The sequence below is a fragment of the Capnocytophaga cynodegmi DSM 19736 genome (genome assembly GCF_000379185.1).
Taxonomy (GTDB): Bacteria; Bacteroidota; Bacteroidia; order Flavobacteriales; family Flavobacteriaceae; genus Capnocytophaga; species Capnocytophaga cynodegmi.
Genome location: NZ_KB900726.1, coordinates 113,765 through 171,435 on the forward strand (window position 1 = coordinate 113,765; position 57,671 = coordinate 171,435).

General features: G+C 34.4%; 52 protein-coding genes (2 of these 52 running past the window's edge). 24 read left to right on the top strand and 28 right to left on the bottom strand.

Going from position 1 to position 57,671, the window contains the following annotated elements:
- Positions 1-2,606, bottom strand: the 5' portion of a protein-coding gene (locus YW9_RS0108050) for a 2-oxoglutarate dehydrogenase E1 component (protein ID WP_018279667.1). It extends 196 nt beyond the left edge of the window; the window shows 2,606 of its 2,802 coding nt (coding positions 1-2,606); it begins with the start codon at positions 2,604-2,606; its stop codon lies beyond the left edge, outside the window.
- Positions 2,607-2,940: 334 nt separating this feature from the next.
- On the opposite strand from YW9_RS0108050, the gene YW9_RS0108060 reads away from it, so the two are divergent.
- The 5 genes from YW9_RS0108060 to aat all read left to right on the top strand — a co-directional run bounded on the left by YW9_RS0108060 (position 2,941) and on the right by aat (position 6,799).
- Positions 2,941-3,324: an START-like domain-containing protein gene (locus YW9_RS0108060; RefSeq protein WP_018279669.1), complete on the top strand. Its 384-nt coding sequence runs from the start codon at positions 2,941-2,943 to the stop codon at positions 3,322-3,324.
- Positions 3,325-3,341: 17 nt separating this feature from the next.
- Entirely contained in the window at positions 3,342-4,202 is an 861-nt protein-coding gene (locus tag YW9_RS0108065; protein ID WP_018279670.1) for an aminotransferase class IV, read from the top strand.
- Positions 4,203-4,285: 83 nt separating this feature from the next.
- Positions 4,286-5,587: a 30S ribosomal protein S12 methylthiotransferase RimO gene (gene rimO, locus YW9_RS0108070; protein ID WP_018279671.1), complete on the top strand. Its 1,302-nt coding sequence runs from the start codon at positions 4,286-4,288 to the stop codon at positions 5,585-5,587.
- Positions 5,588-5,662: 75 nt separating this feature from the next.
- Complete coding sequence (locus tag YW9_RS0108075) at positions 5,663-6,151, top strand: DUF3127 domain-containing protein (protein ID WP_018279672.1); 489 nt, start codon at positions 5,663-5,665, stop codon at positions 6,149-6,151.
- A gap of 24 nt (positions 6,152-6,175) precedes the next feature.
- Positions 6,176-6,799 (top strand): leucyl/phenylalanyl-tRNA--protein transferase, encoded by a 624-nt coding sequence (gene aat / locus YW9_RS0108080; RefSeq protein ID WP_018279673.1) that lies wholly within the window; start codon positions 6,176-6,178, stop codon positions 6,797-6,799.
- On the opposite strand, the gene YW9_RS0108085 is transcribed toward aat, so the two are convergent.
- The gene (locus tag YW9_RS0108085; RefSeq protein WP_018279674.1) at positions 6,774-7,835 is read right to left on the bottom strand and encodes a DNA polymerase beta superfamily protein; all 1,062 of its coding nucleotides are present in this window, start codon (positions 7,833-7,835) and stop codon (positions 6,774-6,776) included. The genes aat and YW9_RS0108085 overlap by 26 nt on opposite strands.
- A 9-nt stretch (positions 7,836-7,844) precedes the next feature.
- Entirely contained in the window at positions 7,845-8,600 is a 756-nt protein-coding gene (locus YW9_RS0108090; protein ID WP_018279675.1) for a nucleotidyltransferase domain-containing protein, read from the bottom strand.
- A 217-nt stretch (positions 8,601-8,817) separates the two neighbouring features.
- Here YW9_RS0108090 and prfA point away from each other — a divergent pair, with 217 nt between their 5' ends.
- The 8 genes from prfA to pyrF all read left to right on the top strand — a co-directional run bounded on the left by prfA (position 8,818) and on the right by pyrF (position 16,464).
- Positions 8,818-9,891 carry a peptide chain release factor 1 gene (gene prfA, locus YW9_RS0108095; RefSeq protein WP_013997009.1) on the top strand — a complete coding sequence of 358 codons (1,074 nt, stop codon included), beginning with the start codon at positions 8,818-8,820 and terminating at the stop codon, positions 9,889-9,891.
- A 66-nt stretch (positions 9,892-9,957) separates the two neighbouring features.
- A complete protein-coding gene (locus YW9_RS0108100; protein ID WP_018279677.1) occupies positions 9,958-10,464 on the top strand; it encodes a hypothetical protein in 507 nt (168 codons plus the stop codon).
- 37 nt (positions 10,465-10,501) lie between these two features.
- Complete coding sequence (locus YW9_RS0108105) at positions 10,502-10,858, top strand: VOC family protein (RefSeq protein ID WP_018279678.1); 357 nt, start codon at positions 10,502-10,504, stop codon at positions 10,856-10,858.
- 73 nt (positions 10,859-10,931) lie between these two features.
- Positions 10,932-11,546 (top strand): hypothetical protein, encoded by a 615-nt coding sequence (locus YW9_RS0108110; RefSeq protein ID WP_018279679.1) that lies wholly within the window; start codon positions 10,932-10,934, stop codon positions 11,544-11,546.
- A gap of 451 nt (positions 11,547-11,997) precedes the next feature.
- On the top strand, positions 11,998-13,185 hold the full coding sequence (locus YW9_RS0108115; protein WP_018279680.1) for an Ig-like domain-containing protein: 1,188 nt from the start codon (positions 11,998-12,000) through the stop codon (positions 13,183-13,185).
- 494 nt (positions 13,186-13,679) lie between these two features.
- The gene (locus YW9_RS0108120) at positions 13,680-14,738 is read left to right on the top strand and encodes an ankyrin repeat domain-containing protein (RefSeq protein ID WP_018279681.1); all 1,059 of its coding nucleotides are present in this window, start codon (positions 13,680-13,682) and stop codon (positions 14,736-14,738) included.
- 93 nt (positions 14,739-14,831) lie between these two features.
- The gene (locus YW9_RS0108125; RefSeq protein ID WP_018279682.1) at positions 14,832-15,395 is read left to right on the top strand and encodes an SMI1/KNR4 family protein; all 564 of its coding nucleotides are present in this window, start codon (positions 14,832-14,834) and stop codon (positions 15,393-15,395) included.
- Positions 15,396-15,651: 256 nt separating this feature from the next.
- Positions 15,652-16,464 (top strand): orotidine-5'-phosphate decarboxylase, encoded by an 813-nt coding sequence (gene pyrF, locus YW9_RS0108130; RefSeq protein WP_018279683.1) that lies wholly within the window; start codon positions 15,652-15,654, stop codon positions 16,462-16,464.
- Positions 16,465-16,527: 63 nt separating this feature from the next.
- On the opposite strand, the gene folE is transcribed toward pyrF, so the two are convergent.
- From folE to YW9_RS0108145, 3 genes are all read right to left on the bottom strand, one after another.
- Entirely contained in the window at positions 16,528-17,202 is a 675-nt protein-coding gene (gene folE / locus YW9_RS0108135) for a GTP cyclohydrolase I FolE (RefSeq protein WP_040353995.1), read from the bottom strand.
- A gap of 92 nt (positions 17,203-17,294) precedes the next feature.
- Positions 17,295-18,467 (bottom strand): dicarboxylate/amino acid:cation symporter, encoded by a 1,173-nt coding sequence (locus YW9_RS0108140; protein ID WP_018279685.1) that lies wholly within the window; start codon positions 18,465-18,467, stop codon positions 17,295-17,297.
- A gap of 46 nt (positions 18,468-18,513) precedes the next feature.
- A complete protein-coding gene (locus YW9_RS0108145; RefSeq protein WP_018279686.1) occupies positions 18,514-19,524 on the bottom strand; it encodes a 3-oxoacyl-ACP synthase III family protein in 1,011 nt (336 codons plus the stop codon).
- 186 nt (positions 19,525-19,710) lie between these two features.
- On the opposite strand from YW9_RS0108145, the gene YW9_RS0108150 reads away from it, so the two are divergent.
- Positions 19,711-20,643 (top strand): transglycosylase SLT domain-containing protein, encoded by a 933-nt coding sequence (locus YW9_RS0108150; RefSeq protein WP_018279687.1) that lies wholly within the window; start codon positions 19,711-19,713, stop codon positions 20,641-20,643.
- A gap of 29 nt (positions 20,644-20,672) precedes the next feature.
- On the opposite strand, the gene YW9_RS0108155 is transcribed toward YW9_RS0108150, so the two are convergent.
- Positions 20,673-22,691 (bottom strand): family 20 glycosylhydrolase, encoded by a 2,019-nt coding sequence (locus tag YW9_RS0108155; RefSeq protein ID WP_018279688.1) that lies wholly within the window; start codon positions 22,689-22,691, stop codon positions 20,673-20,675.
- A gap of 135 nt (positions 22,692-22,826) precedes the next feature.
- Here YW9_RS0108155 and ribD point away from each other — a divergent pair, with 135 nt between their 5' ends.
- Both ribD and YW9_RS0108165 read left to right on the top strand, forming a co-directional pair.
- Entirely contained in the window at positions 22,827-23,852 is a 1,026-nt protein-coding gene (gene ribD / locus YW9_RS0108160; protein WP_040353997.1) for a bifunctional diaminohydroxyphosphoribosylaminopyrimidine deaminase/5-amino-6-(5-phosphoribosylamino)uracil reductase RibD, read from the top strand.
- A gap of 20 nt (positions 23,853-23,872) precedes the next feature.
- Positions 23,873-24,478, top strand: a complete 606-nt coding sequence (locus YW9_RS0108165) for an IMPACT family protein (RefSeq protein ID WP_026193914.1) — start codon at positions 23,873-23,875, stop codon at positions 24,476-24,478.
- A 4-nt stretch (positions 24,479-24,482) separates the two neighbouring features.
- Here the strand turns inward: YW9_RS0108165 and YW9_RS0108170 are convergent, their stop codons facing one another.
- The 8 genes from YW9_RS0108170 to YW9_RS0108205 all read right to left on the bottom strand — a co-directional run bounded on the left by YW9_RS0108170 (position 24,483) and on the right by YW9_RS0108205 (position 32,639).
- Positions 24,483-25,256 (bottom strand): TIGR02757 family protein, encoded by a 774-nt coding sequence (locus YW9_RS0108170; RefSeq protein ID WP_018279691.1) that lies wholly within the window; start codon positions 25,254-25,256, stop codon positions 24,483-24,485.
- A complete protein-coding gene (locus YW9_RS0108175; RefSeq protein WP_018279692.1) occupies positions 25,253-25,912 on the bottom strand; it encodes an ABC transporter ATP-binding protein in 660 nt (219 codons plus the stop codon). The genes YW9_RS0108170 and YW9_RS0108175 overlap by 4 nt, the downstream gene beginning before the upstream one ends.
- Positions 25,913-25,926: 14 nt before the next feature.
- Complete coding sequence (gene cmk / locus YW9_RS0108180; RefSeq protein ID WP_018279693.1) at positions 25,927-26,661, bottom strand: (d)CMP kinase; 735 nt, start codon at positions 26,659-26,661, stop codon at positions 25,927-25,929.
- A gap of 253 nt (positions 26,662-26,914) precedes the next feature.
- Complete coding sequence (gene eno, locus YW9_RS0108185; protein WP_018279694.1) at positions 26,915-28,204, bottom strand: phosphopyruvate hydratase; 1,290 nt, start codon at positions 28,202-28,204, stop codon at positions 26,915-26,917.
- Positions 28,205-28,300: 96 nt separating this feature from the next.
- Positions 28,301-29,404: a glutamine-hydrolyzing carbamoyl-phosphate synthase small subunit gene (carA, locus tag YW9_RS0108190; RefSeq protein ID WP_018279695.1), complete on the bottom strand. Its 1,104-nt coding sequence runs from the start codon at positions 29,402-29,404 to the stop codon at positions 28,301-28,303.
- Positions 29,405-29,525: 121 nt separating this feature from the next.
- Positions 29,526-31,046 carry a sulfatase family protein gene (locus YW9_RS0108195; RefSeq protein ID WP_081615901.1) on the bottom strand — a complete coding sequence of 507 codons (1,521 nt, stop codon included), beginning with the start codon at positions 31,044-31,046 and terminating at the stop codon, positions 29,526-29,528.
- A 34-nt stretch (positions 31,047-31,080) separates the two neighbouring features.
- Positions 31,081-31,857, bottom strand: a complete 777-nt coding sequence (locus YW9_RS0108200) for an ABC transporter ATP-binding protein (RefSeq protein ID WP_018279697.1) — start codon at positions 31,855-31,857, stop codon at positions 31,081-31,083.
- Positions 31,858-31,901: 44 nt separating this feature from the next.
- Positions 31,902-32,639 (bottom strand): MlaE family ABC transporter permease, encoded by a 738-nt coding sequence (locus YW9_RS0108205; protein ID WP_018279698.1) that lies wholly within the window; start codon positions 32,637-32,639, stop codon positions 31,902-31,904.
- 237 nt (positions 32,640-32,876) lie between these two features.
- Between YW9_RS0108205 and YW9_RS0108210 the strand changes: the two genes are divergently transcribed.
- From YW9_RS0108210 to tsf, 5 genes are all read left to right on the top strand, one after another.
- Positions 32,877-33,470, top strand: a complete 594-nt coding sequence (locus YW9_RS0108210) for an HD domain-containing protein (protein WP_018279699.1) — start codon at positions 32,877-32,879, stop codon at positions 33,468-33,470.
- 240 nt (positions 33,471-33,710) lie between these two features.
- Positions 33,711-34,166 (top strand): 50S ribosomal protein L13, encoded by a 456-nt coding sequence (gene rplM / locus YW9_RS0108215; protein WP_026193916.1) that lies wholly within the window; start codon positions 33,711-33,713, stop codon positions 34,164-34,166.
- The gene (gene rpsI, locus YW9_RS0108220) at positions 34,166-34,552 is read left to right on the top strand and encodes a 30S ribosomal protein S9 (RefSeq protein WP_018279701.1); all 387 of its coding nucleotides are present in this window, start codon (positions 34,166-34,168) and stop codon (positions 34,550-34,552) included. The genes rplM and rpsI overlap by 1 nt, the downstream gene beginning before the upstream one ends.
- A 150-nt stretch (positions 34,553-34,702) precedes the next feature.
- Positions 34,703-35,431, top strand: a complete 729-nt coding sequence (gene rpsB / locus YW9_RS0108225) for a 30S ribosomal protein S2 (protein ID WP_026193917.1) — start codon at positions 34,703-34,705, stop codon at positions 35,429-35,431.
- 170 nt (positions 35,432-35,601) lie between these two features.
- Positions 35,602-36,564 (top strand): translation elongation factor Ts, encoded by a 963-nt coding sequence (gene tsf / locus YW9_RS0108230; protein WP_018279703.1) that lies wholly within the window; start codon positions 35,602-35,604, stop codon positions 36,562-36,564.
- 139 nt (positions 36,565-36,703) lie between these two features.
- Here tsf and YW9_RS0108235 read toward each other — a convergent pair whose 3' ends face one another.
- The 3 genes from YW9_RS0108235 to YW9_RS0108245 all read right to left on the bottom strand — a co-directional run bounded on the left by YW9_RS0108235 (position 36,704) and on the right by YW9_RS0108245 (position 41,509).
- Complete coding sequence (locus YW9_RS0108235) at positions 36,704-38,485, bottom strand: M14 family metallopeptidase (RefSeq protein WP_018279704.1); 1,782 nt, start codon at positions 38,483-38,485, stop codon at positions 36,704-36,706.
- Positions 38,486-38,506: 21 nt separating this feature from the next.
- On the bottom strand, positions 38,507-39,091 hold the full coding sequence (gene pncA, locus YW9_RS0108240) for a bifunctional nicotinamidase/pyrazinamidase (RefSeq protein ID WP_018279705.1): 585 nt from the start codon (positions 39,089-39,091) through the stop codon (positions 38,507-38,509).
- A gap of 84 nt (positions 39,092-39,175) precedes the next feature.
- Positions 39,176-41,509 carry a glycoside hydrolase family 20 protein gene (locus YW9_RS0108245; protein ID WP_018279706.1) on the bottom strand — a complete coding sequence of 778 codons (2,334 nt, stop codon included), beginning with the start codon at positions 41,507-41,509 and terminating at the stop codon, positions 39,176-39,178.
- Between the two features lie 389 nt (positions 41,510-41,898).
- Here YW9_RS0108245 and YW9_RS13140 point away from each other — a divergent pair, with 389 nt between their 5' ends.
- Positions 41,899-44,139: an SUMF1/EgtB/PvdO family nonheme iron enzyme gene (locus tag YW9_RS13140; RefSeq protein WP_018279707.1), complete on the top strand. Its 2,241-nt coding sequence runs from the start codon at positions 41,899-41,901 to the stop codon at positions 44,137-44,139.
- Positions 44,140-44,467: 328 nt separating this feature from the next.
- Here the strand turns inward: YW9_RS13140 and YW9_RS0108255 are convergent, their stop codons facing one another.
- The 5 genes from YW9_RS0108255 to YW9_RS0108275 all read right to left on the bottom strand — a co-directional run bounded on the left by YW9_RS0108255 (position 44,468) and on the right by YW9_RS0108275 (position 52,446).
- Complete coding sequence (locus YW9_RS0108255) at positions 44,468-46,375, bottom strand: peptide MFS transporter (RefSeq protein WP_018279708.1); 1,908 nt, start codon at positions 46,373-46,375, stop codon at positions 44,468-44,470.
- A gap of 92 nt (positions 46,376-46,467) precedes the next feature.
- Positions 46,468-48,129, bottom strand: a complete 1,662-nt coding sequence (locus tag YW9_RS0108260; protein ID WP_040353975.1) for a peptide MFS transporter — start codon at positions 48,127-48,129, stop codon at positions 46,468-46,470.
- Positions 48,130-48,251: 122 nt separating this feature from the next.
- On the bottom strand, positions 48,252-48,917 hold the full coding sequence (locus YW9_RS0108265) for a DUF6261 family protein (protein WP_018279710.1): 666 nt from the start codon (positions 48,915-48,917) through the stop codon (positions 48,252-48,254).
- 336 nt (positions 48,918-49,253) lie between these two features.
- On the bottom strand, positions 49,254-49,847 hold the full coding sequence (locus YW9_RS0108270; RefSeq protein ID WP_018279711.1) for an SMI1/KNR4 family protein: 594 nt from the start codon (positions 49,845-49,847) through the stop codon (positions 49,254-49,256).
- Between the two features lie 373 nt (positions 49,848-50,220).
- Positions 50,221-52,446 (bottom strand): S9 family peptidase, encoded by a 2,226-nt coding sequence (locus YW9_RS0108275; RefSeq protein WP_018279712.1) that lies wholly within the window; start codon positions 52,444-52,446, stop codon positions 50,221-50,223.
- 234 nt (positions 52,447-52,680) lie between these two features.
- Between YW9_RS0108275 and tpiA the strand changes: the two genes are divergently transcribed.
- Together tpiA and hemE are read left to right on the top strand one after the other, a co-directional pair.
- The gene (tpiA, locus tag YW9_RS0108280; protein ID WP_018279713.1) at positions 52,681-53,430 is read left to right on the top strand and encodes a triose-phosphate isomerase; all 750 of its coding nucleotides are present in this window, start codon (positions 52,681-52,683) and stop codon (positions 53,428-53,430) included.
- A 79-nt stretch (positions 53,431-53,509) separates the two neighbouring features.
- Positions 53,510-54,538 (top strand): uroporphyrinogen decarboxylase, encoded by a 1,029-nt coding sequence (gene hemE, locus YW9_RS0108285; RefSeq protein WP_018279714.1) that lies wholly within the window; start codon positions 53,510-53,512, stop codon positions 54,536-54,538.
- A 149-nt stretch (positions 54,539-54,687) separates the two neighbouring features.
- On the opposite strand, the gene YW9_RS0108290 is transcribed toward hemE, so the two are convergent.
- The 5 genes in view from YW9_RS0108290 to YW9_RS0108310 are tightly spaced (at most 28 nt apart) and all read right to left on the bottom strand, a layout consistent with a single transcriptional unit that may run on beyond the window.
- Complete coding sequence (locus YW9_RS0108290; protein WP_018279715.1) at positions 54,688-55,242, bottom strand: RNA polymerase sigma factor; 555 nt, start codon at positions 55,240-55,242, stop codon at positions 54,688-54,690.
- A gap of 12 nt (positions 55,243-55,254) precedes the next feature.
- Complete coding sequence (locus YW9_RS0108295) at positions 55,255-55,443, bottom strand: hypothetical protein (protein ID WP_013997672.1); 189 nt, start codon at positions 55,441-55,443, stop codon at positions 55,255-55,257.
- A 28-nt stretch (positions 55,444-55,471) separates the two neighbouring features.
- On the bottom strand, positions 55,472-56,194 hold the full coding sequence (gene bshB1 / locus YW9_RS0108300) for a bacillithiol biosynthesis deacetylase BshB1 (RefSeq protein ID WP_018279716.1): 723 nt from the start codon (positions 56,192-56,194) through the stop codon (positions 55,472-55,474).
- A 1-nt stretch (position 56,195) separates the two neighbouring features.
- Positions 56,196-56,741 (bottom strand): glutathione peroxidase, encoded by a 546-nt coding sequence (locus YW9_RS0108305; RefSeq protein WP_018279717.1) that lies wholly within the window; start codon positions 56,739-56,741, stop codon positions 56,196-56,198.
- Between the two features lie 15 nt (positions 56,742-56,756).
- Positions 56,757-57,671 carry the 3' portion of a DUF4091 domain-containing protein gene (locus YW9_RS0108310; RefSeq protein ID WP_018279718.1) on the bottom strand. Its footprint extends 876 nt past the window's final position, so the window shows 915 of its 1,791 coding nt (coding positions 877-1,791); its start codon lies off the right edge, out of view — the gene reads right to left on this strand; it ends in the stop codon at positions 56,757-56,759.

The following is a 57,671-nucleotide window of genomic DNA, read 5'->3' on the forward strand; positions in this document are numbered from 1 at the left end:
CAAACAAAATCATCTGCGTTTTTATATTTTCCTAAAACGGCTTTGATTTGCTCGGTAGGAAGCGGGAATAACTGCTCAATGCGAACAAAAGCTACATCATCGCGACCTAATTTTTCACGTTCGGCATAAAGGTCGTAATAAAAGCGTCCTGAACAGAAAACTACCGATTTCACTTTGGAAGCATCGGCGATTGGGTCGTCAATAACTTCTTGGAATTGCCCATTTGCCAAATCATCAATCGTAGAAACGACTTGTGGGTGGCGAAGTAAGCTCTTTGGTGTGAAAACTACGAGCGGTTTGCGGAAATTAGTTTTCATTTGTCTTCTTAACAAGTGAAAGAAATTCGCCGGTGTGGTACAATTTGCTACATACATATTTTTGTCCGAGCATAATTGCAAATAACGTTCGATACGTGCCGAAGAGTGTTCCGAACCTTGCCCCTCATATCCGTGAGGTAGTAAAATTACGACACCATCTTGGGTTTTCCATTTATCTTCTCCGCAAGAAATGTACTGGTCGAGCATAATTTGAGCCCCATTAGAGAAATCTCCAAACTGAGCTTCCCAAATTGTTAGCGTATTTGGGCTTGCCATTGCGTAACCATACTCATAACCTAACACACCATACTCTGAAAGTAAGGAATTATAGACATAAAAGTTTCCTTTTGCGTGTTTCTCGTGCTGCTTTAGGGCTTTGAGTGGCGTTATTTCTTCTTCTGTATCTTCGGTTTTTACCACTGCGTGGCGATGTGAGAATGTTCCTCGCTGAACGTCCTGACCTGTTAGCCGAACATTGAAACCTTCAGAAAGAAGTGTAGCAAAAGCTAAATGCTCAGCAGTACCCCAATCGATAGTATCCTTTTCAAAGAAACCTTCTTTGCGGTCGGCAATAATTTTTTTGATTTTGCTGATGAATTTCTTGTCGGAAGGTAACTCAGTGATGATTTTTGCTATCTCAACTAAGGTGTCTTTGTCGAAAGAAGTGTCTACTTTTTCCAACATTTTCTTGCGTGATGCGATTTCAAAGCCTTTCCATACATCTTGCATAAAAGGTTTGATGATGGTTAATTCTTCTTTTCGCGAGGATTCCAAATGGTTGTCCAGTACTGATTTATATTCATTCTCTATTTGCGCAACATAATCCGAAGTAACGATATTTTCTTCGATTAATCGTTTCGCATAGATGTTTCTTGGGTTTTCGTGTTTTCCTATGGTTTTGTAAAGTACGGGTTGAGTAAAACGAGGCTCGTCACCTTCGTTATGTCCGTACTTACGATAGCCCAGTAGGTCTATAAATATGTCTCTTCCAAACTCTTGACGGAAATCTAATGCCAAAAGAAAAGCGTGAACTACCGCTTCGGCGTCATCAGAGTTTACGTGTAGGACAGGAGAAGAATTAACTTTCGCAATATCCGTACAATATGTTGATGAGCGTGAATCGGTATAGTTTGTAGTGAAACCAACTTGGTTATTTATCACGATATGAATAGTACCTCCTGTCTTAAATCCGTTAAGCTGACACATTTGTGTGATTTCATATACGACACCTTGTCCTGACACTGCGGCATCACCGTGAATAGCGATGGGAAGTGCTTTTTTGATGTCGCTTGGAAAGAAATTATCTTGCTTGGCTCGGGTAATTCCTTCAATAACAGCCCCAACAGTTTCCAGATGTGAAGGGTTAGGAGCCAAATTCAGGTTGATTTTTTTTCCTGATTGGGTAATTCTTTCGGAAGTAATTCCTAAGTGATACTTTACGTCGCCATCGAAATTATCTTCCATTTCGTAATCTTTTCCATCAAACTCAGAAAAAATATCTTGTGGGTTTTTGTTGAAAACATTTGCCAAAACATTTAATCTTCCTCGGTGAGCCATTCCCAAAACTAAGTGTTCTACTCCTTTTTCAGCGGCACGTTCCACGATAAAGTCCAAACCAGCTACGAAAGCGTCGTTCCCTTCCAACGAAAAACGCTTCTGACCTACGTATTTCGTATGCAAAAAGTTCTCGAATGAAGTGGCTTCGTTAAGTTTTTTCAGAATTTGGATTTTTTCTTCCTTTGAGAATTGCGGTTTATTGGCATTTTTAAATATTTTATTCTCAATCCATTGCCGAATTTCGGATTCACGTACGTACGAATACTCAACACCTACCGAATTGCAGTAAATATCTTTCAATGTATTGATAATGTTTCGCAAAGATGTTGGCTGTAATCCGATTTCTTTGGCAGAATCGAAAATAGTTTCCAAATCTGAATTTGAAAGTCCGTAGTTTTCGATATTTAAGTTCGGAATGTATGCTTCACGTTCGCGGATAGGATTAATTTTGGTAAACAAGTGACCATACGTTCTGTAACCATTAATCAGGTTTAGTACTTTGAACTCCTTTTGAAGTTTTTCCGAAGCTACATTGTTGCCCGAATCCACCTTTTGAGCCATTACCTGAACCGTTTCGTCGTACGATTCGCCATAGTTTTCTCGTGCAAAATCAAATCCTTGGAAGAAAGCTCTCCAACTTGCTTCAACTGAGTCAGGATTTTCTAAATATTTTTCGTACAAATCTCCAAAATAAGCTGTACTTGCGGCATTCAAAAAAGAATATTTATCCATAATGAAAAAATGTTGTTCAAATAAGTAACGACAAAGATATAATTTAGTTTTGGATTTTCTATTCTTTTGAAATTTTTTTAGGGGCATATTTACATCATTTTGTGAAAAGTAAAAAGGATTAATTGATTAATTATTTGATAATCATAATTTTAAATTCTTTTTAAAGTGTATTGTTGGATTTCATTTTCTTGCTTTTTCTTTCTTTTTCTTTCAAAATTAAAAAATTACCCAAAGTGTTGTATTTAGCTTTTTGGAGAACCAAAAATGTAAAAAAATTTGTTTATTTGATTTTTAAATTATACCTTGCCACCTTTGAAATTTTATCTACGCAATTATGCAAAACAAAGTAAAGTACGAGTTAGAATTTGCGATTCACGCATCTCCTCAAATGTTGTATCAATACATTTCGTCTCCCTCTGGATTATCGGAGTGGTATGCGGATAATGTGAATTTGAAAGAGGAGATATATACTTTTATTTGGAGTGATACTGAGGAAAAGGCAAAGTTGCTCCGGAAAAAATTAGATGAATCAATAAAATTCAGATGGCTCGGCAGTGGAAATGATACTTACTTTGAAATGAAAATCGTTGTTGATGAAATTACTGAAGATGTGTCGTTAGTGATTGTGGATTTCGCAAGTCCTGAAGATTTGGAAGAATCCAAAATGCTGTGGGAAAACCAAGTAGCGGAACTAAAACACGTATTAGGTTCGGTTTAAAATTAAGATAGAAGTTAATGAAAATAAATTATAACGGAAAGCTTCTGGCTACCGACGATGCCTTTTTGTCCACTGAAAACAGAGCTTTCAAATATGGTGATGCTGTTTTTGACACTTTAAAATATACAAATCAACAAATACTTTTTTGGGAGGAACACTATTTACGTTTAATGGCAGGAATGCGTATTCTTCGTATGGAAATCCCAATGTCTTTTACATTAGAATTTTTAGAAGAAGAAATCCTTAAAACTATCAATGTTAATGATTTAGTAAGTTCGCCTGTTCGTGTTCGTATCACAGTTTTTCGCAAAGATGGAGGTTTGTATACACCTAAAACTAATGAAATAGATTATCTTATTGAAGTTCAGAGACTTGATTCTTACTTTTTTGAGATTAATGAAAATCAGTATGAGGTGGAACTTTTTAAAGATTTTTATGTTCAACCTGATTTGTTGGCAAATGTGAAGCATACAAATCGTTTGGTTAATATTATAGGAAGTGTTTTTGCCAAAGAAAATGATTACCAAAATTGCATCTTGCTGAATTCTAATAAGAATGTTGTAGGAGCTTTAAATGGAAATTTGTTTTTAGTGGAAGGAAAAACTTTAAAAACACCTTTGCTTACCGATGGCTGTTTGAATGGAATTACGCGTAAAGTTCTACTAAATATGCTCAAAAAAACTTCTGATTTTGAATTGGTTGAAACTTCAATATCTCCCTTTGAACTTCAAAAAGCAGACGAATTATTCATAACAAATAGTATCGTTGGTATTCAGCCAATTACAAAATATCGCAAAAAGGAATATACTAATGTGATTGCTAAAAATTTGGTAGGAAAACTCAATACAGTGGCTCGTTTTGGAATGGATAAAAAATAATTTATAATTGTTCTAAAATTCAGAGAGATTCTAACTCGCTAAAAAATAATATCTTTGTCGCCTGAAAATTCGATTTTGAGAAGATGAGAACCAAGTCAATAAAGAAAAATGTTATCAATGTAGTTACTCTGGGGTGTTCCAAAAATGTGTATGATAGTGAGGTTTTAATGGGGCAACTAAAAGCAGGAGGTAAAGATGTTGTTCACGAAAAAGAAGGTAATATCGTGGTTATCAATACCTGTGGTTTTATCAATAATGCCAAAGAGGAAAGCATTAATACTATTTTAGATTATGTAAACAAGAAAGAAGAAGGTTTGGTTGATAAGGTTTATGTAATGGGGTGTTTGAGTGAGCGTTACAAGCCTGATTTGGAAAAAGAAATCCCTGATGTTGACCAATATTTTGGAACTACTGAACTCCCCGCCTTGCTGAAAGTTTTGGGAGCGGATTACAAGCACGAGCTTATTGGTGAGCGACTTACAACAACGCCTAAAAACTATGCTTACCTAAAAATAGCTGAAGGTTGCGATCGTCCTTGTAGTTTTTGTGCTATTCCGCTGATGCGTGGAAGCCACCGAAGTACCCCCATTGAAGATTTAGTTACCGAAGCTGAAAAATTGGCTGCAAAAGGAGTCAAGGAATTGATTTTGATAGCTCAAGATTTAACATATTATGGATTAGATCTTTATAAAGAAAGAAAATTAGCCGATTTGTTACGTGAGCTTGTAAAGATAGAAGGGATTGAGTGGATTCGATTGCATTATGCTTTCCCAACAGGTTTCCCGATGGACGTTATCGAAGTGATGAAAGAGGAACCAAAAGTTTGTAATTATTTGGACATTCCTTTGCAACACATTTCAGATTCTATTCTGAAAAGTATGAGACGTGGAACAACTCGGGAGAAAACGATAAAATTACTCAAAAATTTTCGAGAAAAATTACCAGAAATGGCGATTCGAACTACTTTGATTGTTGGCTATCCTGGTGAAAATGAAGAGGATTTCAATACTCTCAAAGAATTTGTAAAAGAAATGCGATTCGACCGATTGGGTTGTTTTACTTACAGCCACGAGGAGAATACACACGCCTATAATTTGGTCGATGATATTCCCGAAGAAGTGAAAATAGCTCGAGCTAATGAAATAATGGAAATTCAGTCTCAGATTTCGTGGGAACTCAATCAAGAGAAAATTGGTAAAACATTCCGTTGTCTTATCGACCGCAAAGAAGGAAATTATTTCATAGGACGCACTGAATATGATTCTCCTGATGTTGATAATGAGGTACTTATTGATGCTAAGAGGTTTTATGTGAAAACAGGTGAATTTGTTAATGTAAAAGTTATCGATGCAGCAGATTATGATTTGTATGCCGAACCTGTGTAAAACTTTTAACTTAATCAAAACATAATATTTCAAGATAAATATTTACTTTTGCAAAATATATAAAGATACATTGAGATGGATTTACAAGGACGTATAAAGTTAATATCAGATATTCAGAGTTTTGGAACGAATGGTTTTCAGAAGAGAGAAGTAGTTATTACCACAGAAGAACAATATCCTCAGCACGTTATATTCGAATTTACACAAGAAAAATGTGCATTATTAGATTCCTTTCGTGTGGGACAATTGGTGAAAATCAGTTTTAACGTTCGTGGACGTGAATGGATAAATCCGCAAGGAGAAGCTAAGTACTTCAATTCATTGCAAGGTTGGCGTATTGAGAATATGGAAATGGCTCAACAACAGGCATATCAACAGCCTTATCAGCAACAATCATATCCTAATCCCCAATATCAACAACCCTATCAAGGGCAACCTTATCAGCAATCTAATTATGGAGGACAGCAATTTGCTAATCAAACACCTCCTCCAATGCCTCCGCAAGGTGGTTTTGAAACTACACAAACTACAAATTCCGAGGACTTCGACGATTTACCTTTCTAAAAGTTGATTTTTTTAGAAGAAAATATGCCTTTTCCTTCTCCCGAAATTGCTTCGGAAGAAGGAATTGTTGCTTATGGCTATGATTTAACTCCAGAACGTTTGCTTGAAGCCTATCAGAATGGAATTTTTCCTTGGTACAATGAAGAAGAACCTGTTTTATGGTGGTCACCAAATCCAAGATTTGTTCTTTTTCCTGAAAAGTTACACATCTCCAAAAATATCAAAAAATTACTTCGAAAGAATATTTATCAAGTAACTTATAATCAAAGTTTTGAAGAAGTTATCATAAATTGTGCTTCTATCCCTCGAAAAGACCAAGATGGTACGTGGATTCACCCTGAAATGATAGTCACTTACACTCAACTACATCAATTAGGTTATGCTCACTCAGTCGAAGTTTGGTATGAAAATCAGTTGGTTGGAGGGCTTTATGGAATCAAAATGGGAAATATTTTCTGTGGAGAAAGTATGTTCAGTAAAGAAAGTAATGCTTCACAAGTAGGATTTATCACTTTTTTGCAACAGCACCCTGAAATTAAGTTAGTTGATTGTCAGGTTTATAGTGAATATTTAGAAAAACTCGGTGCTGAAGAAATACCTCGAACACAATTTCTGGAAATAATCAGAAAGAATAAAGTTTCTCTCTGATTCTTACAAGTGCATCAATAGCCTTTTGGTGGTTGGGAGTTTCAGGCAGAGTAGAGGTGACATATAATTGTTCGATTTCTTCCAAAAGTGTTTCTGCCATCAAAAGAATTTCATCATAACTCTTTTCTCCTGCTTTTATCGAAAGTAATTCAGAACGATTGGTTACACGCACATTAAGCGTTCCTGTTTCAAAAATGCACTTTGCAGATTGTAATAACCGAATGGTATGCATCATATTTTTGCTATCATAGTTTTTGCCGTGTTGCTCGTTAGTTAGGTAACGTTCTTGGTTGCGTTGTTCAACCCATTCCCAGTATTCTTTATATTTTTTGCAGTAGGAGGAATAACCTTCTGAATTACAATATATATAAGCGATAGGAGCTTTTTCTTTAGGTACGGAAGAAAGTAATAATTCATTCGAATTTTCCTTCTTCAAGATGCCTTTATAATGTAATTTGGAGGAATCATCGTAAAAAAGAGCATAAATGTTTTTTAAATGTGAAATAGCTACCAGTCCACATAGCTCTTGGATTTTGTTTTGTTCTTGTAGCCATTGGTTAAGCGAAATGCTGGGATATCCGCTGAGTACGTAGCAAAAATCAAGTAGACTTTTGCGTTGTGCGTCCATAGGGTTCACTATCTTTTTGTTTAGTCCTCTGGCTTTCTTAATTTGGTTTTGTGCATATCCTACAATGGTATCTTTGCAGAGTTTGGATAAGAAATCTTGCACCATAAAGGCGTTCATAATAGGGTGTTTGTAAAGAATACAATCGTCGGGAGAGGCCAAAAGTTCCAAGATATTAGGATTGTTTTTCAACAATAGTTTCACAAATCTACCAAGTTCATAATAAACAACATCATTGGTTGAATTACTAATTTGCGGAATATAATTCAGTCCGTAAAAATCCTTTTTAGGAAGGTAGAAAACTCCTTTGATATCAGTGTCAGAAGTTGGCGTATCTAACCCAAAGGCTTTACTTCCTGCAATAGCTTCAAAGAGTATGAGATTATTGTCTTTCAGATAATTTATGTCCATAATGTATTGTTATTGTTTTAAAGTTTCGAGAAAGAATGTATTAAGTTCGTGATGTATTTTTTCACCAGCAGATAGGTTGTTTGCCTTTTGTGAGTTTTCGGTTAAGGTCTGTATCAAAAAATTAGTAATGAGCTCTTCCTTGGGATGTAAGTAACTTTCATTTTGAGATGCTTTTATGTTCATAATCTCCTGAATTTTAGTCTGTATATTGGCTGGTGCAATAGTTAGTAGTTGGCTAAAAGCTACAGGAGGGAAGGAGTTTTTCTCTGCAATCCACTTTCCTGCAAGGGCAGTACGTAATGCATAGAGGTAGCTTTTGAGTTTTACGTTGTCCTGTTGGCAAACTTGTGAAAAATTTTTACTCATACCGAGATAATGATACATACAAGCGATAGGGGAGAAGCACTTTTGGGCAAGTGAACGCAATGATTTAATTAGTTGTGGTTTTTCAAAATATATCACAGGGCTGTACAACCATTCGAGCAGAGGAGTATTTGATTTAGCTAAAAGTAGTAGTGTTTTCTTTAAATCCCACCCACTGCCGTCAAGGTTTTCATCGGTCATAAATTCGATGGTATCAGGCTGTTCCCACAATGATAGATAATGTTCTACTTTGCTCTTGTATATGAATCGAATATCAAAATCGCTGTCGGGGGAGGCAAATCCCCAAGCTCGGCTACCCGACTCTACTACGTACAATACCTCTACCGAATATTGATGTTCTACTTCTTTTATTTTTTCTAAAATACGATTTTTTACGGTCATTGCTTGATATTAAGGTTATAGTAAATGTTTTTTAGTTTTCTTGACTTAAAGTTGGATAACTCTTTAGGCAAAAATACAAATTTTACACATCTGAAAGACAATTAGCAAACTAAAAACGAATTTTGGATTGAAATATTTTTTTCAAAAAATTGATTTTGAACCTCATTTTGACTACTTTTGCAACCAATTTTCAAAAGAAACTATTCAATTTCAAAAAATGCTTGACAGATTAAACATTGTAAAACAACGATTCGACGAAATTTCAGACTTGATTATTCAGCCTGATGTTATTTCTGACCAAAAGCGATACATTCAGTTAAATAAAGAATATAAAGACCTCAAAGAACTTATCGATAAGCGAGAGGAATACATCATTGTAACTTCAAACATTAGTGAGGCTGAGGAAATTATCGCCAATGAAACCGATGCTGAAATGGTGGAAATGGCAAAAATGCAATTGGACGAAGCCAAGGAAAAACTTCCGCAGTTGGAGGAGGAAATCCGCTTTATGCTTATCCCGAAAGACCCCGAAGATGCCAAAAATGCCGTAATGGAAATCCGTGCGGGAACGGGAGGCGATGAGGCTTCTATTTTCGCAGGGGATCTGTATCGTATGTACACAAAATATTGTCAGTCAAAAGGATGGAACACATCTGTAATGGATTACAACGAAGGAACTTCGGGCGGATATAAAGAAATCATCTTTGAAGTTACGGGCGATAACGTGTACGGAACGCTCAAGTTTGAGGCTGGGGTACATCGCGTGCAACGTGTTCCGCAAACGGAAACACAAGGACGAGTGCATACTTCGGCGGCGACTGTGATGGTATTGCCCGAAGCAGAAGAATTTGACGTGGAATTGGATATGGCAGATGTTAAAATCATCAGAACGACCTCAACAGGACCTGGAGGGCAGTCGGTGAACACTACCTATTCCGCCATTCAGTTGCAACACATTCCCACAGGGATTGAAGTACGTTGTCAAGACGAAAAATCACAGCATAAAAACTTGGATAAGGCTTTGAAAGTGTTGCGTTCGCGTTTGTACGAGATGGAATTGGCTAAAAAAATGGAAGAAGATTCGGCACGACGCAAAAGTATGGTTTCCAGTGGGGACAGAAGTGCTAAAATCCGTACGTATAACTATCCGCAAGGGCGTGTAACCGACCACCGCATTGGGCTGACACTCTACGATTTGCAAAACGTAATCAACGGCGATGTACAACGCCTTATCGACGAGCTACAACTTGCCGAAAACACGGAAAAACTCAAGGAAAACGATATGTTTTAATAATACTGAAAAAGACGATGAATTTCATCGTCTTTTTTTATATGATACATCAAAAACAAAATATATATGTCATATTGTGAAAAAGTAAAGTCTTTAGATTTTGAGTCTGAATGCGAAGAGAAGGATTTACATTTAATTGATAATTACTCAATTAGAGAAGGGAGTGTGGATATATTAATTTACAAATGTACCAAGTGTAAAAGGCTTTGGAAATGTGTTTCTTTCAAAGGAGAAAAGAGATTCTTAAAAATGGGAGAAATGAGTATCAAGAAAGAAGAATACGTCCGATTTGCTACGAAATTCCCCATAATATATTTTGAAAATGAAGAAGCATATCACTACGATAATTCTTTGTTTTGTGGAAATCCTACCGAAACTAAAAAGTATAAAAACTTAACCTGTTCACCTAAAACATTAAACCTCGTTAAAAGAATATGTTTTGAAGATGTGGGTGCTACTTACTTTAAAGAGGAAATTTATAGATGTGGAAAGTGTGGGACTTTATGGAAATTGAAAGAAATATATGATTCTCATCACGGATTTTCTTTTTCAGCTGAAATTTATTCGGAATAGATTGTATAGAAAAAAATTATAAGATATTTTAATCATTATGACCATCAAAAAAATCTACGCCTGTTGGGTATATGTGAGCGATTTGGACGTTTCTAAAGCCTTCTTTCAGCAATTGGGCTTTGTACTCAAATTTCAGCAGGAAGATTGGATAGAATTTAACTTAGGGGAGACTTCTTTTGCCATTCTCAAACGTCCTGTAGAGAAAGGAAAGGTCAAACCGCAAAAAACAAGAATTATGTTTGAAGTGGACGATATGGAAAACCTTTACGAAACTCTAAAAAGCCAAAATATTCGTCTTATTGGCACTATCCGATATGAAACTTATGGAAAACTACTTACTTTTGAAGACCCCGACGGTAATTGGTTTGAGTTTTTTGAGGGGAAAAAACAATAAAATTAATGACTTTATGGGAAATTGAATTAAAAAAAATAATATTTTTGTGTCAATTAAAATGTAGTTTATTGTTATGAGACTTTTATTTATACTTTTTATTTTTACTAGTTTCTGTTTTGCTCAAGTTAAAGAATATAAAAAGAATGATTTTAGACTGGATTTAAAATTACCACACATAAATCATTTGTATCTAAATCCTAATAAAAAATTTAAAGACAACCAAATTGGATTTCACGGTTGGGGAATAGGTTTTGAATATAGTTATGGTAAAAAGCACTTTGTAGAAACGAGTGCCTCATTTATTTTGACATTTCATCTTCCTTTTCCCATACATATTGATAGTGAATATACAAAAACACTTTTATCTTATTATTTTAGTATGACTAATAATTGTGTTAGAAATCGGTTTACTTTTGGATATGGCATTAATTATGCAGTTAATATAAGGAGTGAAATATATAGAAATTTAAGTTTGGAAGATAGACCATTACCCGAAAATACGTTTTATGCTAATCGTAATTTAGGAATAACATTTAATTCATACTATAGAGCAACAAATAGCTTACATATTGGCATCATATATCGCCCTTCTTTAATAAATTTAAATAATGGAATAAGATCAATTTATGAGCAACTTATTAGTTTTGAATTAAATTGGAAAACAAAATTATTCAACTTTAAAAAGTAAAATTATTCTCGCATATAATTCTAAAAGAAATGTATTCTTTTTAAATTTTACTTCAAAAATAATATACTAATAAAAAAGAAATATCTTTTCTTAAATTCTAAAACCTTAATATCTTCTTAAAATTCTCATAGTCAATTAAAAATCCATAAAAAATCTTTTCCAAAAATTAGGAAAATAAATCTTATAAAGACCCCGACGGCAATTGGTTTGAATTCTTTGAAGAGAAAAAGTAGAAATATCAATCAATTCGACTAAATAGCGATTATCAAATTAGGATATTTTCTCATTTAAAATAGCTTTTATCATAAAGTTTTCACAAAAAAAATCTACATTAATTATTTTTCATACCTTTGCCCCAGATTTTAAATTATCAAGAATAAATAAAATTTATATTTATTGTTGTTTTAATTAAAATCTTAATAAAGTAGAAACAACTTAAAAAATTAACAGAATGAAAAAAAGCCTATTTTTATTGCTGAGCCTTGTTTTAGGAATAGTATCTTGTTCGAAAGACAAGGAAGAACCTAAACCAGTTGAACCGACACCAACGATTATACTTTCTGAAAAATCTCCTGTCAAATTAATGGAAGGTGATATAAAAGAAATAAAAATTAGTGGTGAAAATTTGAACGAGTTTTCTGTAGCTTCGTCAAATGCAAAAGTAGCAACGGTTAGTGCCAAAGAGAAAATGGTTGTCATTGAGGCAAAATCGGTAGGGACTTCTACTATCACAGTTACTTCAAAAAATATTTCGAAAAGCCTTACAGTAGAAGTATCTTCGAAAAATATTCTTGTGCAACGTATTGAATTTGAAGACCAAAGCAAATTTCCTGTTGGAAGAAATGCGACGATACAGTTTGCTATATTTCCAGAAAATGCTACTAATAAGAAATTAAAATGGGAGTCAAGCAATCCTAATGTAGTAAAGGTTTTTGAAGATGGAAAGATATTTGTTCTTAACAAATCTGGGCAACAAGCAACCATAAAAGCGTCAGCTACAGATGGAAGTAATGTTTTTGCAGAAATAACAATTACAGCTTTTAATATTGTTAATGAGCTGCGTATTTTGGCAGGAAAGGAACACACTTTCGCTGTTGGGGGTTCCCTTCTATTGGATTATGAAGCTTATGGCATTAATCGTGATGTCCCCCCTACGGATCAATCAGTTTCTTGGGAATCAGATGCTCCTGATATAGTATCTGTTAATGCTAATGGAAGAATTACTTGCCACAAAGAAGGGCGTGCCGAAATTAAAGCCATTGCTAACGATGGTTTTGGTGCTGAGACTAAAATAATAATAAAATCAATCATTCCTGTAAATAAAATAAAGATTAATAATCAGAGTAATAAAGGGGCAATTTCTTTGAAAAAAGGCACAAGTCTTCCATTGGTGATTACTACTTTTGAAGATAATAAATTAGTAGAAACAATAAGTGGAGGAAAATCTAAAAGCCAATATGTTACAATTCATTTTTTTAAAACAGCAGAAAATCCTTCTCGTATAGCAGAAATAAGCAAAGAGGGATTATTAAAAGCGTATCAAAGAACAGGAACTTTTACCTTGACAGTGAGTTATCAGAATAGTTTAAATCCGAACGAAACTGTTGATTGTGAAGTGACTGTAACAATAACAGAGTAAAAAAGATAAGAAAATAATAAAAGAAATCACAAAACCCTTTGGAAATTTTTCCAAAGGGTTTTGCCTTTGATGGAAATAAGTAAATTTCTGTGAAAAGAAGTTGCTAATTCTTCAAAGTAAACAAAAAACTCCCCAAGAATTAGGAAAAATCATTTTAAAAATTTATTTTTGGCTGAGGGAGGAGATTAAAGTAGCAAAGAATAAAGATTCTTCCTAGTATAGCAAGTTGAATATAAAACAGATAAAACAAAGCCTTTGAAGCCCTCGATAAATGGACACGTGAACTTTATAGTTATGCAAAATACGCTCTTGCCGATGAGCCTCAATTTTTACAAATGTTTGGACGAGCAATCCGATAATAGTTTCTGTTAAACTAAGCCAAGTCAAAGTTTAAATACAAATAGGCTTTGGGTTTGCTATGTCTGACATAAAAAACATACATAATACTTTTTATAATACCTCTAAAAATTATAATACTAAATACCATTTAACGTATGGCAAAAAAAAGAGCAACTCTTCCAAGTGATATTTATAAAGTACTGGAAGATAAAGATTTTGAAGCATTCAAAAAAGTATTTGAAAAATGCGATATCAATGCTTATGAGCGAGATTATATCAAAAAACCAGCACTTTGCTTTTATGGTATTCCAGCAGAATGGATACAATGGCTGATAGAAAATGGAGCTAATATTGAGGCGACAGATTCTTATGGAAGAACGGCTCTGTGGTATCATTCTTCTGTGAATGATGTTGAAAGAGTGCGTACTTTATTGGCATTAGGAGCGAATATTCACACTTCTGACAAGTATAAAAATAGAGTTTTACACGCTGCATCAGGCAGATTTGAAGTGACAAAGCTATTAGCTGAGCAAGGAGCAGATATTTTTGCTAAAAATGATAGAGGTTTCACACCTTTACAAGAAATGTTAAACAGATGTCAGAATGCAGATATTCCAAAAGTTGCAAAAAGTGCGGCATTATTGCTTGAGTTGGGTGAAAAAGTTACCAAATTTGCTCAGGAACGGGTGATTTCCATCGGTGAAAATTTTGAGTTTCATCGCGAACGTTTCAATCCAGAGTTTTTGGAAGATACAGAAAACGGCTTACAGGAACTTTATACGTTATTTAAGGTTAAACCTGTGGCAAAACGCATTCAACACGACGGAATTGCACCTATAATCGTTCCGAATGAGCCATTAGAAAAGCAATTTGAATATCTTTGGAGCTTTTTAGTGCCAAGTTCAGGCAGTGCAAAAACAATTCAAGGAGAAGTTATCCGAATTTCTGGAAAAATTCGTGATGAAATATTGCGAAATGGAGCAGGTAATTGGGATAAACATTTCAAAAAGATGCTTTCGGCAATGATTGATTATTTCCAAAAGGGAAATCCACTACAAGAAACAGCAATGGAAAAAGCTAAAGAGCTAAAAACATTTCTTTATGAAGGTGATGATGACGGAGAAAACTCATTTGAATTAGCAAAATTGGCTGTGTTATGGGTAACGCAAAATCCAGATCCTATAACTTTGGAAAAAGTGGAGTATAAAAAGTAAAATAAATTTATTTTGATAAAAAATTAAATAGAAAATTTATCTGTAAAATGTGATTATAGAAAATGGATAGTTAAAAAATAACAAATTCACTTTATGGAAATACAAATAATCTGGCAGAAAATACGCGAGGAACTTGAAAAGATTAGTCCACAAATAGGAAAAAGTTTCAATCTACCAGCTGAAGAAGAGAAAATACATCATTTAGAATCAATTACAGGTCAAAAATTACCTGAGGATTTCAAAAATTATCTTCGTACGTTTAACGGACAAAATCATCAGTGGTATGAAATTCTTTTTGTGGGGTATAATGTATTACTTTCTGTTGATGAAATCATTTCGGATTATGAAATGGCATTTGAAGATGAGGAAGTTATCGATTGGATAACGCCAAATAAAATTCAACCTAGCATTTGGAACAAGGGGTGGATACCTTTTGCCAATTTCAATGGTACACAACGGATTTTCATTGATTTAAATCCTACCAGTAAGGGAATTTCTGGGCAAATTGTGCAACTTTGGTCGGGTATTGATATGGAAAGTGATGAGGTAGTGATTGCAAATTCATTTTATGAGTTCTCCCAAAAAGTATTACAATCTTTGCAAGAGAAAAGTTATGAGATTGAAGATGATGTAATTAATGTAGAATGGTTGGTGTGAGAGTTTTTGTAATTGATAAAAAATAGATATCTGTTTTGAGAAGAGAAAATAGAGAAAAAATAATTGTCTTAAAAATAAAATCCAAAATCTGAAAAATAAAAAGAATATAAATTACTTAATTGAAAGTATATAACATAAAAGACTACCTAAAAACACGTATCTTTGGAGGCTCAAAAGGCAATATTTTTTCTGTTTTAAAGGAGAAATCATCGTAATTACAGCATTATAACACCATAAAAATAAAAAGTATCAGTATATGACATTACAAAAACTAGTAAATCAAATACGGAAAAAGAAATCATTCTTATGTGTAGGACTTGATGTGGATTTGACAAAAGTTCCTTCACATTTGTTACAAACCGAAGACCCTATTTTTGAGTTCAACAAATCCATTATCGATGCGACACACTCTTTCGCGGTGGCTTACAAACCCAATACGGCATTTTATGAGGCTTATGGAGTGAAAGGTTGGCAATCATTAGCAAAAACTATCACATATATCAATGAAAATCACCCTGATATATTTACCATCGCTGATGCGAAACGTGGCGATATCGGCAATACGTCGGCAATGTATGCTAAGGCTTTTTTCAATGATTTGCAGTTCGATAGCGTTACGGTAGCTCCATATATGGGAAAGGATTCGGTAGAGCCCTTTTTAGCTTTTGAAGATAAAATTACCATACTTTTGGCATTGACTTCCAATGCGGGAGCTTTTGATTTTCAAACACAAATGGTAAATAATGAGGAGCTTTATAAAAAAGTATTGCAGACTTCTTTAACGTGGGAAAATAGTCAGAATTTGATGTACGTAGTAGGAGCTACCAAAGCCGAATATCTGAAAGAAATCCGTAAGATTGTGCCGAATCACTTTCTGTTGGTTCCCGGTGTAGGAGCTCAAGGCGGTAGTTTGGACGAGGTTTGTGAGTATGGACTCAATGCAGACAATGGTTTGCTGATAAACTCTTCAAGAGGAATCATTTATGCTTCCAATGGTACTGATTTTGCCGAAAAATCCCGTGAAGAAGCCCAAAAATTACAACAACAAATGGAAAAATGGGTGAGATAAAAAACAAAAAATCAACGATTTTTAAATAAAATCGTTGATTTTTAACTTTTAAACAATTAGATATTAATACTTTGTATTGAGTTTGATATATTCTAAAAATTCCTTGCGAACTTCAGGGTCTTTGAACTTCCCTCCGAATTCGGCAGTGACTGTACTACTTTCAATATCCTTGATTCCTCTCGAATTAACGCATAAATGTTTGGCATCAATCACACAAGCTACGTCTTCTGTTCCTAAGGCTTGTTGCATTTCCTGAACAATTTGCAAAGTCAAACGTTCTTGAACTTGTGGACGTTTTGCGTAATACTCAACAATTCGGTTCATTTTCGACAGACCGATGACTTTTCCGTTAGAAATATATCCCACGTGAGCCCTTCCTACAATAGGCAGAAGGTGATGTTCGCAAGTGGAATACACTACGATATTTTTTTCAACCAACATTTCTCCATATTGATAACTATTATCAAAAGTAGATGCCGAAGGGCGACGATCGGGGTGTAATCCTCCAAAAATTTCTTTGACGAACATTTTGGCAACTCGTTTTGGAGTTCCTTTTAGACTATCATCGGTTAGGTCTAAGCCTAAAGTATGCATTATTTGCCTTATGTTTTCTTCAATTATGCTAATTTTCTCAGCATCAGTTTTTTCGAATGCATCAGTACGTAGGGGAGTTTTTGCAGAAGTACATACGTGGTTGTCTCCCAATGCATCTTCTTCCGAAATATGTTTATTTGCCATTTCCTTAATATTAGTTCTTAATAATTCACTTTTAAAAGTTTGCAAAGATACTTCTTTAATTTGAAAAAAGCCTTATTTTATTTGTGTCTTTTTTATTCTTTTCTATATAATTTGTTGATTTTATTCACGATAAGACATACAGCTCCATCTCCAGTTACATTACAAGCTGTTCCGAAGCTGTCCATTGCTATATAAAGAGCAATCATAAGAGCTTGTTGCTGAGTATCAAACCCTAACATTGATTGTAAAAGCCCGAGTGCAGCCATTATTGCTCCACCAGGAACACCTGGAGCAGCAATCATCATTATTCCAAGCATCATAATAAGTCCTGAAAAAGATTCAAATTCAATAGTTTGTCCTTCCATAAGTAATAAAGCCATCGCACAGGCGGTTATTTTCATTGTACTTCCTGAAAGATGGATAGTGGCACAAAGAGGAACTACAAAACTTGCGATACGTTCAGGAACGCCCATTTTGATGACTTGCCTCAAGGTGACTGGAATTGTTGCCGCTGAGGATTGTGTTCCAAGGGCTGTTGCATATGCAGGCATCATCGTGAGGAGTGATTTTATTGGATTTTTTCCTGAGATTAATCCTGCTAGAACGAATTGTAATATCAGTAATGCAATGTGCATCAGAAAGATAATTCCAATTACTTTAAAGAATACATTTATTACTGAAACAACTTTTCCGCCGTAAGCAATTTCAGAGAAAATACTCATAATGTAAAGAGGTAAAAGTGGAATAATAACTTTTCCAATGACAAGAGTAATGATGTCTTTAAAATCTTTCAGAACATTTCCTAAGGTTGAATTACTTTTCAATGACAAGCCAATACCAATCATAAATGCAAGTACTAAGGCACTCATAACGTCGAGTATTGGAGGAATGTTAATGGTGAAAAATGGATTTAGAGAACGTTCAATTGTTTCTTGCGTTGGTGAGTTTAGAGTTTGTTCACCAATTACAGCAGGAAACAAAGCACTTCCTACAAAATAAGTAGAAAATCCTGAAAAAATAGTGAATGAATAGGCAATAATAACAGTTACAAGCAGTAGTTTTCCTGCATTTTTACCGAGTTCGGCAATGGCAGGCATTACAAGTCCCATAATGATTAATGGAATTGAAAAACCAAGAAAACTTCCAAATAATTTGTTGAAAGTTACAAAAGCACGATTTAGCCAAAGAGGAGCATATAGCCCAACAACAATCCCGATTAATATGGCTATGAAAACCCTGAATAGTAAATTGTTAAAAAGCTTCATAACATTATCTTTTTTAGGTTTTTAATATATAATTTTTCAAAATGCGTCACCATCGTATTATGGCACTCGCCCAAGTGAATCCACTACCAAAGGCAGCTAACACTACCAAGTCACCATCTTTAATTTTTCCTAATTGATAAGCTTCCGTTAGAGCTATAGGAATGGAAGCCGCTGTGGTGTTTCCGTACTTTGTAATGTTGTTGTAAATTTGGTCATCTGTTAATTCAAATTTTTGCTGAATGAATTGCGAAATACGTAAATTAGCTTGATGTGGAATTAACATATTTATGTCTTTTTGAGTTAATCCATTGGTTTTGAGTCCTTCTTGGATAACTTCAGAAAAACGAACTACCGCATTTTTGAAAACGTGTTGTCCGTTCATATACGGAAAATAACTCACATCGTCAGGATTGTTTTCCGCTACGATATCTGTAACCCATCGTTTTCCAATTCCAGGGGCAATAAGAGCTAATTCTTCTGCGTGAGTACCTTCGCTATGTAAATGAGTAGATAAAATCCCTTTTTCTGGATTTTCTTCCCGTGATACAATGGCTGCACCAGCTCCATCTCCAAAAATAACAGAAACATTTCGTCCTCGTGTGGAAAAGTCCAAACCAGGAGAATGTGTTTCAGAACCAATAATCAAAATGTTTTTGTACATTCCTGTTTTTATGTACTGGTCAGCAATGGAAAGAGCATAAACAAATCCTGAGCATTGATTTCTGATGTCTAAAGCTCCTATGGTTTTTAATCCTAATTCTCTCTGAACCAAAACTCCACAACCAGGAAAGTAATAATCAGGGCTTAAGGTTGCGAAAATGATGAAATCAATATCGTTTTTGTCAATTTCTGCATTTTCGATAGCTTTCAAACTTGCTTTAACTCCCATACTGGTTGTAGTATCCTTTCCTTTGATGACGTGTCTTCGTTGTTGAATTCCTGTACGTTCCTGAATCCAAGCATCACTCGTATCCATTAACTTTGATAAATCATCGTTGGTAACTATATTGTCAGGGACATAAAATCCTAATCCTTTGATTTTTGAGCGGTATATCATAATTTAATCGTAATTTTTATCAAAAGTAAGAGTAAAAATTCTAATATCCAAAAAAGAAATATGAAATCCTTTCGTTAATCAAAAAAATATTGGGATATTTGCACATCCGCACAGATAATCATAATTTTTTATGCTTGTGTTGATGTTTTAGATAAAAAAGCACTAATTTATATTTTTTAGAGAAAGATGAAGAGGATTTTACGAAACGTATTTTATATTTCGGGGATTGTTTTAGTAGCAGGATTTCTTATTAATGCTGTGGCTGTAACAACCGAGAAGAATAACATTTTTGAAAATCAAACAGATACTCTTAATGGTACAACCAATGTGTATAATGTTTATGCAATTGATTTACCTTCAGAAATAGATTTTGCAGGAGAGAGAGTCCCATTGGAAATTCCAGATGTTTATGAGCGTTTGGACAGAGAATTTTTGGTCAATACGTACTGGCAGTCCAATGGGTTGCTATTAATCAAACGTTCTAATAAGTATTTTCCAATTATCGAACCAATTTTAAAACGAAATGGAATTCCTGATGATTTTAAATATTTGGCTTTAATTGAAAGCGGACTTTTAGACGTTGTGTCTCCTTCGGGAGCTAGCGGTTTTTGGCAATTTATGAAGGCAGCAGCTATTGAACACGGGTTGGAAGTAAGTAGCACAGTTGACGAGCGTTACCATCTGGAAAAAGCAACTCAAGCAGCGTGTGATTATCTGAAAAAGGCAAAACAAAGTACAGGAAGCTGGACAATGGCAGCAGCGGCATACAACGCAGGGATTGCTGGAATGAATAATCAAATTACAGCTCAGCAGACTTCAAACTATTATGATTTATGGCTTAACTCGGAAACTTCACGTTACGTTTTTCGGATTTTAGCAGTTAAGGAAATTATGAAAAATCCAAAGCGTTACGGATTTAATTTTGAGGAACGACATCTTTACAATGAGGTGCCAACTTTCAATGTAAAGGTCGATACGAGTATAACCAGCTTAGTTGATTTCGCTAAAAAACATAATATTACCTACAAGGAATTAAAAATACACAATACGTGGCTTCGTGACCGTAAATTGGATAACAAAAGTGGAAAAACGTATTATATAAAAATTCCGAAAAAATAAAGGTTTAAAAATTCAAAAGTCAGCTTTTGTTACAAAGCTGATTTTATTTGTGATAAACCTTCAGTTCTGAAAATCAATCCATCAATTTCTCTTTTACCATCTAATGTAACAAAAGCAAAATTGAAGTGCCACTTCACGAGTCGAATCTCGTTGGTTGAAAATTTCTCAATGGGAAGTTTTAACAGAATTTTATTCCAACCCTTTTTCAATGTTATTGGAATAGGTGAACGTACTTCAAAATTCTCGTTAGTCAATGGAATTTCATTTGATTTTTCTTTATGAGAAGAAGCCCATTTTGGAGGAAGAATTTCATTTTCATTAATCCAAATTTTACTTTCTTTGTAATCCCATTTTCCTTGTGGAGGAGGTAAGTCTTTCTCGGAGCGACTGTAATTCTGCGTTGTTGCCCATAATCCAACTATTTGTTTTTTAGGTGAATATACATAGGTGTAAGCGTATGTTGTATGGTTGGGTTGTGGATTTTCATAAAAGCTTTTTACAATATTTCCCCAAACGTGACGTAAATAAACACCTGAGCCAAACACTTCTTTCGTGGAGTAATTTTTTCCGTTGTAAAGATAATTTTTGGCGAAATTTTCTTTTTCGGGAGGAAAAACTTTTAATAAATTACCTTCATTAGGGAAAGCATCTGTAATTCGCCATTTGATATGTGTCTGTTTTACATAAGCGAAAGGCAAGTTGCTGAAATATTGCTTTTTGTGCCACAACATACGATGTTCAAAATTCTGAAAGGCGATGAAATTTTCATCTTTTTCAGAAAAGAGATTTGTTCCTTTGTCGTCAAAATATTCTAAGCCACCTCCAATCCACGAACGTTCTGCCAAAGCTAACATTGATGGATAGAAATTATTTTGAATTATGATTTCTCTTTCATTGGTGATAAATCGGTCGTGCCAAATTGCTATAATGCTTCCTGCGTGGTCATCATCACCCTTTTCAACGTTTAAAATTCGGCTGTTGTACAAGGCTACCAAATCAGCAAAAGCGTCGAAGTGATTGATGTAATGCAAACGAGAATCAATGGCTGGGATACCTTTTTGGGCTTTGCCACGATAGCTCCACAATTGTGTCATATCAATTTCTCCAGTTTTGTAGTTCCAGCCTGGATTCCACGAAATTACTTTTTTACCTCTCTCTCGTATGAAGCGTACCATTTCGGGAACAAAATTAGGATTTGTGAATTCCACTTCATCGGTGCCAATATGAAAGTATGGAACATCAAAATAAGGCAACATCTCATCAATCAATTCTTTCAAAATTTGCATTCCTTTTTCGGTTTGCATATCGCATTTAAAAGCTTTTCTGAAAGCCAAGCTATGTCCTGGCATATCAATTTCAGGAATCAAAAGTACATTGTGTTGTTTGCAAAAATAGACAAGTTCTTTCACTTCATCTAAAGTATAGAATTTGGAATGCATTCGCTCGTAACTTAAACTATCATTTAAAACTGGATAGCGTTTACTTTCCAATCTCCATCCTTGATTTTCAGTTAAATGCCAGTGGAAAACATTGATTTTGTATTGTGAAAGTATAGAAATTTCTTGCTTTAGTTCTTCCAAAGAAATGAATGTACGACCTACATCTTGCATAAATCCACGTATGCGAAATGTAGGATAATCTACAATTGAGCAACCCTCAAAATAAGAATTTTCACCTTTGGAAGATTTCAATTGTCGGAGTGTTTGAATTGCCCAATAGACACCTTTTTCTGTAATAGCTTCAATTTGTATTTTTTGTTTTGATACAAGCAAAGTATAAGCCTCATTTTTGTTTATTTTTGCCTCAGGGATATCTTTAACTATTTTTACTTCAATAATTTGCCCAGAAGAAGATGAAATTTCTCCACCCATTTCCGAAATAAATTTTTGCCATTGTTTTTGCAGAACTGGAGTTTCCAAACGTATTTTTTGGATGTGAAAGGCTTGTCCGTTTGGTTCTATTTGCTGAGGTTTTGGTAGCAAATGATCAATTCCTCCATAACATATTGTATTGAAAGCGAGTAGAAAAAAAAGGATGTATTTCTTCATAAGAATTTGGATTGGTTTACAAAGGTATTTAAAAATTTTCAAAGGGAGAAATATTTTATTTTTTACAAAATCTTTTAATTTTGCATAAAGAGAAAGTGGATTTTGATTTTGGAAATGATTGATTTTGATACTAAAATGATGAATAGATGTATTCAGTTAGCTTACAATGGTTTAGGTAGCACATATCCCAATCCGATGGTAGGCTGTGTAATCGTTCATCAAGATAAAATAATAGGTGAGGGGTGGCACAGAAGAGCGGGAGAACCACACGCTGAGGTAAATGCCATTCGTTCGGTAAAAGATAAAAGTCTGTTGCCTAAAGGTACGCTCTATGTCAGTTTGGAGCCTTGTAGCCATTTTGGTAAAACTCCTCCGTGTAGTGATTTGATAATCAAATATAAAATTCCCAAAATAGTTATAGGAACTACCGACCCATTTGCAAAAGTTTCTGGTACAGGAATTGCAAAACTGAAAGAAGCTGGTTGTGAGGTAATTGTAGGAGTATTGGAAAAGGAATGCCAGGAACTTAATAAGCGTTTCTTTACTTTTCATCAGAAAAAACGACCTTATATCTTCCTAAAGTGGGCAGAAACTCGTGATGGTTTTATGGCTCCTGAAACCAAAGACAAATTAGATCCAAAATGGATAACTAATTTCTATTCAAGGCAGTATGTTCATAAAATAAGAAGTGAAGAACAAGCAATCTTGGTTGGGACAAATACAATTTTGCACGATAATCCTAAACTAAATGTACGTGATTGGTTTGGAGGAAACTTACTACGTGTAGTTATTGATAAGGATTTGAAAATACCACGAAATTTTTTGGTTTGGAATGATGAACAATCAACATTGTTTATTTCTGAAAAAGTGAATAATGAATCATTTAAGAATACCTCTTTTCATAAAATTGATTTTTCAGCAAATTTGCCTCAACAGATTTGTAATGTATTGTTTGAGAAGAATATACAGAGCCTAATAGTTGAAGGAGGTAGAAGTGTTTTACAACAATTCATAGAGGCTAATTTGTGGGATGAAGCATTTGTATTTGTGGGAAATATTTGCTTTGAAAAAGGGTTAAAATCTCCTGATTTTCAGAAAAAAACATTGAAAGAAGTTAGGGAGTTCGATGAAGATACATTGTTTATTTATAGCAACTTATAAATTAAACAATAATGATTTTTATGGAAGATACTTTTAAAACAATAGCAAATCCTGTTAAAGAAATTATATTTAAGGAAAAAAGTAGTAAGTTTTTGGGATATGTATTTCCTGTAAAAACCGAAGAGGAGATAAAGCAACATCTTGAAGCGGTAAAAAAGGAACATTATTCGGCACGGCATTGGTGTTACGCTTGGCAATTGGGATACGGAAGTAAGCAACATTACCGAGCTAATGACGATGGAGAGCCTAATAATTCAGCAGGTATTCCTATTTACGGACAAATACAATCTTTTGAACTTACTGACGTTCTGGTAATAGTGGTTCGTTATTTCGGTGGAATTAAATTAGGGGTTGGCGGATTGGTTCAAGCCTATAAAACATCAGCACAACTAACATTACAAGAAGCTGAAATTGTTGAAAAAATAATCACACAGACACTCACACTTGTTTTTGATTACAAGGATATGAACAAAGTGATGCGTGTAATTAAAGAGCGTAATTTGCAGATTATCAGTCAGAAAATGGAAATGAACTGCACAATTTCTGTTGAGGTACGCAATAGCGAGGTAGAGCAAACCAAATCAATTTTTGATTCCATTTATGGCGTTAAATTGATTGAGGATTAGCTATTTATTTAAAATCTAAATCATTGAATACTCCAATTCCGAAAAGGGCAAAGTCATATTTTGCGGGGTCTTTGGGATCGAATTTTCGTAAATGATTGTCGAGTTCTGTTAGGGCTTTTACATCATTTTTGGGGTGAGTTATAAGTCCTAAACTTCGAGCTACATTTCCTGAATGTACATCTAACGGGCAGGATAACATTGAGGGGGAAATTTCTTGCCAAATTCCAAAATCAACACCTGAATTATCTTTCCGAACCATCCAACGCAGGAACATATTAATACGTTTTGCAACCGAACCTTTACGAGGGTCAGGTAAGTGTTTTAGAGTTCTTGTGTGTTTTAAATCGTTGAAAAATAATTGCTTAAAATTTGAAATTCCTAGTTGCAAGTTGTCATTTTCAATGCTACTTGCGAAAGCTTTTTCCAGTCCATTATGATGGGTATATACATTTTTGAGGCTTATTACGAATTGCTCCAAATCTTGACCATTAAAAGTACGATGAACAAATTTTTCCAATCGTTCTAAATCACTTTCTGAATGCGACATCACAAAATCATAAGGTGAATTACCAAACAATTCCATTAGCTTCATTCCGCTGGAAATGATTGTTTTACGTTGCCCCCAAGCAATAACAGAAACTAAGAAACCTGCTATTTCAATATCTTCTTTGATAGAAAAATTTTTAGGTATTTGAATAGGGTCGGTTTCAATAAATTCTGGGCGGTTGTATTGTACTACTTTTTCGTCAAGAAAAGATTTTAATTCGTTGAAATTCATATAAATTTCCCGTCAAGCATTACTAATTTTCGGTCTGCCATATTGGCAAGTTCTTCATTGTGAGTTACAATCACGAAAGTTTGGTTAAAGGTTTTTCGTAAATCAAAAAATAATTGATGCAGATTATCAGCACTTTCTGAATCTAAATTTCCGCTGGGCTCATCGGCGAAAACTACTGAAGGATGGTTCATCAATGCTCTTGCCACAGAAATTCGTTGTTGCTCCCCGCCCGACAAGGCATTAGGCTTATGATTAAATCTATCAGATAAATTTAGAAATGATAGCAATTCTTTAGCTCTTTTTTCGGCTTCCTTTTTTGCAGTTCCTTTTATAAAGGCTGGAATACAAACATTTTCCAGTGCTGTAAACTCAGGTAATAACTGATGGAACTGGAAAATAAATCCGATGTGCTCGTTTCGGAATTTTGACAAGGCTTTTGATGATAAACTTTTTATATCTATATTGTTGATATATAAAGAAGTATCTTGATTGTTGTTCACAGAATCTAACGTACCCAAAATATGAAGCAAAGTAGTTTTTCCTGCTCCTGAGGCTCCTACTATTGAAACGATTTCTCCTTTATTTACTTGAATATCAACTCCTTTTAGGACTTCTAAATCTCCGTAAGTTTTATGTATATTCTTAGCTTTAATCATAATAAAAGTAAATATTACAAGCTATTAATTTTTTCTTCTGCTAAAAGAAGGATTTTATTTACTTGTTCTTCAAAAGTTAAATGTGAATTATCAATTTCGATGACATCATCAGCCTTTATCAAAGGAGATTCTTTTCTTGTAGTATCAAGAAAATCACGTTGTTGTACGTTTTTGAGTACTTCTTGAAAAGATACGTTTTCTCCCTTTTCCTGAAGTTCTCTAAACCGACGCTCGGCACGAATCTGCTCTGAAGCGGTCATAAAAATTTTGAGTTCAGCATTCGGAAAAACGATTGTTCCTATATCGCGTCCGTCCATAACTATTCCCTTTTCCTCACCCATTTTTCTCTGTAAATCAACTAAATAGCTTCTTATCTCGGGAATTTTAGCGATTTCACTTACCAGATTTGCAATTTCAATACTTCGGATTTCCTGCTCAATATTTTTACCATTAAGGTACACTTCCGAAAAACCTAATTCGGAATTGTATTTGAACGATAAATCGCTGTTTTTCAGTTTTTTGATTAGTTTCTCTTTGTCTATATGAACTATATTTTCAAATTGCTTTGTTTTTTCGTTTTCTAAGCCAGTGACTGCTATATAACCTTCTTTTACAGCTAAATACGTGGTTGCCCGATACATTGCTCCTGTATCAATGTACACATATCCTAATTTTTTTGCAATGGTTTTTGCTGTGGAGCTTTTTCCAGTTGAAGAAAATCCATCAATGGCAATGATTATTTTATGCATTTTTTACGAGTTATATTCCGCAAATATACTACTATTTGTTAAATTTTGAAATAAAAGTGACAAAGTGTGGAGCCTTAGTGCAGAAGTAAACTAGTTGAAGTAAATATAAAAATCTATAAAAAATATTTTTTCTTTCTTTTTGGGAATGAAATGCACTCTTTTTGTTGATAACAATTTGGTTAAACTTACCCAAGTTAAGTATAAAAAAAGGCTATTTTTTAAAATAGCCTTTTTTGTTATAATTATTTAGAAATTACTTTACATTGAAAGCTTTTTCTTGTGGGAAATACGCTACCAATCCTAATTCTTCTTCAATGCGAATCAATTGGTTGTATTTTGCCATACGGTCAGAACGTGAAGCCGAACCTGTTTTGATTTGCCCTGTATTTAAGGCTACCGCTAAATCGGCAATGGTGTTATCTTCGGTTTCGCCAGAACGGTGTGACATCACTGAAGTGTAACCTGCTCTGTGCGCCATTTCAACTGCTGCAATAGTTTCAGAAAGTGTACCAATTTGGTTTACTTTAATCAAGATAGAATTAGCAATTCCTTTCTCAATTCCGCGCTCCAAAATAGATACGTTAGTTACAAACAAGTCATCTCCAACCAATTGTACTTTGTGTCCGATTTTTTCGGTAAGCATTTTCCAACCTTCCCAGTCGTTTTGGTCCATACCATCCTCGATTGAGATAATTGGATATTTTTCAACTAATTCAGCTAAGTAATTAACTTGCTCTTGTCTTGTACGAACTTTTCCTGAAGCTCCTTCAAATTTAGAGTAATCGTATTTTCCGTCAGCGTAGAACTCTGATGAAGCACAATCCAAAGCGATTTTAATTTCTTCGCCCCATTTGTAACCTGCATTTTCTACTGCTTTTTTGATAGAATCTAACGCGTCTTCTGTTCCTTCGAAAGTTGGAGCAAAACCTCCTTCGTCACCCACAGCAGTGCTTAATCCTCTGTCGTGCAATACTTTTTTCAAGTTATGGAAAACTTCTGCTCCCATTTGGATAGCTTGAGAGAAGTTTTTTGCTTTTACAGGCATAATCATAAACTCTTGGAAAGCAATCGGAGCATCAGAGTGAGAACCTCCATTGATGATGTTCATCATTGGAACAGGCAATGTGTGTGCACTAACTCCACCTACATAACGATACAAAGGCAAATCCAATTCAGCAGCAGCAGCTTTTGCAACAGCCAAAGAAACACCTAAGATTGCATTAGCTCCTAATTTTGATTTGTTTGGTGTTCCATCAAGCTCAATCATTGTTCTGTCGATAAGATTTTGCTCGAAAACACTCATTCCAATAATTTCCTCAGCAATGATTTCGTTAACGTTGGCAACGGCTTTTAATACACCTTTACCCATATAATCTTTCCCTCCGTCACGAAGCTCAACTGCTTCATATTCACCAGTTGAAGCTCCTGAAGGAACAGCTGCTCTTCCAAGATGTCCGTTTTCTGTTATAACATCAACTTCTACTGTTGGATTTCCTCTTGAATCCAAAATTTGTCGTGCGTGTACGCCTACAATAATACTCATATTTTCTATTATTTAATTAAAATTTCTTTTTATCGATTAACAATTTTCAATTAAGAATGATTTAACTCAAATCGTTCATTGCAAAATTCTTATCTGCTAATTATTTTTCATCATTTCCGCAAATTGGTCAAACAGATAAGTAGCATCGTTTGGCCCTGGTCCAGCTTCAGGGTGATACTGAACGCTGAAACATTTTTTGCCTTTAACACGAATTCCCATAATGGTATCATCATTGAGGTGAACGTGCGTAATTTCAATATTTTTATTAGCTTCTGCTTGTTTTCTGTCTACTGCAAAACCGTGATTTTGAGAGGTTATTTCTCCTTTTCCTGTGAGTAAGTTTTTTACTGGGTGATTGATTCCTCTGTGTCCGTTATGCATTTTGAATGTGGGAACGTCATTCGCCAAAGCAATGATTTGATGTCCTAAGCAAATCCCGAACAAAGGCAAATCCTCTGCTATCATTTGTTTCACTTTTGCAATAACTTCTGTTAGAGGCTCAGGGTCTCCTGGTCCGTTTGATAGAAAATATCCATCAGGATTCCATTTCTTTAACTCTTCCAGAGGAGTGTCATACGGAAAAACCTTTATGTACATATCGCGTTTTGCCATATTTCTCAAAATATTTTTCTTGATTCCAAAGTCAAGAGCGGCAACCCTGTACGTGGCGTTCTCATTGCCAAAAAAATAAGGTTCAGTAACTGACACTTTCGAAGCCAATTCTAAACCTTTCATATCAGGAATTTGTTTTAATTTTTCTTTAAGAATCGTTAAGTCGGTGGTTTCCGTTGAAATGACAGCATTCATTGAACCATTATCACGAATGTGAGCCACCAAAGCCCTAGTATCCACATCACAAATGGCTACCAGATTTGTTTTATCAAAAAAATCTTTCAGTGAGCCTGATGCACTTGGGCGAGAGTAATCGTAACTGAAATTTCGACAAACCAATCCAGCTATTTTAATGTTATCAGATTCATTTTCATCATCATTAACTCCGTAGTTGCCTATATGAGCATTGGCAGTTACCATAATTTGCCCATAATACGAAGGGTCAGTAAAAATTTCCTGATACCCTGTCATTCCTGTATTGAAACAAACCTCACCAAAAACAGTTCCTTCATTACCAACACTTTTCCCATAGAAAGCTGTTCCGTCAGCAAGTAAGATGACTGCTTTTTTCTTTTCTTGATATTTCATTTTTTCACTCCTGAATTTTGACTGCAAATATAAGTAAAAAAGTGGGAAATGAAAAGCTAAAAATAAAAAAAGACCTCACTTAAAAGGAATTATTTTTTGTGAGGTCTTTTAAAAAAAATCTTTAGTCCTTGTAGAAAGTTTCTAAAGCTGTTTTATCATCTAATCTTTTGATTTCATCTAGCAAAATTTTCTTCATTCGCTCGGTGATTTTTTCACTTGATTTTTGCCCATAAATGTTGTTCATTTCTTTAGGGTCTTTTTTCAAATCGTATAATTCCCAACCATTGTGTCTTTTGTAGAAACGAATCAATTTATAGCGTTTGTCTTTTATGCCAAAATGCGGAGAAACAGCGTGTTCACCATTCTCATAATAATGATAATAAACTGTTTCACGTGTTTTTTTGCAAGGTTTTTTAAGTACAGATAAGAAAGATTTACCTTGTACATCTGAAGGAATTGGTACACCTGCCATTTCCAATAAGGTGGGTGCGATATCTACGTTCATAACATAGCTTTCTGTGCTCTGTGGTTTTTTGATGTACTTTGGATACTTGATAACCATTGGAGTACGGAATGATTCCTCATACATCCAACGTTTATCATACCAGCCGTGTTCTCCCATATAAAATCCTTGGTCAGAAAGATAAATAACTATGGTGTTGTCAGATAGGTTATTTTTGTCCAAATAATCCATCATACGACCAATATTTCTATCAAGAGATAGTGCAGTTGCATAGTAATCACGCATATAACGCTGGAATTTCCATTCGGTAAGTGCCTTTCCTGAGAGTTTTTTCCTTTCAAAATCCGCCTGAATGGCGTGATAAAAGTCGTTGTAAGCTTTTCTTTGCTCGGGAGTCATTCGAGTAAAGTTACCATCTTTATCTTCTTCTCCAGGACTAAACATTTTCAAGTCATATCCCATAATCATATGATTGGCGATGCTCATTTCTTGTTGTGAAGCTGGAATACGAGTTTTGTAATCGTCGTAAAAATTGTCAGGAAGAGGGAAATTTATATTTTCGAAAGAACCCAAATCTTGAATATCAGGCATCCAAGTACGATGTGTTGCCTTATGTCCCACTATTAAGCAAAAAGGTTTGTCTGTATTTCTATTGTCAAGCCACTTTTCTGCTTCGTTTTCAACAACTTCAGTAACATAACCTTCTTCACGAACTGTTTTTCCTCCTTCGATGTAAAAATCAGGATTGAAATAGTGACCTTGCCCAATCAAAATTTTGAAAAAATCAAATCCTTTTGGGTCTTTTCCTAAGTGATATTTTCCAATCCAAGCAGTTTGATAACCATTCTGTTGCAGAAGATTTACAAATTGCTGTTGATTTGAATTGTAATGTGAAGTTTCATTGTCAGTGTAGCCGTTTTTATGGCTAAATTTTCCTGTCAGAATACAAGCTCTGCTGGGACCGCAAATTGAATTAGCTACATATGCTTTATTAAAGGTCAATCCTTGGTCTGACAATTTATCAATATTCGGAGTATACGAGGTTTCACCTTTATTGTATGCTCCGATTGATTGAAAGGAATGGTCGTCAGAAATGATAATGACGATGTTGGGTTGTTTTTGTTGTCCCCAAGCCATAAGCGAGAGGAAGAAACTAAATAAAATCAGAATTTTTTTCATCATAAAACGTTGGTGTATGTTGATTATTAGAGTTTTACATTTCAGAGTCGACTTCATCAAGGTAAGCTTTCCGAACTTTTTTGAATAATTCAGAAGAATATACAAAATCTGTAACGGCCTCATTATCGGTTCTGAAAATAGTTTCTTTGGAGCCCTCCCATTCTTTATATCCGTTTTTGAGAAAGATGATTTTTTCTCCTATTTCCATTACGGAATTCATATCGTGGGTGTTAATGACAGTTGTGATATTGAATTCTTCTGTAATTTCTTTTATCAGGTTATCTATTACGATGGCTGTTTTTGGGTCGAGACCAGAGTTGGGTTCGTCACAAAATAAATAATTAGGACGATTCACAATTGCACGAGCAATAGCAACTCTTTTCTGCATTCCTCCTGAAATTTCGGAAGGAAGCTTGTTTTCGGCATTTATCAGATTTACCCTATTGAGAACCATATCGGCACGTTCTCGGATTTCGTCTTTAGTTTTTGTCGAGAACATTTTTAGTGGAAACATCACGTTTTCAAGCACAGTCATCGAATCGAACAAAGCACTTCCTTGAAAAACCATTCCCATTTTTTGTCGTAATTTTGTCCGTTCGTCACGTTTCATTTCAGCATAACGAACACCGTCGTAAATAATATCCCCTTTGTCAGGAATGAAAAGACCTAATAAGGATTTGAGAAAAACCGTTTTACCTGAACCACTTTGCCCGATAATCAAATTCGTTTTTCCTTTTTCAAAAGTAGTCGAAATCCCTTTTAAAACAGGATTTTCGTTAAAAGATTTATGTAAATTTTCTACTTGAATCATTTTTATTAAGGTTGCGTGTTGTTTTCTTCTTTTTTAAAAGAAAATTAAGCGTAAAATAGTTGTGTTATTACTGAATTAGAAAGAATTATCACAATACTTGTCCAAACGAAAGAAGTGGTACTTGCTTTTCCAACGTCCAAAGCCCCTCCTCTCATAAAATATCCGTGATATGCAGGAATTGTTGCCAGAAAGAATGCAAAAACAATCGTTTTGGTAAAAGCATAAACTAAGCTATATACTTTAAAATCAAGCTGAACGCCTTGTATAAATTCACTTGAAGTGGTGTATCCGCTAACCACTGCTGATGTCCAACCTCCTAATATTCCTAAATACATTCCCATTGCTATCAGAAATGGAAGTAATAAAAGGGCAATTATTTTAGGGAAAACCAAGTAATTCAAGGAGTTGATACCCATCATATCAAGTGCATCAATTTGTTCAGTAACACGCATTGTTCCTATACTTGAAGTTATGAAAGACCCCACTTTCCCTGCCAGAATAATCGCAACAAACGTAGGGGCGAATTCCAAAATAATGGATTGACGTGTAGCAAACCCAATTAAATATTTTGGAATAAAAGGATTATCAATATTTAAAGCTGTTTGAACAGAAACAACCCCTCCAACGAAGAAAGAAATAAAGGCAACAATACCAATAGAACTGAAAATCAAACCATCAATTTCTCGAAGAATTAAATCCTTCATAATTGACCAACGAGTTCTTTTCCGAAATATATTGTAGAGCATAATGAAATATCCTCCAACGGCAGCAATGTGTTTCATACTAAAAAAATTATGTTATTTAGTGAGTTTTTTAGCTTATTAGTTCAAGCAAAGCGAATTGACTAAATAACATTTAACTAAAACATTGGCAAAAGTAGTAAAAAAATCCTCACTGGCAAAATCTGTATTTTAATTAGATTCTTCATTTTGAAGATAATCAATTTGCTTATGAGAGGAAAATATCCATAAATTTGCCACCCGAAAATACATTTTGTACTTTGATAATTGGTAAATGTAATGAAGTTAGAAAAAGAAATACAATTCATTTTAGCACTTGATGCTTTAAAAAACATACAACGAAGAAATTATATTCTAGATGATTCTCGTAGAGAAAATTCAGCTGAACATAGTTGGCAAATAATGGTTTTTGCTCAGATTTTATATCCCTATGCTAAAAATAGAGAACAGATTGATTTACTTAGAGTTATTAGAATGTTGTCTATTCACGACGTGGTGGAAATTGATGCAGGAGATACGTTTATTTTTGATGAACAAGCAATGGTAGGTAAATATGAAAGGGAACTGGCTTCTGCAACACGTATTTTTGGGATTTTAGACGAACCTCTTCGTAGTGAGTTTTTGAATTTGTGGGAAGAATTTGAGGCAGAGCAAACGCCAGATGCTATTTTTGCTTGTGCAGTGGATAGAATAATGCCATTTGTATTGAACACTCATACTTCAGCAAAAAGTTGGCTACAGGCAAAAGTAAGTGAACAACAAATCCGAAAAGTAATTGAAAACACCGTGAAAAGAGCTTCTGATAGTATGGGAGAGGCTTTTGATGTATTATTGCAAAAGGCTTTAGATGAAAATAAAATATTTAGCAAGTAGAAGTATATAAAAAATTTTAGTTGAATAATTTCTTATAAAAAGAAAAATTCATTGCAGAATTTCTGTTGGAAAAATATCGTACATTGTGATTTCCAAAATGAAGTATCAAATGTTTGGATGAAATATAGTTGATAAAAATTTGCATATTACACAAATAGTTGTAATTTTGCACCCCAATTTCAAGTACTTGTGTGCTTGAAAGATATAGAAAAGGAATGTTTAATTTTTAAAACGAGTAATGTGGATACATTAAGCTACAAAACAATTTCAGTGAACAAAAACACCGCTAATAAAAAGTGGGTTTTGGTAGATGCTGAAGGACAGACATTAGGTCGTCTTGCTTCAAAAGTGGCTAAGTTGCTACGTGGCAAGTACAAACCTGAATTTACGCCACACGTTGATTGCGGGGATAACGTTATTGTTATCAATGCAGAGAAAATCAACTTGACGGGTAATAAGTGGAACGACAAAGAATACCTTCGTTACACAGGCTACCCAGGAGGGCAGAGAGTACAAATAGCTAAGGACGTCTTAGTAAAACACCCTGAGCGTTTAATCGAAAAAGCGGTTAAAGGTATGTTGCCTAAAAACAAATTGGGTGCGGCGATTTTGCGTAATTTGAAAGTGTATGTAGGTAAAGAGCACAAACACGAAGCTCAACAACCTACTGCCATTAACTTAAACGATTTGAAATAATGGAAGTAATTCACAAAATTGGTAGAAGAAAAACTGCCGTTGCACGTATTTACTTAAAACCAGGTAACGGAACTATCAGTGTAAACAAGAGAGAATTAAATGATTACTTTACCACTTCAGCTCTTCAATACAAAGTGAAACAACCATTTTTGTTGTTGGGGACAGAAGATGCTTACGATGTGAAAGTAAACGTGTATGGTGGAGGAATTACAGGACAAGCTGAAGCAATCCGTTTGGCGATTTCAAGAGCTCTTTGTGAGATTGACGCTGAAAACAGAGCTACATTAAAACCTGAAGGATTACTAACGAGAGACCCACGTATGGTTGAACGTAAAAAATTCGGTCAGAAGAAAGCCCGTAAGAGATTCCAATTCTCTAAACGTTAATACGTTATCAGTACGATTAAAGGAAATAAAAACATTGTTGTCGTTGTTCCTTTTTCAGAAGGAATTTAGTTTAGCATCCAAATGTTGTTGGCAAACAGTTGTTTCCTCTTCAGCATTGCTAAATCAACGGAACGTAAACTACTAGAAAAAATGGCAAATAACATAGAAATTAAAGAACTGCTAGATGCTGGTGTTCATTTTGGACACTTGACTAGAAAGTGGAATCCAAATATGGCTCCGTATATCTATATGGAACGTAACGGAATTCACGTTATAAACCTATACAAAACAGCAGCAAAAATTGAAGAAGCAAGCGAGGCTTTGAGAAAAATCGCAGCTTCAGGAAAAAAAATTCTTTTTGTTGCTACTAAAAAACAAGCAAAGGATGTAGTTGCTGAAAAAGCAACTTCTGTTAAGATGCCTTACATTACTGAAAGATGGCCAGGAGGTATGTTAACAAACTTTGTTACTATCCGTAAAGCGGTGAAAAAAATGTCTTCTATTGATAAAATGAAGAAAGATGGAACATTTGAAACCCTTTCAAAAAGAGAAAAACTACAAATTGAGCGTTTAAGAGAGAAACTTGAGAAAAACTTAGGTTCTATTGCTGATATGTCACGCCTTCCAGGGGCTTTGTTTGTGGTTGATACAATGCGTGAGCACATTGCTGTAAAAGAAGCTCAAAAATTAAACATTCCTATTTTTGCAATGGTGGATACAAATTCAGACCCTCGTGAGGTGGACTACGTTATCCCAGCAAATGATGACGCTTCAAAATCAATAGAAAAAGTTCTTACGTATGTAACAGAAGCTATCAACGAAGGACTTTCAGGAAAAACGTCTGATAAAGAAAACAAAGAGGCAGAAACTGCTGAATAATTATTTGAATTGTTTGAGATTGTTTAGCTTTAAATAAAAACTAAACTTTCAACAAAACATCAAACAGAATAATGAAGTAATTATGTTTGCAAAGTGAAATGCCTTTGGAACATAGTTACTTTGTTTTTTTTAAAAAAATAAGTTAATTCATTTAAAAACGATTAAATACTATGGCAAATATTACAGCTGCAGAAGTAAACAAATTAAGACAGGCAACGGGTGCTGGTATGATGGACTGCAAAGCTGCTTTGATTGAAGCAGAAGGAGATTTTGATAAAGCTATTGAAATTCTACGTAAAAAAGGGCAAAAAGTAGCTGCAAAAAGAGCTGACCGCGACTCAAGCGAGGGTGCTGTTATTGCAAAAGTAAATGCTGACAACACAAAAGGAGCTATTGTTTCTTTGAACTGCGAAACGGATTTTGTTGCTAAAAATGAGGCTTTTGTAGCTTTAGCAAAAGATTTAGCAGAAATAGCTTTGTCTGTAAACTCAAAAGAAGAATTATTGGCTTCTGATTATAAAGGAATTACAGTTACGGAGAAACTAACTGAACAAACAGGAGTAATCGGAGAGAAAATAGAGGTGGGTTCATTCGAAAAATTAGATGCACCTTTCGTAGGGTCTTACATTCACCACGGGAACAAAATTGCTTCTTTGGTAGGCTTGTCTGCAAGTATTTCAGATGCTGGTGACGTTTCTAAAAACTTGGCGATGCAAATTGCTGCAATGGGGGCTGAAGTTCTCTCAAATAAAGATTTTTCTGCTGATTACCTTGCTAAAGAAACTGAAGCTCGTATCGCAATCATTGAAAAAGAGAACGAAGAATTAGCACGTTTGGGCAAACCACTCAAAAATGTTCCTAAATACGTTTCTTACGCTCAATTGACAGAAGAAGTGTTAAAACAAGCTGAGGAAGATGCAAAAGCAGAACTAAAAGCGGAAGGAAAACCAGAGCAAATTTGGAATAAAATTCTTCCTGGTAAGTTGCAAAGATTCATTAGTGATAATACAACTTTAGACCAAGAGAAAGCATTATTAGACCAAGTTTACATCTCTGACGAGTCTAAAAAAGTATCTGAGTACGTAAAATCAAAAGGTGTTGAAATCACTGGATTTAAACGTGTAGCGTTATAAAATTACCGAAAAGGAATAAGATTATAATAAAAAAATCGGATTCATTACAATGAATCCGATTTTTTTATATGCAAAAGGCTTAAAATCAATTAATAAAAAAATTAGAAAGTTAGAACGATTTCAAGTTCTCAAAAGGCATTTATTCCAGAATATAAATTGGATATCTTAAATGTTGCTTTTCATAATGAGGGGTTTGTCTGTAAATCCAATTGAGTTGTTCGTAACTATCATTAGCAAAAGCTTTATCTTTCTTTTTCATAATCTCCAAAGAATCTTTTAAATGGGGATTATTATTTAAAAATTCCAAAGCTATTTCTTCAAAAACGTATGGAGAAAAGTGTTCTTTCTGTTGTAAAATAGTGTCAAAGAAATTCCAATTGAAGAAAGAATCAACAGATTCAGGTTCAAGGACTTCTATCAAATATCTTTTTGCAGATTGATTTACTTCCACAATCCAATCACCCTTTTTAATTTCGATACTATCTTTGTGTTTTGAAACTTCTGTGTTGAAATGCAAATAATGTCCTTCAAAAGGTTTTTCTGTTGTATTGTAACTTTCAATTCGGTAGTAATTAACGTACATTAAAGAGTCTTTCTGAACTTCTTTTAAATTTACTTTATTGATTTTCAGTCGATCAATTACATTGTTCCAAACTTTTGGAATTATATAGGCTTTGGGAGTTTTTACACTTTTTTCAGCTATGAAATATTCATAATATGGGATTTCTTTAATGAAAGGTTTTTCTCTATTGTATTTTAGCCTAGGTAGGCCTGTTACGTCACTAATCAGAGTATCAGCTTTGTAACCGTGAAATAAGATTTTTGAAACTTTTGTGCTATCTAATTTCCATCGAATGGGAAAATCGGTTTTAGCTAAATCTTCTTCAAATTGCTGAATTCTTAATTGTTTAATATTCTTAGAATCAGAATTTAAGATGTCAAGAAGGCTTTTCATCATTTCATAATTGGCTTCAACTCTTTGTTTGTAAGGTTTCAGCATATGAGTTTCGATCAAAATCCCCATACAATTCCACAAATTTACATATCCCGTCGAATAGCGGGGAGAATCAACTCCGCTACTATATCCCTCAGCATCAGGAGGTTTGTTCCAAACATTCACATACGGAATTAAATGCCAAAAAGGTTTTGGCAAGGAATCATTTTTGAATTCATTTTGTTGTTTTACAAGTGAATCGGATAAACGAGGAATTAATGTATCACGCATATAAGTTCCTACAAATGAGCCTGATTTGTCAGGTTGGGAAATTCCATACGTCAAAATATGCTGATAATCAGCACCGTTTGTTACGTGATTATCAATAAATACGTCAGGTTGTACCAAATGAAATATTTTTGCAAAAGAAAGTGCATTTTCAGAATCATTTTTAATAAAATCACGATTTAAATCCAAATTTTTTGCATTTCCTCTAAAGCCATATTCTTTGGGTCCATTTTGATTCACACGTGAAGTTGAGTTTCGATTTAAGGCTCCACCAATATTGTACACAGGGATAGCTACAATAACCACATTTTCAGGTACTTTTATTTGTTTTTCAGCTAAATTTCTGAATAAAAGCATTGTAGCATCAATTCCATCAGTCTCTCCAGGATGAATGCCATTGTTGATTAAAACAATAGTTTTTTCTTTCTGAAGTTTTGCAAAGTTAAACTCAGCATCAGCACTATACGTTACAATATGTAAAGGCAAACCGCTATCCGTTTGCCCCATTGTTTTTAGGTTAACAGAGCTATATTCTTTTGATAAACTTTTGTAAAAATCTATAACTTCTTCGTAGGTAGCACTTTCTGTTCCGTTTGAAATTTCAAAACGTGTAACAAAGCCTTCCTTTGGAGAGAAGAAGATAGTTTCACAAGAAATGAGAAAAAATGCAAAGAATAGAAACGACAAAAAAAATCTCATATTGTGTGTTTTTGAAAAAATCTATAATTGTTCAATTCCCCATTCGGAAACGTATCTTTCATATTCTTTTGGACTTATGGAACGAATGCCATCCTTTAATAAGCGAACTTTATAACCCAAAGAAAGAGCGTCATTTACGCTATATGCTACACAAAAATCTCCTGCTAATCCACAGAAAGTAAGTTCTGTAACATTTTTGTCTTTCAGGAAGCCGTGAAGTCCAGTATTATTGAGTTTATTGTTATCAAAAAAAGCACTATAGCTATCTATTTCAGGATTCATTCCTTTTCGGAAAATAGCGGTTATAGGGCATTTATCTAAATCCTCGTGCAAATCAGCTCCGAATGTACCTTGAACGCAATGTTCAGGCCAAAGAATTTGATTAACTCCTTTTAAATCAATAGTATCAAATAGATTTTTACCCTTATGGTTAGAAGCAAAACTTTGGTGATTTTGTGGATGCCAATCCTGAGTCGCTATAACAAAATCATAACCAGATTGCATTTCTTTATTTATAAAAGGTATAATTTTATCGCCTTCAGCTACGGGTAACGCTCCTGTTGGCATAAAGTCGTTTTGTACATCAATGATAATGAGTGCTTTCATAGAATTCTAAATCTCTAAATTGAAAACATCACACAGATTTTTCTGAAAACCTGTGTGATTTAAATTTAATAAGTTAAGTTTGACCTACTCAATAATAATTTCATCAATAAATAAAAACCCTAATTTTCCTTTGGCTTGTGTGTGCCAATTGGGAATGCTTTGTTCCGAAGCGATTTTTATTTTTACATAACGTGTCTTTGTTGGGTCGAACGACAAAGAATGTGTACGAATTTCGCTTTTGTGTCCTTCTGCTTCCTGTGGATAGGTTTCAGAGGCTACTTCCTGAAAATTTTTTCCGTCATCAGATATAGCTACGTAAAAACTACGAGCGTCGTAAATCCAATCGCCTGTAATAACATTCGCATTGAAAGCTACTTTTGAAATTTCAGTGGCATCTACCAAATCAATTACGGCTTCCAAATCGTTTCCTGAGAAGGCAATCCAACGTCCAGTTCTGAAATTTTGGTCTCCTACACAGCCGTCCACCAAAGTAGAAGCTCCGCCGAACTTGTAGGAAGGATAAATTTCAGTTTTCATATCAATAGCTCTTGCTGTGGCTTTATTAAATTTGAAATCTTCAGAAAAAACACGCGTTTTTCCGCTTTCTCGAATTCCAATGGCACGTAATTGTGCATCCTTTCTAATTTTGATAGGCTCAGTATATTTTTCTGATTTTTCGGAAGGCTCACTTCCGTCCAAAGTGTAATAAACGGCGGCGTTATCAACGGTAGCAAAGGCAACTTCAATGGCTCCTTCCTTTTCTAAAGCAGTAATATCTGCCTTTAAATCAAAGATATGCGTAGCGTAATTGTATCCGTACAATTCGTAGATTTTAATGAGTGAAACCACACGTTGTAAGAAATCAGGATAGTTTTTCTTTTCGGGTTGTGTCCATTGTACTTCGGCTAAGGCTGCATATCGAGGCAGAGCCATATATTGTACTTGTTTGAAAGTTTTTATGTATTCTGTCCAGATGTTAGCCTGTACGCCTAAGATGTGTTTTCTTTGCTCAGGAGTGAGTGCATCAGGGATAGGCTCGAAGCTGTATGCTCTTTCCACAGGAATATATCCTCCAATAGCAAGAGGTTCATTTTCAGTGTCTTTTGATTGATAGTAATCAAAATAAAGGAAAGACATTGGTGTCATAATGGCATCGTGTCCCGTTTGTGCGGCGAAAGTTCCTCCCTCAATACCTCTCCACGACATCACAGTAGCATTCGGAGCAATGCCTCCTTCCAGAATTTCGTCCCAACCGATGATTTTTCTTCCTCTTTTAGCTAAAACTCGCTCAGCAAATGAAATAACGTGACTTTGCAGATATTCTTCAGCGGTGTGTTTATCGTCCTTTTTGATGCCTAATTCCTTGATTTTTAACTGACATTTAGGGCATTTTTCCCAACGAACTTTGGGGCTTTCATCGCCACCAATATGAATGTATTCTGAAGGGAAAATATCAGCAACTTCATTTAAAATATCTTCAATGAATTTGTAAACTTTTTGATTTCCAGCACAAAGTACGTCGTCAGAAACTCCCCATTGCGTCCAAACTTCATACGGACCTCCTGTACAGCCCAGCTCAGGATACGTAGCCAAAACGGCTTGCATATGCCCAGGTAGGTCAATTTCAGGAATTACAGTAATATGTCGTTCTTTTGCGTAGGCTACAATTTCTTTAAGTTCTTCTTGAGTATAAAATCCTTCGTAAGGTTTTCCATCATACTTACCAGAATTTCTGCCAATTACAGTTTCTTTACGTTTTGAACCAATTTGAGTGAGTTCTGGATATTTTTTGCTTTCTACTCGCCAACCTTGGTCATCTGTTAGATGCCAATGAAAAGTATTCATATTGTGCAAAGCCATTATATCCACGAAAATTTTGATAGAATCCAACGGGAAAAAATGACGAGCTACATCCAAATGAGCCCCACGATACCCAAAACGGGGAGCATCTGAGATAGATATAAAGTCAATTTCAATCTCTTTAACTTTTTTTACAGGTATTGCCTTTCGTAACGTTTGAATTCCATAAAAAACACCAGCTTCACTTGCTCCTTCAATAATGATGCCTTTCTCGTTTACAGTGAGCTGATAAGATTCTTTATTTTCAGAAGATTCACCTGTTCTTAGTTGAATAGTATTTTCTGTGTTTTCAATTTTAGAGGTAATGGTAAGAGCGATTCCTGTTTGTTTTTCAATGTATTCTGATAGAAAAGTTGCATTTTTTTTCAGAATTTCATTGCTCTCAGGGTAGATAATTTTGGTGGAGTTGCTTAGTATAAAATGCCCTTCTTTATCATTATTGATTTGTCTTGGTATTGGAATGATTTGAAAATCAGCTTTTGAGATTTCTTTTTTACTCTCACAAGAAATAATAAGCAGAGCTATTACTAAATAGGTTAGTGTAGATTTTATTTTCATTAATCTTAAATTATTGGTTCGACCCGACAAAGGTAACCATTTTTTCTCTTAAATAAAACAAAAATTTTTTGAGTAGAGGAAATGTTATAATGTAGTACATAAGCCAAATTGTTATTTGAAGATTTATAAAATAAAATCCTAAGTGTTTTTAGTATTTTTGAGTATGTTTCTGTTTGTTGAAAAATATTTATTATAAGTGTAAAAAAGTTGCGGAAAAATCATTATTTGGTTTTCTGTAATTAGCTTTGTTTTAGTATTTTAAAATAAATTTTTATTTAAATTTAATGTTAAGTTTTTCCTTTTTTGTTTGCAGAATAAATATAATGATTTAATTTTGCCCCCAAAATCTAGAGAGAAAATAATAGTTTAATTAAATTTTAAATTTTAGCATGAGAAAAATTATTACTTATTTTGTGGCTTTTTTTGCATTAGTCACAAGCACAAATTGTGTGAAAGGGATTGAGTATGATGACCTTAAGTTGAGTACAGAAAAAGGCTCACTTAGAGTAGGGGAGAAGGTAACTTTCAAGATTACCTCTGGTAGTGGAGAGTATGACGTGATGAGTGCTCAGGAAAACGTTGTAAAGGTCTCGAAAACAGAGACTGAAGTGACACTAACAGGAATTAATAAAGGTGAAACAACAGTTAGTGTGGAGGATAAAGTTACTGGGCAAAAAATGGGAGTAAAAGTAACTATACATAGGGCTTTAGAAGATCTTTCACTTGATAAACCAGAGATTAGTGTAGCACCAAAAGAGTCTGGAATTTTGAATGTTAAGACAGGAAATGGTGCTTATGAGCTAACTGTTACAAATACAAATATTGCAAAGGCTAGTATTTCTGGTTCAAAAATAACAATATCTGCGGTAGCTATTGGTTCAACAACTTTAACTATTAAAGATAAAGAATCAAATAAAACCGTTCAGGTAAAAATTTCCGTAGTAGACAAATTGGCTTTGAGCAAGTCGGAATTGCTAATAAAGTCAAGTGGAGAAGAGGTTTTGTCTGTTATGGGAAGTGGTCACTATACTATAAAGAGTAGTGATGAGGCAATTGCCAAGGCGACTTTTTCCGCGAATAAACTTACAATTAAAACAGGAAAAGCAGGAACTACTACAATCAGTGTGACCGATGTAAAAACAGGCAGATCTGCCGACGTTAAGATTATTGTTATTGCAGATATATCTCTTTCAAGAAGAGAAGTTACTATTGAAAGAGGTAAAAATAATCAAGACGTGGTAATTAGTTCTGGTAGTGGGGAATATACTATTTCTTCAGCTAATTCAAATGTGGCAACAGCATCTATCTCTGGTGGAAAAGTGGTCATTAGAGGAGCTTCTCAAGGAACAACACAAATCCTCGTGAAAGATGGTAAAACAGGAAAAGTCGCAGAAGTAAGAGTGGTGGTGACTGTGGCAAACATTACCTTATCATCTTTGTCTGCTACATTAAGAGCAACAGAGACTACAAATATAAACATTTTGACAGGTAGCGGTAGTTACGAAGCAATATCAAGTGGTATTGCAGTTGCTACTGCTTCTATTAGTGGTAATAAAGTAGTTATCACAGGTAAGGCTATTGGATCAATAAAGGTTACTGTTAAAGATAAAATTACGGGTAAAGTAGTAGTTATTAATGTAAGTGTATCTGCAAAAAATAACATAAAATTAGCTCAAACGACTACAGAAATAAAGGTAGGTGTCACTAGAAATGTGGTGATTAGCTCGGGAAGTGGTAATTATGTTGCAGTTTCTGGAAATACTGGAGTAGTAACAGCAAATATTTCAGGGAATGTGTTGATTGTTAAGGGTATTAAGTCTGGGAAGACAAATATAACAATTTCAAATGGTGTAGACAACCCTGCTGTTTTGAGTGTAAAGGTAGTGGCTCCAGCTCCTGTTGTTCCACCAACTTCTAACGGAAAAGATTTGGGTGAGTTAGCTTTTGTTGAAGGTGGAACTTTTCAAATGGGTACACCTTCAAGAGGAGAAGGAGATGAAATCTTACATACAGTAACTTTGAGTAGTTTTAAAATAAGCAAATATGAAATTACAAATACTCAATATGCTAAGTTTTTGACTGATAGAGGTAATCAAAGAGAGAATGGTGCAATATGGTATAAAGGGAAAGATATTGTTAAAGAAGGAAATAGTTTCAAAGCTAGAGCTGGTAGAGAAAATTATCCAGTCGTGTTTGTTACCTGGCATGGAGCAAAAGCCTATGCAGAGTGGGTCGGTGGAAGTCTTCCTACCGAAGCACAGTGGGAGTATGCAGCTCGTGGAGGAAACAAAAGTAAAGGGTATACTTATTCAGGAAGTAATAATATTGGAGAAGTCGCTTGGTATTTAAATAATTCAAGAGGAAGACTTCATGAAGTTGGAACTAAAAAACCAAATGAATTAGGAATATATGATATGAGTGGTAATGTTTGGGAATGGACAGCGGATCTGTATGGAAGGTACCCTATAACACCACAAACAGATCCAATAGGAGCAACTACAGGAACAAATCGTGTGAGACGAGGAGCTAGTGCTTTCTGTACTCCTAATACCAATCGCGCTACAAACCGAAGCAATCGTCCACCTAATGGAATTCGTCATAATCTTGGATTTAGAGTTGTGTTTAAATAATATTTGAATATTCTTATTAAATAAAAAAACATCTTCCATAATGGAAGATGTTTTTTTATTTATAGGCTTTTTGAGTTTTGTTATTTCTCAGAGGTTAGAGCAATTTAATTTGAATTTATTATGATTTACAATACAACCATAAATTTAAGGAGAGGTTATATTAATGTAATAAAATAATTCTTTATTCTAATTGTGTATAAAAGTGTCTAATTGTAGATTTGAAATTTAATTGTATTTTTCTTCGCCTTTTATAAACCATCTTCCAATTGTGATATAATAAAAGGGTTGTTATTAAAACAACCCTTTTATTGAAACATATTTCTAATTCTTATTTCACGCCGTGCATCCAACGAGTAATGAATGGACCCATTAGGAATAACACTATACCACAACCGATGGCAATAAAGCCTAACATTGTGAATACAGAAAGTCCTTTATTAAGAGACTCCCCTTTGATGACGTTAACAATTGCCATTTCAGGAGATTTTTCAACTAAGCTCTCGTAGTCAGCAAAAGTAGCAACTTCTGTATTCACCTCACTTCCTTTGAAGGATAAAAACTCTTGTGAGGCAGATTTAATCATCTTTTGTTTTTTCATACCGCTGTAGTTTTCAGCCTCTTCTAGTGCCTCTTTGATTGCAACTACTGACTTAGCATATTGTTTTTGAGGATTTCTTTTGTTAATTTCATTTATAAAATCATCTGACACTAAAATAGCTTCAACAGATTGGTCTTCAAGTTTTGTTTTAAATTTATTCTCAGATAAAACTGCCTTTAAATCTTGGTCAATATCCGAATTTTGGAATGCACTACTTTCAACTATTGTTTTTTCGTTTACTGTAGTAAGTTTAGAGATGTGTTTTCCTCCTTGATGTGCAATCGATGAAGACAAAAACCAAATTCCCATCATAAAAGCCACCATATGTTTAGGTGAAAGTTTCGTTACTAATGACAAACCTACTGGTGAAAGCGTTAGTTCCCCAAGAGTGTGTAATAAATATAAGAAAACCATAAATATAGCAGGTACCATTCCTAATTTAGCGTAGCTACCACCGAATTTAAGCACTAAGAAACCAAGCCCAAGCAATAGCAATCCTGTTCCAAATTTGTATGGAGCTGCTGGCTCTTTATTCAAATTAGATAGTTTTATCCATATCCAAGAGAAAATGGGAGCAAAAAGCATTATAAACAATGGATTGAATGATTGGAAGAAAGTTGTTTTAATTTCTGTACCAAAAATTTCTTTATGTACATTACGTGCTGTAAATAAGTTAAGTGCTGAACCTGCCAACTCGAAGAATGTCCAAAATATAGTCGTAAACAAAAGTAATAACACCACAACCCAAATACGTTGTTTGGCAACCACTTCCATTTTACTTGCTTGATATAATAAATACCCGATGATAATAGCAGCTAAACTCGCTAATAAAACATCTACAACATCATTATATTGAATTAAAATCCACGAAATTATAATTAGAACTACAATAGTAGCATAAGGAAGCACACTATTGGGAACGAAACTTACAACATTTTTAGTTGGTTTTTCATCAGGAGTTAATCCTACATTCTCAAAAACACTTGTTCTGCTGGCGAAGAAGAATATAATGTATCCCAATAACATTCCAATACCGGCTGTTAAGAATCCATATTGCCAACCTTCATTCTCCCCAATAGCACCACAAGTTAAAGGAGCTAAGAATGCACCCATATTGATTCCCATATAAAATAAAGTGAAGGCTCCGTCACGTCTTTTGTCTCCGTCAGCATAAAAACGACCAATCATTGAAGAGATATTCGGTTTGAAGAAACCGTTTCCTACCACAAGTAAAGCTAACCCGATGAAGAAAGTAGTTTGATTATTCATAAACAAAGTAAATTGTCCCGCTGCCATTAACAAAGCCCCGATGACAATTGCTTTGCGAAAACCAATAAGTTTATCAGCAAAGTATCCGCCAAGTATTGGCGTGAGGTAAACTAATGCCCCATAAGCTCCGTAAATTCCGAAAGCTTTTGCATCATCAAACTGGAACCCGCCATCAATTAAGTTCGCAGTCATATAAAGGATAAGGAGTGCCCGCATACCATAGTAGCTGAAGCGTTCCCATAGTTCCACCATAAAAAGGGTAAAAAGGGCTTTAGGGTGAATTTTCCGGTTGGAGAAAATAACAAACCCTACCCATAGCGCAACTCCAAGCCACGCTATTAACATCAATTGATAATCTGGATTTAACATAGTATATTTATTATTATATTAATTCATTATTGTGGTTTTATATTTACGGAGTAAATGTAAAAAAAATATAGAATAAATCATTTTATTATTCATTATTTTACTCCTTTTTCTTTCAAAGCTCGATTGAGAGACTTCAATATAGAAAGACCTATCAGTGTAGCTATTAATAATAAACCGAAGTTTACCCAAAAGAATGTAGATTTGTGTTCGTATCCGTACCACATTCCGGCAAGTACGCCCGAAAGTTTATTTCCAATGGCTGTTGACAAGAAAAATCCTCCCATCATAAGAGCAGTAATACGAGGCGGAGAAAGTTTTGATACTAATGAAAGCCCCATAGGTGAGAGGCAAAGTTCTCCCAAAGTAATAACACCATAGGCAACAACTAACCATAATGCTGAAGCTTTCACCATTCCGTTGTCAGAGGCATATACGGCAGCTACCATCACAAGGCAACTCAATGCAGAAATGAACATTCCTAATACAATTTTTGCAGGAGTAGTTGGTTCGCTTCCTCTTTTACGTAAAAACATAAATAAACCTACTACCAAAGGTGTGAAAACAATTACCCAAAATGGATTAATTGACTGAAACAACTCTGGATTATATAAAAACACTTTCTGATTAGGGTTCTCAGTTAGTTTAGCTTTTTGTTTCTCTGGAATATTTCTGAAATAGATGTCTTTTCCTATTTCTTTCTTAGGCTTATCGTTTTCATCTTTTACAATTCTATATTCCGAATCGTACATAGTTATTTCCTTGTCTTGAAAATCTTTTACTTCAACAAGATAAATACTTTCCATAGGTTTCTCTATAGAGGTTGGCACACTTCGGTCAGTATAATACTTCGCCCACGTGGTAAGTACAGTTCCGTTTTGTTTGAAAACCGCCCAAAACATTAAACTTACTGCAAAGATTGCTAATAATGCACCAATAGGTTTTTTATCGCTCTGACTGGCACGTGCATATAATGAGAAATAAAAGAAAATTACTGGAATACAAGCAAAAATGAAAGCATCTGTACTATCACTTCCTAAAATGTTTCCTGGAATTACCCAACCAATCACACCCGTTATAATAGCTGGTAAAAATACCTTTACAAGAACTGAAGTAATGGTTGTATCGCCTTCCTGTACTGGTTTTAAAACGTTTGCGTGAATGATGTGTTTTCTTCCTAAGGTAAAGATAATCAATCCTAAGAACATTCCAACACCTGCAGTTATGAATGCTTCACTCCACCCAAATTTGTTACGCATAAAGGCAGCAATGATATTACAAATAAATGCACCAATATTAATTCCCATATAGAATATATTATATCCTGCATCTTTGTTTTCTCGGTATGGCTCTTCGGAATAAAGATTTCCTAAGAGTGTAGAAATACTTGGCTTGAAGAATCCATTACCTACGATGATTAATCCCATTGAGGTATAAAACATTGAAAGGTCTTGGAAGAGTCCTAAACCTATGTATCCCAATCCCATTAAACTTCCTCCAATGTAAATAGCTTTTACGTATCCTAAAATTCTATCAGCTAAAAATCCTCCTAAAAAGGGAGTAAGATACGTAAGTGCAATGAATGTTCCAAAAATATCATAGGCATTTTTATCATCTATGGCAAGACCTCCTGTATTTTTAGGGTCAATCATATATAAAACAAAAATTCCGAGCATTAAATAATACCCAAAACGTTCCCACATTTCTGTGAAAAATAAATAAAATAGTCCCTTAGGGTGTTTTCTGTTATTCGTCATAGTATATAATATTCATTTTTATTTAATTATTCTTTATTTTTTAGTAAACTGAGTAAGTTTCAATTCTTTTCTTATAGTGATTCAATTTATATGACTTTTATAAATAGAATGCATTAAGTTTTTTAACTTTTAGCAGCCTTTGCAAATTCATTCAGGTTATTGTATAAAGAAATCCACTCCCCAGCATCAAACATCAATGTGACGAAACTTAAAAATCTGCGTAAATCTCCTTCCAATTCCTTGCGTTGTTTTGTAGCAGAGGTTTGTTTACGAAGTTCCGCATTGGCTTGAGCTTGTTCGTTATAAAGTAATTTAAACGCTTCTTGTTTTGTTTTTAAATTCTCAAAAGCAATTTCAAGTGATAAGTTTTTTATGTATTTCTGGTTCTCATCAGATGAAAGTGCTTCGATGATTTTTCCTATTCTGATGGTTTGTTCTCCGTACGAGAGTTGCTCTTTTTTAAGTTTATTTATTTGAAAATGATTGTAGAGTGCAATAGCATCATTAACATTAGGAGCAGAAGAAACACGCACGTAACCTGAAAGAAATATTTTCATATCTGAAAAAGCCTTTTCACGCTCTCTGTTTGCTTGAGCTACAGTGTTTCCTTTTCCGCTAAATGTTTTCTTTGAAACTACGTCGTAATATTTTTGATATGAAATTTTTAATTTATTCATAAACAAATGTGTTTTTGCTTCATCAATGTTTGATTTTTCTACACATTCAATTACTCTTTCTGTAAGAGCAGCCAAATCTTTTGTTGATAATTTTCTGTAATTGACTTTCATTTTGTAAATATTTTAGTTATTATTTAGTTAATCGTTTAAATTTGTTTGTTGATATGGAACTTTTTATGTTTATTTCATAGAGTGTTATAAGTTTAATTTGCTATTTTAAACTAAATTCATCTTATGATTTTAATTTAATTTTGTATTTTGTAATGTTTCTTTTGATGAAATTAGTTTAAATAGTTTATTTTTATTTATCTCATTAAGTGTATTTAGTTTAAACTACAATTATAAATTAATTTCTTTTGTGTAATAAGTTTGTTTGAATTTATTTCTGTTTAAAATATTTTTTAGAATAATATTTTTAATTTAGATATATTCAAATTTTAAAATGTTTTAATATCTCCACTTTTCAATAACTTCATCGTTAATAAATTCTGAAACGATTTCTTCAAGAATAGGTTCAAATTTTTCCCACTTTTCATCGGAAATATAATCCATTTGCTTGAAAATTAAGCATCCTTTTAAGTAATCACTGAAATCGTCAAACAATTTCGCTAAATAAGGATACGTGTCGTGGTCGAAATAATAAATTTCGTGCGTTTTTGTATGGAAACAGAACTTATTTCCATTACCTAAATAATCGCCGAACCACACTAAGTAAGGAAGAGCTTCTTTGTCTTCTTCGGAAAATTCAGAATCGTACTCATTATCTTCTCCCAAATATTCAACTAAATAACTTATACTGTCCAAATCAATAAGTTCTTCACCGATATCAGCTACTCCGAATGTTTTGTAAAAAAGTTTTAAGCTGTCAGGAAGTTTTGCTCCTAAACGCTTTTCAACTTCTTGGATTTCTTCTTCGGTAACTACTTCAGGAAGTTCATCTCCGTCGGCGGTCAGAATAAAACGCGTATTCTTCTCCCAATTTTCATCTCCGATTTTTTCAAACGGAATGATTACATCTTCTTTTTTGTTGATTTCAAACATAATATGTCATTTATTATATTATTTAATTTTTGAAAAATATATTGATTGTGCTTCTATATTTTTATTTCACTATATTTTTATAATGTTTTTTACATCCCCCTGCCCCCTTGAAAGGGGGATTTTATTGTGATTGCATTTCCTCAATTCCCCCTTTTGAAGGGGGTTAGGGGGATGTCTTATTCTTTTTATTATTTCATTGTGTTTTTATAATAGTTTTACCTTGTGAGAATGTGTTGCATATACTTTTTATAATGTTTTTTACATCTTCTTACTCTCTTCAAAGAAATAATTATAATTGCCTGTGTAGCTCACACTCCTCCTTTGAAAGGGGTTAGGGGGATGTTAATCAATTCTTTAAACTCTTTTTTAAACTTTATAACTTTTCAAGCAGATATTCCGTCATCTTTTGGTAAAGTTGTAATCTTGTGTATCCACCATAAATGCCGTGGTCTCTGTCTGGATATATCAACCAATCAAAATTCTTATTCAGCTGAACGAGTTTGTTAATCAACACCATTGCGTTTTGAACGTGCACATTATCATCAGCTGTTCCGTGAATAAGTAAATAGTTTCCTTTAAGATTTTTAGCGTGTGTAAGGGGTGAATTATCATCATATCCGTAAGGGTTTTCTTGCGGAGTCTGCATAAATCGTTCTGTATAAATAGTATCATAGAAACGCCACGAAGTTACTGGAGCAACTGCAATGGCTGTTTTAAATACGTCACCAGCTTGAAACAAACAGTTAGAAGACATAAATCCACCAAAGCTCCAACCCCAAATTCCGATGCGATTTGCATCAACGTACGATTGATTTGCAAAAAAACGTGCTGCAATTATTTGGTCTTCTACCTCATATTTTCCCAATTCCTTGTAAGTACATTTCTTGAAGTCACTACCTTTATATCCCGTTCCGCGTCCGTCCACACAAGCTACTAAATAACCTTGTTGCACTAAAAGAAAATGCCAAAAGTCGTTAGTATCAAGCCATTTGTTGCTGACTTCTTGTGAACCTGGTCCTGAATATTGATACATCAGTAACGGATATTTTTTATTAGGGTCAAAGTCATTAGGTTTGATGATGTAAGCATTTAATTTTCCATTAGGAGAATCCAATTCAAAGAATTCTTTTTTAGCAAGACGATATTCTGAAATAACTTTTTCATATTCTGAATTATCTAAGATGTCTTTTATGATTTTCCCGTCTTTGCTATTATTAAGTGTATAGTGTGTTGGCTTTGTTACACTCGAAAATTCATTAATATATAACGAAAAGTCAGGACTAAATATAGCAGAGTTAGTTCCTTTATCAGCAGAAAGCTGTTTTTTATTTTTTCCGTTGATTGAAATGCTGTAAACACCTCTATTTATCGAGCCATTTTCAGTAGATTGATAGAAAATACGTTCAGTTTTAGAATCATATCCATAGAATTTAGTAACTTCCCAATTACCTTTTGTGATTTGTTTTTTTAATTTACCATTTTTATCATAATGATAGATGTGATTAAATCCATCTTTCTCTGATGTAATTAAAAAACTATTGTCTTTTAAGAAAATTAGGTTATCTGTAATTTCTACATAAGTGTTGTTTTGTTCATTTACTACTGAATATACTTGATGCGTCTGTGAGTTTATTAAATTTAGGTTGAAATTATTTTGATGTCTGTTGAGAGTTTGTACACTGAGTGTGTTTTTATCATTTGTCCACCGAAGGCGAGGTGTGTAATAGTATAAATTATCTTGTGCATTGGGTGAAGTTTGTTTACTGACTTGTTTTTTATTCGTTGCAACGGGTGTATCGAATATCTTTTGAGTAGAGATATCATAAATGTGCACTGAAACTTCTGAATTTGTCTGTCCGGCTTTTGGATATTTGAAAACTTGTTGTGTAGGGTAGAGTCCTATTCCATAAACGTCCATTGAAAACTCTGGAACTTGGCTTTCGTCAAATCGAATGTAAGCTAATTTTGTTCCATCAGTGTTCCAATCAAATGCTCTCACAAAGCCGAATTCTTCTTCGTACACCCAATCAGTTATCCCGTTGATGATTTTGTTTTTCTTTCCATCAAAAGTAATTTGCGTGGTTTTGTTGGTGTTTATCTCGTAGATGTATAAATTGTTATCGTAGGCATATGCGATTTTGTTTCCATCTGGTGAAAAGCTTGGTTCTTGAATTTTATTTGTACTGATTTGAATTCCTTTGTTTGTTTGTAAATTGTAAAGATAATAGTTTGCTATAAATGAATGTCGGTAAATTTGTTCAGACTCCGAAGCGATAAGCAACCATTTCTCATCAGGACTGAATGTATAATCATTGATAAACAACGAAAACTCGCTCTCATTTGAAGTGTCAAATAGTGTTTTTACCTTTTTGAGTGTAGTGAAATCATATAAATCAATCTGCTGTGAACCTGCTTCTCGATTGTAATTTAGTGTTGTATACTGATTTGTATTCTTCATCGCCGATAGGTGAGATATCTGCTCGGGATAAAACACACCCTTTGCCCAAATGTCTTCCAAAGTAATGGATTTGTTTTGAGCAACCAAAGCAGTTGAAGATATCAATAGAAATAATAGTATAAAACAAGAATAATTTTTCATTTTATTTTATATTAACGAATTAATCGGTCAATAATACTAATTTTTTTAATTCTATTCTAATTTTTTTAGTTATAAATATAACATTATCTGTGTTTTGTGTTGATATTTAATTATTTATGAATTGTTAAATAAATTAAAAAAATATTTTGATTTTTTTAGATTTAGCTTTTATAAAAAAAATGTATCTTTGTGACTTCCGAGAATATGTAATCGAAATAGAAAAATAATTTCAATATGAGAAAAAAAATTGTAGCAGGAAATTGGAAAATGAACAATGACCTGAAAAAATCAACAGAATTGATAGCTGATTTATTAAAAAAATTACCTAAAACAGAAGCAGAAGTGATGGTAGCTCCTACTTTTGTGAATTTAATTCCCGCAACTGAAGCAGCAAAAGGAACTGCTGTTGAAGTGATTGCTCAAAATATGCATTTTGCTGAAAACGGAGCTTACACAGGTGAAATTTCAGCTGAAATGTTAAAAAGCATAGGCGTAAAAACTGTAATTTTAGGACATTCTGAGCGTCGTGCTTATTTTAACGAAACTGACGAGTCTTTGGCTAAAAAGGCAGACACAGCCTTGAAACACAATATCCGAATGGTATTTTGTATCGGAGAAGAATTGGTGGACAGAAAAGCAAATAATCATTTTGAAGTAGTTGAAAATCAGATTAAAAATGGATTGTTCCATTTGTCTGCTGATGCGTGGAAAAATATCGTTTTAGCCTACGAACCTGTTTGGGCAATTGGAACGGGCGAAACTGCTTCACCTGAACAAGCTCAGGAAATGCACGCATTTATTCGTAAAACACTCGCTGATAAATACGGAAAAGAAGTAGCCGACAGCGTTTCAATTCTTTACGGAGGTAGCGTAAAACCTGATAATGCCAAAGAAATTTTTGCAAAAGCAGATGTTGATGGCGGACTTATTGGAGGAGCATCACTCAAAGCCGATGATTTTATCGCAATTATTAACGGAATTTAATTCATAGCAGTTAGTGATTAGTGGTTAGTTATTTAGTAATTGTACTAACCACTGATTACTAATCACTAAGCACTAACAAATGTTACAAAACGATTTATTTTTAAGAGCCTTGAATGGCGAAGCTGTGGAGCGTCCGCCAGTTTGGATGATGCGTCAAGCGGGTAGGTATTTGCCAGAATTTAGGGCTTTACGCGATAAATATGATTTCTTCACGCGTTGTCGAGTTCCTGAATTAGCTGCGGAAATCACAGTGCAACCTATTGACATTGTGGGTACTGATGCCGCTATTTTATTTTCAGACATTTTGGTAGTTCCACAAGCGATGAACATTGAAGTGGAAATGAAATCAGGAGTAGGTCCTTGGCTTCCCAATCCTATTCGTTCTGCCAAAGATATTGAAAATGTGATAGTTCCTGATATTTACGAAACTTTAGGATACGTGATGGAGGGTATCAAACTTACCAAACAAATGCTTGACAATCGTGTGCCTCTTATTGGGTTTGCAGGGTCCCCTTGGACGATTTTCTGTTATGCCGTAGAAGGGAAAGGTTCGCGTGACTTCAACATTGCTAAGGAGTTATGTTTTACAGATTCACAAACAGCACACAAATTGTTACAAAAAATTACGGATACGACCATTTTGTATCTCAAAGAAAAAGTGAAAGCAGGAGTTGATGCGGTACAAATTTTCGATAGTTGGGGGGGGGTGCTTTCACCTCTTGATTATCAGGATTTTTCTTGGAAATATATCAATCAAATTGTAGAAGCGTTAGCACCGCTTACTAAAGTGATTGTTTTTGGAAAAGGCTGTTGGTTTGCCCTTGCTGAAATGGCAAAATCGAAAGCTTCTGCACTTGGTGTGGATTGGACGTGTACTCCGAAAATAGCTCGAGAACTTACGGGAGGTAAAATTACGTTGCAAGGAAATTTTGACCCTTCACGATTACTCTCTCCGCCTTCGGAAATCAAAAGAATGGTACATCAAATGATTGACGATTTTGGGAAAGACAACTACATCGTCAATTTAGGACACGGAATTCTGCCAAACATTCCTGTTGAAAATGCGAAAGCTTTTGTGGAGGCGGTAAAAAGTTACAAGTCTTTTTAGATCGATTTTTTATTATATCTACCTTGAAATGATTTGAAGCTCGGAATATTGAGATATTTTTATGCTACTTTAATTAAATAAAGTTAGAAATTTTGTAGAAAAAGAAAAGCCAAAAAACTCTATTTTTTTAGAGAATTTTTGGCTAATTTTTATTGTTTCTTCAATACTTCAAAAAGCATTTTCCTTGCCCTAAGCAAAGTTACTTTTACATTACTATGAGACATACCCGTAGTTTCAGCAATTTCTTTGTAAGATTTTTCCTGCAAATATCGCAATTGAATAGTTGTTCGATAAGGTTCTTTTAACTTTTTGATACATAAGAGCAATCGATTTAAGTTTTGCTCCATAATTAGGTTGTCCTCAGCAGTAGGCGATTCATCTGCAATGGTGTTGGCTTCCTTTTCCTCAGATGATGAATGCGTAACTTTTTGCTGTTGACTTCTAATCATATCAACGTGAACATTTTTGGAAATCGCTATGAGCCAAGTTTTGAAAGAGAACTCTTCATTATATGTATTGATTTTATCAAAAGCCTTCGCAAATGTTTGAATAACAATATCTTCTACATCATTTTCGTCTCCGATACGCTTTTGCTGAAAGTTGTAAACATCTGTCCAAAATTCATCAAGTAAGTAGCTGAAGGCCTTCTGATTGCCTTCTTTTGCTTCCTTAATTTTTTTGGATAATATTTCCTGATTGTTCAAAATTCTCTGACTTTATTTCTTACAATCTTGCTCATCAGGCATTTTGCCACAGAAACCACAAGGTTCGCCTGTTTTATTTAAATGCGGACTTTGACTAGCACAAGTTCCTGCAAATTTTCCTCCTTTTTTAGCCCAAATTTTAATGGCAATTCCTATAAAACACAAAGCCAAAATTCCGATGGTTAATAATACTAATTTCATTATATCTTACTCATTGATTTTTAGTGAATTACTTCAAGTCATAAAGTGAATTTACCGCTACAACACGTTCCACAGTAAACCCTTCCGCAAAATCCACGCCAATTAATCGACCCAAGTCTCTCGCTCGATAAGTTACACTATCCAGAAAATTTTTGTCAGAAATTGGGGTGTTCGGCTCGTTGCTGTTTGCGTCGTAAAACTGGGTTTTATATGCCAAAACCGAAGCCAGTTTTTTATCCATAAATTCAGAAATATCTACCACAAAATCAGGCTGAATATTTTTCCATTGGATATAGTGGTAAACAACTTTAGGACGCCACGCTCGTTGTTGCTTTCCGTTTAATTCAGTTTCAATTTTTCGAAGTCCGCTTAGAAAACACGCATCACTGACCAATTTACTTCCTTTTGCGTGGTCGATGTGGCGATCGTCAATAGTGTTACAAAGCACAATATCAGGACGATATTTTCTGATTACTTTAATAATTTCCAACTGATGAGCCTTATCATTTACAAAAAATCCGTCAGCAAATTTTAAATTTTCACGAACTTCAACACCTAAGATTTTGGCTCCTTCTCGGGCTTCTTCTTTTCGAGTTTCGGCAGTGCCTCGCGTACCTAATTCACCTTGTGTCAGGTCAATAATTCCTACCTTTTTGCCCGAAGCCACCTCTTTGGCAATTGTTCCCGAACAACCTAATTCTACGTCATCGGGGTGGGCTCCAAAGGCTAAAATATCTAATTTTAAACTCATATTATTTCTCAATCCAATCAATAATTTCTTTATCTTGAGGTGAGGTTTTTGGAGCGATTATTTTTTCCAATTTTCCGTCTGCTCCGATAAGATATTTTTGAAAATTCCATTGTACCTCAGAATCTTCAAATCCGTTTAATTTTTTAGAAGTCAAGAATTTATATAAAGGATGTGTATCTTCTCCTTTTACAGAAATTTTTTCCATCATTGGGAAACTTACACCATAGTTAATTTTACAAAATTCTGCAATTTCATTGTTGCTACCAGGCTCTTGCGATTTAAAATTATTAGCAGGAAATCCAATGATAATGAAGTTGTTATCTTTATATTTTTGATACAAAGCTTCCAACCTTTCATACTGAGGAGTCAGTCCGCACTTTGAAGCGGTATTTACAATCATTACCTTTTTGCCTTTCAACTGAGAGAGAGCAAAATCATCTCCGTATATATCTTTTACAACAAATTGATATATAGTATTTTGTGTTTTTTGTTGTGCATTTGAAAATCCGAATATGCACAAAGCCAATATTGTAACTAATTTATTCATATTTATTTTATTGATTTATAATGAATTAACAACTTCTCTTGCTTTTTTTGTAACTTCCGATGCAGGATTTTGAGGTAAAGTGTTTTCATCGAAAAGTTGCAAAACATTCTTTATTTTTTTGAGTGCTTCAGTGTTCTGTTTTTGGTGAAATTCCTCACGTAAAATATTTACCTTTTCATAAAATTGGATACCTTCTACCATTCGCTCGAAACGTACAGAACTTCTTCCCATCGGATAAATCAGGTAAGTATCTCCTGCCGCCCAAGCCCTAAAACGGCTGTCTAACAAAGGTTCTGACGTCCAGCTGTTTAATGCCCAACGCAAATATCCGTCCAGATTATCTTTCGCGGCATACCACGCTAACCATTCACTTTCAGCGGGTTTGTTAAAAGTAAAAGTATTTGGGTAAGGTTCTGTACAACAAGTATAATAGGTGGTTACTTTGCCCTGTTGTTGCCTTTTTTCGAGGATTTTTTGTTCGTATTTGGTACTCAACGGAACGCAATAGTCATCGAGGTAAGGCTCTAACTCCTGATGCCAATCACCCGCCAGAGATATTTTGAAATTAGGGTCAGCGTTCTTAATGATTTTCAACACTTTCTGCATTACTTCTTTGGGGCGTTCATCCATTGAAATGTACGTTTTTTCAAACCAACCTTTTGTTTTCAGATGTTTCGCAAAGGCGGTGAGCATTGCTGTCCACATTGTTTCATATTCAGGCTCTCCTGGTTGTGTTTTAATGACTTGTAACTGATTTGTCGCTTGGTCGAAGTATTGAAATGACAATTTCCAAGGAACCATTGAATAACAATTGATTTGCTTGGTTATCCCCATTTCGTGCATAAATTCAATCCATTTGTCAAATACTGCAAAATCAAAGTGCCACGAGCCATCTAACTTCTTCATCCACATAGCCATAGAATTGAAAGG

Coding starts and splice junctions, on each gene's coding strand:
- YW9_RS0108060 (WP_018279669.1), top strand. CDS start 2,941: ATGCAAAACAAAGTAAAGTACGAGTTAGAATTTGCGATTCACGCATCT.
- YW9_RS0108065 (WP_018279670.1), top strand. CDS start 3,342: ATGAAAATAAATTATAACGGAAAGCTTCTGGCTACCGACGATGCCTTT.
- rimO (WP_018279671.1), top strand. CDS start 4,286: ATGAGAACCAAGTCAATAAAGAAAAATGTTATCAATGTAGTTACTCTG.
- YW9_RS0108075 (WP_018279672.1), top strand. CDS start 5,663: ATGGATTTACAAGGACGTATAAAGTTAATATCAGATATTCAGAGTTTT.
- aat (WP_018279673.1), top strand. CDS start 6,176: ATGCCTTTTCCTTCTCCCGAAATTGCTTCGGAAGAAGGAATTGTTGCT.
- YW9_RS0108085 (WP_018279674.1), bottom strand. CDS start 7,835: ATGGACATAAATTATCTGAAAGACAATAATCTCATACTCTTTGAAGCT.
- YW9_RS0108090 (WP_018279675.1), bottom strand. CDS start 8,600: ATGACCGTAAAAAATCGTATTTTAGAAAAAATAAAAGAAGTAGAACAT.
- prfA (WP_013997009.1), top strand. CDS start 8,818: ATGCTTGACAGATTAAACATTGTAAAACAACGATTCGACGAAATTTCA.
- YW9_RS0108100 (WP_018279677.1), top strand. CDS start 9,958: ATGTCATATTGTGAAAAAGTAAAGTCTTTAGATTTTGAGTCTGAATGC.
- YW9_RS0108105 (WP_018279678.1), top strand. CDS start 10,502: ATGACCATCAAAAAAATCTACGCCTGTTGGGTATATGTGAGCGATTTG.
- YW9_RS0108110 (WP_018279679.1), top strand. CDS start 10,932: ATGAGACTTTTATTTATACTTTTTATTTTTACTAGTTTCTGTTTTGCT.
- YW9_RS0108115 (WP_018279680.1), top strand. CDS start 11,998: ATGAAAAAAAGCCTATTTTTATTGCTGAGCCTTGTTTTAGGAATAGTA.
- YW9_RS0108120 (WP_018279681.1), top strand. CDS start 13,680: ATGGCAAAAAAAAGAGCAACTCTTCCAAGTGATATTTATAAAGTACTG.
- YW9_RS0108125 (WP_018279682.1), top strand. CDS start 14,832: ATGGAAATACAAATAATCTGGCAGAAAATACGCGAGGAACTTGAAAAG.
- pyrF (WP_018279683.1), top strand. CDS start 15,652: ATGACATTACAAAAACTAGTAAATCAAATACGGAAAAAGAAATCATTC.
- folE (WP_040353995.1), bottom strand. CDS start 17,202: ATGGCAAATAAACATATTTCGGAAGAAGATGCATTGGGAGACAACCAC.
- YW9_RS0108140 (WP_018279685.1), bottom strand. CDS start 18,467: ATGAAGCTTTTTAACAATTTACTATTCAGGGTTTTCATAGCCATATTA.
- YW9_RS0108145 (WP_018279686.1), bottom strand. CDS start 19,524: ATGATATACCGCTCAAAAATCAAAGGATTAGGATTTTATGTCCCTGAC.
- YW9_RS0108150 (WP_018279687.1), top strand. CDS start 19,711: ATGAAGAGGATTTTACGAAACGTATTTTATATTTCGGGGATTGTTTTA.
- YW9_RS0108155 (WP_018279688.1), bottom strand. CDS start 22,691: ATGAAGAAATACATCCTTTTTTTTCTACTCGCTTTCAATACAATATGT.
- ribD (WP_040353997.1), top strand. CDS start 22,827: ATGATGAATAGATGTATTCAGTTAGCTTACAATGGTTTAGGTAGCACA.
- YW9_RS0108165 (WP_026193914.1), top strand. CDS start 23,873: ATGGAAGATACTTTTAAAACAATAGCAAATCCTGTTAAAGAAATTATA.
- YW9_RS0108170 (WP_018279691.1), bottom strand. CDS start 25,256: ATGAATTTCAACGAATTAAAATCTTTTCTTGACGAAAAAGTAGTACAA.
- YW9_RS0108175 (WP_018279692.1), bottom strand. CDS start 25,912: ATGATTAAAGCTAAGAATATACATAAAACTTACGGAGATTTAGAAGTC.
- cmk (WP_018279693.1), bottom strand. CDS start 26,661: ATGCATAAAATAATCATTGCCATTGATGGATTTTCTTCAACTGGAAAA.
- eno (WP_018279694.1), bottom strand. CDS start 28,204: ATGAGTATTATTGTAGGCGTACACGCACGACAAATTTTGGATTCAAGA.
- carA (WP_018279695.1), bottom strand. CDS start 29,404: ATGAAATATCAAGAAAAGAAAAAAGCAGTCATCTTACTTGCTGACGGA.
- YW9_RS0108195 (WP_081615901.1), bottom strand. CDS start 31,046: ATGAAAAAAATTCTGATTTTATTTAGTTTCTTCCTCTCGCTTATGGCT.
- YW9_RS0108200 (WP_018279697.1), bottom strand. CDS start 31,857: ATGATTCAAGTAGAAAATTTACATAAATCTTTTAACGAAAATCCTGTT.
- YW9_RS0108205 (WP_018279698.1), bottom strand. CDS start 32,639: ATGAAACACATTGCTGCCGTTGGAGGATATTTCATTATGCTCTACAAT.
- YW9_RS0108210 (WP_018279699.1), top strand. CDS start 32,877: ATGAAGTTAGAAAAAGAAATACAATTCATTTTAGCACTTGATGCTTTA.
- rpsI (WP_018279701.1), top strand. CDS start 34,166: ATGGAAGTAATTCACAAAATTGGTAGAAGAAAAACTGCCGTTGCACGT.
- rpsB (WP_026193917.1), top strand. CDS start 34,703: ATGGCAAATAACATAGAAATTAAAGAACTGCTAGATGCTGGTGTTCAT.
- tsf (WP_018279703.1), top strand. CDS start 35,602: ATGGCAAATATTACAGCTGCAGAAGTAAACAAATTAAGACAGGCAACG.
- YW9_RS0108235 (WP_018279704.1), bottom strand. CDS start 38,485: ATGAGATTTTTTTTGTCGTTTCTATTCTTTGCATTTTTTCTCATTTCT.
- pncA (WP_018279705.1), bottom strand. CDS start 39,091: ATGAAAGCACTCATTATCATTGATGTACAAAACGACTTTATGCCAACA.
- YW9_RS0108245 (WP_018279706.1), bottom strand. CDS start 41,509: ATGAAAATAAAATCTACACTAACCTATTTAGTAATAGCTCTGCTTATT.
- YW9_RS13140 (WP_018279707.1), top strand. CDS start 41,899: ATGAGAAAAATTATTACTTATTTTGTGGCTTTTTTTGCATTAGTCACA.
- YW9_RS0108255 (WP_018279708.1), bottom strand. CDS start 46,375: ATGTTAAATCCAGATTATCAATTGATGTTAATAGCGTGGCTTGGAGTT.
- YW9_RS0108260 (WP_040353975.1), bottom strand. CDS start 48,129: ATGACGAATAACAGAAAACACCCTAAGGGACTATTTTATTTATTTTTC.
- YW9_RS0108265 (WP_018279710.1), bottom strand. CDS start 48,917: ATGAAAGTCAATTACAGAAAATTATCAACAAAAGATTTGGCTGCTCTT.
- YW9_RS0108270 (WP_018279711.1), bottom strand. CDS start 49,847: ATGTTTGAAATCAACAAAAAAGAAGATGTAATCATTCCGTTTGAAAAA.
- YW9_RS0108275 (WP_018279712.1), bottom strand. CDS start 52,446: ATGAAAAATTATTCTTGTTTTATACTATTATTTCTATTGATATCTTCA.
- tpiA (WP_018279713.1), top strand. CDS start 52,681: ATGAGAAAAAAAATTGTAGCAGGAAATTGGAAAATGAACAATGACCTG.
- hemE (WP_018279714.1), top strand. CDS start 53,510: ATGTTACAAAACGATTTATTTTTAAGAGCCTTGAATGGCGAAGCTGTG.
- YW9_RS0108295 (WP_013997672.1), bottom strand. CDS start 55,443: ATGAAATTAGTATTATTAACCATCGGAATTTTGGCTTTGTGTTTTATA.
- bshB1 (WP_018279716.1), bottom strand. CDS start 56,194: ATGAGTTTAAAATTAGATATTTTAGCCTTTGGAGCCCACCCCGATGAC.
- YW9_RS0108305 (WP_018279717.1), bottom strand. CDS start 56,741: ATGAATAAATTAGTTACAATATTGGCTTTGTGCATATTCGGATTTTCA.